Origin of the sequence: Salinibacterium sp. NG22 (genome assembly GCF_015864925.1) — a bacterium.
Taxonomy (GTDB): domain Bacteria; phylum Actinomycetota; class Actinomycetes; order Actinomycetales; family Microbacteriaceae; genus Rhodoglobus.
In genome coordinates this window covers 1253489-1311159 of sequence record NZ_JADYWG010000001.1, presented here as the reverse complement: position 1 = coordinate 1311159, position 57671 = coordinate 1253489, and the positions used below count along the sequence as shown (strand labels likewise).

51 protein-coding genes (2 of these 51 running past the window's edge) are annotated in these 57671 nt (G+C 61.8%); 19 read left to right on the top strand and 32 right to left on the bottom strand.

Going from position 1 to position 57671, the window contains the following annotated elements; translation table 11 throughout:
* Together moaA and I6E81_RS06435 are read left to right on the top strand one after the other, a co-directional pair.
* On the top strand, window positions 1–372 hold the end of the coding sequence (gene moaA / locus I6E81_RS06440) for a GTP 3',8-cyclase MoaA (protein WP_231603873.1). The gene continues 693 nt to the left of window position 1, outside the view; only the last 372 of its 1065 coding nucleotides appear in the window; its start codon lies off the left edge, out of view; its stop codon occupies window positions 370–372.
* Window positions 365–619 carry a MoaD/ThiS family protein gene (locus tag I6E81_RS06435; RefSeq protein WP_197106524.1) on the top strand — a complete coding sequence of 85 codons (255 nt, stop codon included), beginning with the start codon at window positions 365–367 and terminating at the stop codon, window positions 617–619. The genes moaA and I6E81_RS06435 overlap by 8 nt, the downstream gene beginning before the upstream one ends.
* A 79-nt stretch (window positions 620–698) precedes the next feature.
* Here I6E81_RS06435 and I6E81_RS06430 read toward each other — a convergent pair whose 3' ends face one another.
* Together I6E81_RS06430 and I6E81_RS06425 are read right to left on the bottom strand one after the other, a co-directional pair.
* On the bottom strand, window positions 699–1124 hold the full coding sequence (locus I6E81_RS06430) for a molybdenum cofactor biosynthesis protein MoaE (protein WP_197106523.1): 426 nt from the start codon (window positions 1122–1124) through the stop codon (window positions 699–701).
* 2 nt (window positions 1125–1126) lie between these two features.
* A complete protein-coding gene (locus tag I6E81_RS06425) occupies window positions 1127–2296 on the bottom strand; it encodes a ThiF family adenylyltransferase (RefSeq protein WP_197106522.1) in 1170 nt (389 codons plus the stop codon).
* A 243-nt stretch (window positions 2297–2539) separates the two neighbouring features.
* Between I6E81_RS06425 and I6E81_RS06420 the strand changes: the two genes are divergently transcribed.
* From I6E81_RS06420 to I6E81_RS06405, 4 genes are all read left to right on the top strand, one after another.
* Window positions 2540–2995, top strand: coding sequence for a hypothetical protein (locus I6E81_RS06420; RefSeq protein WP_197106521.1), 456 nt, complete (start codon window positions 2540–2542; stop codon window positions 2993–2995).
* Between the two features lie 50 nt (window positions 2996–3045).
* Window positions 3046–3567, top strand: coding sequence for a hypothetical protein (locus I6E81_RS06415; protein ID WP_197106520.1), 522 nt, complete (start codon window positions 3046–3048; stop codon window positions 3565–3567).
* A gap of 23 nt (window positions 3568–3590) precedes the next feature.
* Window positions 3591–4067 carry a hypothetical protein gene (locus I6E81_RS06410; protein WP_197106519.1) on the top strand — a complete coding sequence of 159 codons (477 nt, stop codon included), beginning with the start codon at window positions 3591–3593 and terminating at the stop codon, window positions 4065–4067.
* 150 nt (window positions 4068–4217) lie between these two features.
* Window positions 4218–4844, top strand: a complete 627-nt coding sequence (locus I6E81_RS06405; RefSeq protein WP_197106518.1) for a GyrI-like domain-containing protein — start codon at window positions 4218–4220, stop codon at window positions 4842–4844.
* A gap of 16 nt (window positions 4845–4860) precedes the next feature.
* Here I6E81_RS06405 and I6E81_RS06400 read toward each other — a convergent pair whose 3' ends face one another.
* Window positions 4861–5751: a VOC family protein gene (locus tag I6E81_RS06400; RefSeq protein ID WP_197106517.1), complete on the bottom strand. Its 891-nt coding sequence runs from the start codon at window positions 5749–5751 to the stop codon at window positions 4861–4863.
* Between the two features lie 153 nt (window positions 5752–5904).
* On the opposite strand from I6E81_RS06400, the gene I6E81_RS06395 reads away from it, so the two are divergent.
* Both I6E81_RS06395 and I6E81_RS06390 read left to right on the top strand, forming a co-directional pair.
* Complete coding sequence (locus I6E81_RS06395) at window positions 5905–6903, top strand: YihY/virulence factor BrkB family protein (RefSeq protein WP_197106516.1); 999 nt, start codon at window positions 5905–5907, stop codon at window positions 6901–6903.
* 286 nt (window positions 6904–7189) lie between these two features.
* The gene (locus tag I6E81_RS06390) at window positions 7190–8200 is read left to right on the top strand and encodes a M23 family metallopeptidase (protein WP_197106515.1); all 1011 of its coding nucleotides are present in this window, start codon (window positions 7190–7192) and stop codon (window positions 8198–8200) included.
* Window positions 8201–8341: 141 nt separating this feature from the next.
* On the opposite strand, the gene I6E81_RS06385 is transcribed toward I6E81_RS06390, so the two are convergent.
* From I6E81_RS06385 to I6E81_RS06320, 14 genes are all read right to left on the bottom strand, one after another.
* Window positions 8342–10666, bottom strand: coding sequence for a cation-translocating P-type ATPase (locus I6E81_RS06385; RefSeq protein ID WP_255529019.1), 2325 nt, complete (start codon window positions 10664–10666; stop codon window positions 8342–8344).
* Window positions 10666–10890: a heavy-metal-associated domain-containing protein gene (locus I6E81_RS06380; RefSeq protein WP_197106514.1), complete on the bottom strand. Its 225-nt coding sequence runs from the start codon at window positions 10888–10890 to the stop codon at window positions 10666–10668. The genes I6E81_RS06385 and I6E81_RS06380 overlap by 1 nt, the downstream gene beginning before the upstream one ends.
* Before the next feature lie 61 nt (window positions 10891–10951).
* Window positions 10952–11233: a metal-sensitive transcriptional regulator gene (locus tag I6E81_RS06375; RefSeq protein ID WP_197106513.1), complete on the bottom strand. Its 282-nt coding sequence runs from the start codon at window positions 11231–11233 to the stop codon at window positions 10952–10954.
* A gap of 147 nt (window positions 11234–11380) precedes the next feature.
* Window positions 11381–11752, bottom strand: coding sequence for a hypothetical protein (locus I6E81_RS06370; RefSeq protein WP_197106512.1), 372 nt, complete (start codon window positions 11750–11752; stop codon window positions 11381–11383).
* Window positions 11753–11855: 103 nt separating this feature from the next.
* Complete coding sequence (locus I6E81_RS06365) at window positions 11856–12419, bottom strand: hypothetical protein (protein WP_197106511.1); 564 nt, start codon at window positions 12417–12419, stop codon at window positions 11856–11858.
* 156 nt (window positions 12420–12575) lie between these two features.
* Window positions 12576–13406: a hypothetical protein gene (locus I6E81_RS06360; RefSeq protein WP_231603871.1), complete on the bottom strand. Its 831-nt coding sequence runs from the start codon at window positions 13404–13406 to the stop codon at window positions 12576–12578.
* 175 nt (window positions 13407–13581) lie between these two features.
* Window positions 13582–15759, bottom strand: coding sequence for an ATP-dependent DNA helicase RecQ (locus I6E81_RS06355; RefSeq protein ID WP_197106510.1), 2178 nt, complete (start codon window positions 15757–15759; stop codon window positions 13582–13584).
* Between the two features lie 141 nt (window positions 15760–15900).
* Entirely contained in the window at window positions 15901–16668 is a 768-nt protein-coding gene (locus I6E81_RS06350; RefSeq protein WP_197106509.1) for a hypothetical protein, read from the bottom strand.
* A gap of 170 nt (window positions 16669–16838) precedes the next feature.
* Complete coding sequence (locus tag I6E81_RS06345; RefSeq protein WP_307784111.1) at window positions 16839–19751, bottom strand: DEAD/DEAH box helicase; 2913 nt, start codon at window positions 19749–19751, stop codon at window positions 16839–16841.
* Window positions 19751–20149: a (deoxy)nucleoside triphosphate pyrophosphohydrolase gene (locus I6E81_RS06340; protein WP_197106507.1), complete on the bottom strand. Its 399-nt coding sequence runs from the start codon at window positions 20147–20149 to the stop codon at window positions 19751–19753. The genes I6E81_RS06345 and I6E81_RS06340 overlap by 1 nt, the downstream gene beginning before the upstream one ends.
* 128 nt (window positions 20150–20277) lie before the next feature.
* A complete protein-coding gene (locus I6E81_RS06335; RefSeq protein WP_197106506.1) occupies window positions 20278–21057 on the bottom strand; it encodes a DNA-formamidopyrimidine glycosylase family protein in 780 nt (259 codons plus the stop codon).
* Window positions 21050–25759: an ATP-dependent helicase gene (locus tag I6E81_RS06330; RefSeq protein WP_197106505.1), complete on the bottom strand. Its 4710-nt coding sequence runs from the start codon at window positions 25757–25759 to the stop codon at window positions 21050–21052. The genes I6E81_RS06335 and I6E81_RS06330 overlap by 8 nt, the downstream gene beginning before the upstream one ends.
* A gap of 142 nt (window positions 25760–25901) precedes the next feature.
* Window positions 25902–26525, bottom strand: coding sequence for an alpha/beta hydrolase (locus tag I6E81_RS06325; RefSeq protein ID WP_197106504.1), 624 nt, complete (start codon window positions 26523–26525; stop codon window positions 25902–25904).
* 23 nt (window positions 26526–26548) lie between these two features.
* Entirely contained in the window at window positions 26549–27427 is an 879-nt protein-coding gene (locus I6E81_RS06320; RefSeq protein WP_197106503.1) for a hypothetical protein, read from the bottom strand.
* Window positions 27428–27632: 205 nt separating this feature from the next.
* Between I6E81_RS06320 and I6E81_RS06315 the strand changes: the two genes are divergently transcribed.
* Window positions 27633–28172 carry an NUDIX hydrolase family protein gene (locus I6E81_RS06315; RefSeq protein WP_197106502.1) on the top strand — a complete coding sequence of 180 codons (540 nt, stop codon included), beginning with the start codon at window positions 27633–27635 and terminating at the stop codon, window positions 28170–28172.
* Between the two features lie 114 nt (window positions 28173–28286).
* On the opposite strand, the gene I6E81_RS06310 is transcribed toward I6E81_RS06315, so the two are convergent.
* The 4 genes from I6E81_RS06310 to I6E81_RS06295 all read right to left on the bottom strand — a co-directional run bounded on the left by I6E81_RS06310 (window position 28287) and on the right by I6E81_RS06295 (window position 32457).
* Window positions 28287–29945, bottom strand: coding sequence for a DEAD/DEAH box helicase (locus tag I6E81_RS06310; RefSeq protein ID WP_197106501.1), 1659 nt, complete (start codon window positions 29943–29945; stop codon window positions 28287–28289).
* 297 nt (window positions 29946–30242) lie between these two features.
* Window positions 30243–30845, bottom strand: coding sequence for a DUF1684 domain-containing protein (locus I6E81_RS06305; protein ID WP_197106500.1), 603 nt, complete (start codon window positions 30843–30845; stop codon window positions 30243–30245).
* Between the two features lie 47 nt (window positions 30846–30892).
* Entirely contained in the window at window positions 30893–31888 is a 996-nt protein-coding gene (locus I6E81_RS06300) for a DNA topoisomerase IB (protein ID WP_197106499.1), read from the bottom strand.
* Window positions 31889–31950: 62 nt separating this feature from the next.
* Window positions 31951–32457 carry a hypothetical protein gene (locus I6E81_RS06295; RefSeq protein ID WP_231599644.1) on the bottom strand — a complete coding sequence of 169 codons (507 nt, stop codon included), beginning with the start codon at window positions 32455–32457 and terminating at the stop codon, window positions 31951–31953.
* Between the two features lie 101 nt (window positions 32458–32558).
* Between I6E81_RS06295 and I6E81_RS06290 the strand changes: the two genes are divergently transcribed.
* From I6E81_RS06290 to I6E81_RS06280, 3 genes are all read left to right on the top strand, one after another.
* Window positions 32559–33617 (top strand): NAD(P)-dependent alcohol dehydrogenase, encoded by a 1059-nt coding sequence (locus I6E81_RS06290; protein ID WP_197106498.1) that lies wholly within the window; start codon window positions 32559–32561, stop codon window positions 33615–33617.
* Between the two features lie 127 nt (window positions 33618–33744).
* The gene (locus I6E81_RS06285) at window positions 33745–34266 is read left to right on the top strand and encodes a 2-phosphosulfolactate phosphatase (RefSeq protein ID WP_197106497.1); all 522 of its coding nucleotides are present in this window, start codon (window positions 33745–33747) and stop codon (window positions 34264–34266) included.
* A gap of 52 nt (window positions 34267–34318) precedes the next feature.
* Window positions 34319–34621, top strand: coding sequence for a DUF427 domain-containing protein (locus I6E81_RS06280; protein ID WP_010203891.1), 303 nt, complete (start codon window positions 34319–34321; stop codon window positions 34619–34621).
* Between the two features lie 24 nt (window positions 34622–34645).
* Here the strand turns inward: I6E81_RS06280 and I6E81_RS06275 are convergent, their stop codons facing one another.
* The 8 genes from I6E81_RS06275 to I6E81_RS06240 form a co-directional block, all read right to left on the bottom strand.
* Complete coding sequence (locus tag I6E81_RS06275) at window positions 34646–35275, bottom strand: CGNR zinc finger domain-containing protein (RefSeq protein WP_231603870.1); 630 nt, start codon at window positions 35273–35275, stop codon at window positions 34646–34648.
* 84 nt (window positions 35276–35359) lie between these two features.
* On the bottom strand, window positions 35360–35827 hold the full coding sequence (locus I6E81_RS06270; RefSeq protein WP_197106495.1) for a SprT-like domain-containing protein: 468 nt from the start codon (window positions 35825–35827) through the stop codon (window positions 35360–35362).
* A gap of 23 nt (window positions 35828–35850) precedes the next feature.
* The gene (locus I6E81_RS06265) at window positions 35851–36540 is read right to left on the bottom strand and encodes a signal peptidase I (protein WP_197106494.1); all 690 of its coding nucleotides are present in this window, start codon (window positions 36538–36540) and stop codon (window positions 35851–35853) included.
* Window positions 36533–37387, bottom strand: a complete 855-nt coding sequence (locus I6E81_RS06260) for a hypothetical protein (RefSeq protein ID WP_197106493.1) — start codon at window positions 37385–37387, stop codon at window positions 36533–36535. The genes I6E81_RS06265 and I6E81_RS06260 overlap by 8 nt, the downstream gene beginning before the upstream one ends.
* Entirely contained in the window at window positions 37378–38331 is a 954-nt protein-coding gene (locus I6E81_RS06255; protein ID WP_197106492.1) for a hypothetical protein, read from the bottom strand. The genes I6E81_RS06260 and I6E81_RS06255 overlap by 10 nt, the downstream gene beginning before the upstream one ends.
* Complete coding sequence (locus I6E81_RS06250) at window positions 38328–38909, bottom strand: TasA family protein (RefSeq protein ID WP_197106491.1); 582 nt, start codon at window positions 38907–38909, stop codon at window positions 38328–38330. The genes I6E81_RS06255 and I6E81_RS06250 overlap by 4 nt, the downstream gene beginning before the upstream one ends.
* Window positions 38910–39004: 95 nt before the next feature.
* Complete coding sequence (locus tag I6E81_RS06245; RefSeq protein WP_197106490.1) at window positions 39005–39556, bottom strand: alternate-type signal peptide domain-containing protein; 552 nt, start codon at window positions 39554–39556, stop codon at window positions 39005–39007.
* 349 nt (window positions 39557–39905) lie between these two features.
* Window positions 39906–40772: a spermidine synthase gene (locus I6E81_RS06240; protein WP_197106489.1), complete on the bottom strand. Its 867-nt coding sequence runs from the start codon at window positions 40770–40772 to the stop codon at window positions 39906–39908.
* A 79-nt stretch (window positions 40773–40851) separates the two neighbouring features.
* Here I6E81_RS06240 and speB point away from each other — a divergent pair, with 79 nt between their 5' ends.
* From speB to I6E81_RS06225, 3 genes are all read left to right on the top strand, one after another.
* On the top strand, window positions 40852–41865 hold the full coding sequence (gene speB / locus I6E81_RS06235; protein WP_197106488.1) for an agmatinase: 1014 nt from the start codon (window positions 40852–40854) through the stop codon (window positions 41863–41865).
* A gap of 211 nt (window positions 41866–42076) precedes the next feature.
* Entirely contained in the window at window positions 42077–45601 is a 3525-nt protein-coding gene (gene rpoB, locus I6E81_RS06230) for a DNA-directed RNA polymerase subunit beta (protein ID WP_197106487.1), read from the top strand.
* 44 nt (window positions 45602–45645) lie between these two features.
* Window positions 45646–49527, top strand: coding sequence for a DNA-directed RNA polymerase subunit beta' (locus I6E81_RS06225; RefSeq protein WP_197106486.1), 3882 nt, complete (start codon window positions 45646–45648; stop codon window positions 49525–49527).
* A gap of 87 nt (window positions 49528–49614) precedes the next feature.
* Here the strand turns inward: I6E81_RS06225 and I6E81_RS06220 are convergent, their stop codons facing one another.
* From I6E81_RS06220 to I6E81_RS06210, 3 genes are read right to left on the bottom strand one after another with little or no spacing between them, the layout of a single operon-like run.
* A complete protein-coding gene (locus I6E81_RS06220) occupies window positions 49615–50613 on the bottom strand; it encodes a hypothetical protein (protein ID WP_197106485.1) in 999 nt (332 codons plus the stop codon).
* The gene (locus tag I6E81_RS06215) at window positions 50610–51809 is read right to left on the bottom strand and encodes an ATP-binding protein (protein WP_307784110.1); all 1200 of its coding nucleotides are present in this window, start codon (window positions 51807–51809) and stop codon (window positions 50610–50612) included. The genes I6E81_RS06220 and I6E81_RS06215 overlap by 4 nt, the downstream gene beginning before the upstream one ends.
* A 14-nt stretch (window positions 51810–51823) precedes the next feature.
* A complete protein-coding gene (locus I6E81_RS06210) occupies window positions 51824–52441 on the bottom strand; it encodes a LuxR C-terminal-related transcriptional regulator (RefSeq protein ID WP_307783793.1) in 618 nt (205 codons plus the stop codon).
* 225 nt (window positions 52442–52666) lie between these two features.
* Between I6E81_RS06210 and I6E81_RS06205 the strand changes: the two genes are divergently transcribed.
* The 4 genes from I6E81_RS06205 to I6E81_RS06190 all read left to right on the top strand — a co-directional run.
* A complete protein-coding gene (locus tag I6E81_RS06205; RefSeq protein ID WP_197106482.1) occupies window positions 52667–53113 on the top strand; it encodes a hypothetical protein in 447 nt (148 codons plus the stop codon).
* A 92-nt stretch (window positions 53114–53205) separates the two neighbouring features.
* Window positions 53206–54879, top strand: a complete 1674-nt coding sequence (locus I6E81_RS06200) for a GspE/PulE family protein (protein ID WP_197106481.1) — start codon at window positions 53206–53208, stop codon at window positions 54877–54879.
* Window positions 54880–54900: 21 nt separating this feature from the next.
* Window positions 54901–56913 carry a type IV pilus twitching motility protein PilT gene (locus tag I6E81_RS14550; RefSeq protein ID WP_306790141.1) on the top strand — a complete coding sequence of 671 codons (2013 nt, stop codon included), beginning with the start codon at window positions 54901–54903 and terminating at the stop codon, window positions 56911–56913.
* Window positions 56913–57671 carry the 5' portion of a type II secretion system F family protein gene (locus I6E81_RS06190; RefSeq protein ID WP_197106480.1) on the top strand. The gene runs 483 nt beyond the window's last position, so the window shows 759 of its 1242 coding nt (coding positions 1–759); it begins with the start codon at window positions 56913–56915; its stop codon lies beyond the right edge, outside the window. The genes I6E81_RS14550 and I6E81_RS06190 overlap by 1 nt, the downstream gene beginning before the upstream one ends.

Sequence of the window (57671 nt, the reverse complement as noted above, 5' to 3'; positions counted from 1 at the left end):
GCAGAGCTTCCCCTCGAAGAAATCGCCCCGAACTACAGCGGCGAGACCTCGCAACGCTGGCGCTATCGCGATGGCAGCGGAGAGATTGGCGTGATTTCCAGCGTCACTCAGTCCTTCTGCCACACCTGCTCGCGCGCCCGAATCTCGGTCGACGGCAAGCTCTACACGTGCCTCTTCGCCAGCTCGGGTCACGACCTGCGTGCCCTTATGCGCGACGGCTGCACCGACGACCAACTCTCGGATGCCATGGCCCACCTCTGGCGCAACCGCACCGACCGCTACTCAGAGTTGCGCTCGCTCAACACCACCCGGCTGGCGACCACGCCAGGACCGGGCGCTAAGAAGATCGAGATGTCGTACATTGGTGGCTGACATGACCACTCACATTCGCTATTTCGCCGCTGCCGCCGAGGCTGCCGGGCGCGATGAAGAGCACCTTGAAATCGAGTCGGGGGCAACTCTGGCAACGCTCAAGGAGCTGCTCATCGAGCGCTACGGTTCGCTCATGCAGCGGGTCGTAGAGTCGGGATCATTCCTGATCGATGGCGTCGTTCGTCGTGATCCCGCGCACGCGGTGGGCGCTCGCGTCGACGTGCTTCCGCCGTTCGCTGGCGGCTAGAGCCCAGCTCCGCTTACGGCTGCGACGTGGTCTGTGCGCCTGACTGTCGCTCGCCAATCGTGTGCGCCGAAAGTCGCCGCTAAAGCCCGACCCATTCGGTCGCGCCGCCCGCGAGCTGCTGACGTTTCCAGATCGGCACCGTCGCCTTGACGCGTTCGACGAGCAACTCGCACGCCTCGAACGCTTCACGCCGGTGCGCTGCGGAGACCGCTGCCGACAGGGCAACATCCCCAATCTGCAGTAGCCCAACGCGATGAGCTGCGGCGATCGCGAGGCCAGTCTCGGCTGCCACTTCGGCGCAGCACTGAGCAAGCAGGGCCTCGGCTTCGGGGTGCGCCTGGTACTCCAGTGACCACACTTCGTTGCCGCCGTCGTGATTGCGCACGACTCCCGAAAACACGACGACCGCGCCGGAAGCGGGGGACTCCACCGCACGCCGAATCGCGGCCTCATCGATCGAAGCATCCGTGATGGTGGCGAAGCTTGCCGGGGTGGACGCGTTCATTCTTAGTACCTCGCAAGCGCAGGATCAATGACCTGCGAGTAGTCGTCGATGCCGCCCACTAAGTGGCGGATGTTGGTGAAGCCAGCGCCCTGCAGCATCCGCAGAGCACGTTCGCTGCGAATGCCGTGGTGGCAATACACAACCACGGGAACGTCGGTCCGGATGTCGGCAAGCCGGCCTTCGAGGCCACCCAGCGGAATCAGCTCGGCAGTCTCAATCGCGGCAATCGCGTACTCAAAGGGCTCACGAATGTCGACCAACTGCAGCGGAGCATCGCCCGCGAGGAGCGCCGCGAGTTCGCGCGAATCGACTTCGTCGCTCGCGCCGCCCGCGTCGGGCGCCGCCGTCACCCCACAGAACGCCTCGTAATCGATGAGTTCGGTGACGGCATTCACTTCGTCGCTGGCGGCGTAGTCGAGTTCCCGGAATCGCCCCGACAAAGCGTCGTAGGTTGTCACGCGGCCGAGAAGCGGGTCGCCGATGCCGGTGATGAGCTTCACGGTTTCGGAACACATGATGGCGCCGATCATGGCGCAGACAGTGGGCAGAACGCCGCCCTCGGCGCACGACGGAACGGTGCCGGGCGCCGGCGGCACCGGGAAGAGGTCGCGGTAGGTGGGGCCGTGACCTGACCAGGCGATTCCAGCTTGGCCGCCGTAGCGAAGGATTGCGCCCCACACGACGGGGATGCCGGTCAGCGCGGCTGCGTCATTGACGAGATAGCGGGTGGCGAAGTTGTCGCTGCCGTCGAGCACGAGGTCGTACCCGCTGAAGAGCTCGAGGGCGTTGGTGGAATCGAGCCACACATCGTGGCGGACCAGCGCGATTTCGGGGTCGATTCGCGCGACGGTGTCGGCAACAGAATCGAGCTTGCTGCGCCCAATGTCGGCGACCCCGTGAGCGAGTTGGCGGTGCAGATTCGAGAGTTCGACGGCATCCGTATCGATCACGCCGATGGTGCCAACACCCATCGCGGCAAGGGCGGGAATGGTGGCACTGCCCAGCCCGCCAGCGCCGACAACAAGCACACGGGCGTTCGCAAGGCGTCGCTGAGCGAGCTCTCCGAAGTCAGGATTAGCCAGCTGGCGTGAATAGCGAATCAGCGACTGAGCGCCGAGCGGTGCGCCGGGCTCGACGAGCGGTTGGCGGTCATGCTGAGCTGGCGATGTCACAGGGCAATCCTTACCGCGCCGGGAGCGGCACAGCAACGATTCTAGCCGTCGCGTTTGGTGCACTCTGGGGCTTTACTGCGGCTTTCAACCTTGGGGCTTTTGCACGTTCGTTCGGTGGCGTAGAGTTGCGGAAATTCATGAGCGGTAATCAAATAAGTCACTCTTTGGAATGATCGGACCGATCAGACGATGGCGCAATGATCACCGTTCACCGTTGCCGTCCCCTTTCAAGGAGGTCTCTTGGTGTCTGTTCGTCGAAGTCGACCGGCATTCGCTGCCGTCGCGGCCGCTCTGCTTATTCTTCCCCTTGCCGCCTGTACTGCCGAAGCTGAAGATCCGATCGACGCCATCGATCCGCTAGTCGAAACGCAAGCAGTCTGCGAGCAGGTATCCGACGCGGTAACCCTCACCTTCAATCTGAGCACTTCAGTCGATCAGGGGCGGGCGATCGAAGCTGAATACGAGGGGGCGAAACGCGTCGCCGCGAGGATGATTCAGCGGATCTCTCCCTCCGAAGAAACCAAATTGGCCCCGCTGATCGCTGAGCTGCAAGCGGTGACCCCGGCGGCCGCGGTTGCTGCGGAGGGGGAACCCTACGATCCCGACTCTGCCGAATGGACGTCTGCTTATAGGGCTGTGCTCGATCAGTGCGAGGCAGAACTTGGCATGTTCGGAATCGAAGGCTGGGTCGGCGGCTAAACGCTACATGCTGGGTGCAGAAAGTCGGAGGCAGTTAGTACCCTTCGATTATGAACTGGGAACTCGTTTACGATGTCGCATTGCCCGTAGCGGCAATTCTCGTCCCTTCCTCCATCGCTGTTTGGCTAGCGGGCGCGGAACGCGTGGCTGCCAAGCGTCAACGCAAAGCTCTCCAGGTGGGGGACGGCGTAGGGTATGCGCTGGATTCGATGCATGCCCTAGTTAGTGCTGCGTACGCCGACGATTTCCGAAGAGCGGCTGCGCTTCGACTTGAAGCAGGACGCCACCTAGACGGCATACGTTTCAATCTTGGGGAAGATAACAAGCCGGCGTGGGAGTGGATTGCAAAAGAATTGAGCATTGCGGCGGGCGGTCTCAATGACACTGACGAGACGGGGCTGCCGGTCCTAGCGGAAAAGATTGTATGGAGGGGCGCTCGATTCGGGAGCGTGCTCTCGGACTGGAGGCTGGAAAAGATCAGCCTCGACTGGTTTGCGACCGCTCGGCACCAAAAACTCGAGGACACAACGCTGCCCACAGGTGACGACGATGACCCGAATAGCCTTAACTAACATTTCGCCGCGAGAAAAGGTCTATGGACAACATCACTGCAGCACTCATCGGAACTGGGGTGGGGGCCTTGACTACCGTTGCTGCCGCACTCGTCGGACCTAGTATTGCCGCGCGCAAAACAACCCGTCGAGAGCATCGAAAAGATGTGCGTGACGAGATCGCAAATGTCTTGCTAGCTTTTATGAGCCTTTTGGCTGCGCGACGCACGGGGTCGAATGACCAGCTGCGAGTTCACGCGGAGGCCCTCACCGCGGTAACTCGACTTTCTGTTCTGCTCGGCCCGAGAGAGCTGGACGTTGAGAAGGCCCTGGACTACGCGCTTGATCTGCTTTCTAACGCAAAACTCGCGGCTGCAGCTGCGGCGATAGAGGCACTTCGTGTAGTCCTTCATTCGTGGTACCGCGGAGAGGTTAGGGGGAAGAAGATCGGCGATCTATACGGAGAAGAGTTGGATGTAGCGTTGCGGAGGGCAACAGGAAGTGACTCACCTCGTCGTTGAATTGGGGCACGCTGAAGAGCGACACGACCAATCGACAGCATGGTCTCGAATTGGCCTCGAAGTAGTGCTCTTGGCAAGCTGAAGCGTTTCCCGGACGCTGGTCGGCGGACCACTCCTAATTCAAGAATTCGAAAGAGACGGCGGAGGGCAATGAAAACTGATTTCAAGAAGACGCTCGACGCGTATAAAGCGCGCCACAACGAGTTCAGGATTCTGGATGTCCCGCCTCAGCAGTACCTCATGGTCGATGGCCACGGGGCGCCTGGTGCCGACAGCGACTACACGGCCGCGATCGGCGCGCTCTATCCCGTCGCCTACACCTTGAAGTTTGCAAGCAAAGCCCTCGACCGCGACTACGTTGTGCCGCCGCTCGAAGCGCTCTGGTGGGCCGAAGATATGGCCGCCTTCACGAGCGGTCGTGACAAATCACAGTGGGACTGGACCGCGATGATCCTCGCGCCCGAGTGGATCACCGCGACCATGTTCGAGGATGCCGTTGCTTCGGTGGTCGCCAAGAGCAAGACCCCAGAGAGCCTGCCCGTCAGTCTCGACAAGGTGCGCCTCGAGACTCTCGACGAGGGGGTGTGCGTGCAGACACTCCACCTCGGCCCTTATGACGATGAGGCCGAGATTCTGGCGCAGATGCACACCGAATTCATTCCCGAGCAGGGGCTGCGGATGACCGGCAAGCACCACGAGATCTACTTCAACGACTTTCGTAAAGTCGAGGCATCCAAACTGCGCACGCTGCTGCGGCAACCCGTGGAACGCGCCTAGTCCGGAGCGGGTTTAGCTAAAGCTTGGCGATCTCGATCTTCTTGAGCTGCATCATGTGCTCGAAGGCATTCGGCCGTGTCATGAGTTCGTCGATATTGGCGGGAGTGATCTGCCAACTCACGCCGAATTTGTCTTTGCACCAGCCGCAGGCTTCCGCTTCGGGAACCGCCGAGAGCGACGCCCAGTAGCGGTCAATCTCCGCCTGATCCGCACACGGAATCACAAACGACACCGATTCCGTGAACGTCACGTGTTGGCGAGTGGCGGCATCCATCGCCACAAACCACAGGTCTCGGAGCCTGACATCGCCGAACATCACCGAGCCGGGATGCGCGGGGCCCGTGCGCTCGGTATAGCGAACGTCAGCACCCAACTGGGAGTTATCAAACACAGAGGCGTAGAACTCGATCGCCTCCCGCGCGCGGTTTTGCACGCCATCGCCGAACAGCAACGCGGGCATGATTGTGGGCCGCGGTTCACCAGCGGGATCGGTGAGGATGAGCTGCCAGTTCACGCCAAAACGGTCCCGCAACCATCCATAGCGCGGGCTGAAATCGTAGTTCGCGATCGGCATGAGCGCACTGCCGCCGTCGATGAGCGCATTCCACAACGCATCAAGATTGCGGCGAGCATCCGGATCAGTAGAGGGATCGAAAGTGACCATGAACGACGTGGACTCGTTGAACGCAAATCGCTCACCCGCGTTGATCGCCAAAAAGTCTTGCCCCGCGAGACGGAAAGTAACCGTCAGCACCGCACCGGCGAGGTCGCGTTGAAAGTCAGCCAACCCCTCCGAGGGGTAGTGAGTGGTGTTGAGTATCGAACTGTCGCCAAAAGCGGAGGCGTAAAACTGCACAGCGTCTTCGGCATTGCCGTTGAACCACAGGCACGGCGTAATCGTGGTCATGGTGTTCCTCCTCGAACCCATGTCGTCGCAACGCGCGGCGGCTAATGATCTGAGCCTAAACCCATCTCGGGGCATCCTCTAGAGTGCATGATCTGAAAGGAGCACCGCGGGGGTCGTGCGCCAGTTCCGTATCCTTCCGCTTAAACTGACCGGATGGGATCTTCCGATGCGACCAGCAAGCTCCGCAGTGCGCGCGGTGAGTGGTGGTACGCGTTCCGTCGTGCCTATCACGGCTTCATGCTGCACCGCGGAATCGATTCAGCAGCGACGCTCGCCTTCTTCTCGGCGCTCGCCACTCTGCCGGCCGCGCTGAGCGTCGTCTCTGTATTGGCGATCGCTGAGGGCAAAGATCAAGCCGCCGACACCGTGATTGATCTCGCCACCGAAGTGCTCAAACCGAGCACCGTCGAAGTCTTGAAAGAACCTCTCACGCAGCTGTTCTCCATTGGCAGCCCGGGAGTCGCGCTCACCGTCGGGCTCCTCTTGAGCGTCTGGTCACTGTCGAGCTATGCGACCGCCTTCGGCCGCGCCGCGAACAGCGTGTACGAGATTCAAGAGGGGCGCCGCTTCGTGAAGTTCCGCGGGCTCATGCTCGTGCTGTCGACCTTCTTGCTCGCCGCCTTCGCCGCCGTCGTTGTGCTGCTGCTGACCACCAGAAACGTGGCATCCGCCGTGGGCGAGGCGCTCGGTATCGGCGAGCCCTGGATTACCGTCTGGTCGGTGGGGCGCTGGCCGGTGCTCGCCGTCATCCTCACCATGATCATCGCGGTGCTCTACTACTACACGCCCAACGTGCGACACGAACGGATGCGGTGGGTGAGCACCGGAGCAATCTTTGCGATCGTGACGTGGGGTATCGCGACCGCGGGCTTCGGTTTCTACGCCTCCAACTTCGCGAGCTATGACCGTGTGTACGGCTGGCTCGGGGGAGCGCTTGCGCTGCTCATCTGGCTGTACATCAGCAACCTCGCGTTTGTCGCCGGCCTTGAAGTGGATGCCGAATTCACGCGGTTGCGTCAGTTGCTCGCCGGGGTCCCCGCCGAGAACACGGTTCAGTTGCCGCTGCGCGACACCTTCCGCAATCACGTGCTCGCCCGGCGCCAAGCGGAGGACGAGGCGCGGGGAATTGAGATTCGTAGCCGCGATCAGTAGCGCGCGACCGCGGCCACCAAGTGAGAGCGATAGGTGAAAGAGCTGTAGGTGGTCGCATCAAAATGGCGCGTCTAATACGCCATTCAGCGGCTTCGTCGTCTCGATCTCACTTTCGGGGGGCTTGAGGGGTTCTGCCTGATTTTGAGCGCATCTGACGCCGAATATATCAGGGGCAGAACACTTCGTCTATGGTCAATTTTTTCCTGTAAATCCGGGGTTCACGAATTTGAAACAACTTCTGTCTGAGTCATTGTCAAATTTCTGTAACTGTGTAAATCTTGCTCTCGTGACCCACGATTCGATAGAAAAACAGCCTCAAGCTGGACTCTCACGCCGCACCGCGCTCAGGCTCGCGGCCGTTGGTGCGGGAGTTCTAGCGACTGCCTCTTCGGTGGGATGGGACGTCTTGCCTGCAAGCGCCGCTGTCCTCTGGAACCATCCCTTCAAGGGAACTCGTGGTTCCATCAGTAGTGTCTATGGCTACTCCTCGGACTACGGTCCCGATTTCCATAAGGGAATCGATTACTCGCCTCCGTTCGCGGGAACCGACATCCATTCGGTCTCCTCCGGCACTGTGGTGGCACACACGCTTCCTTACTCGTGGGCGGGCAACGCTGTCGTTGTCCGGCACTCGAACGGTTGGCATAGTGCCTACTTCCACATGCAGACCGGGTCCATCGTGGTTTCCGTCGGACAAACGATCGCTGCCGGACAGAAGCTCGGCAAGATGGGCTCGACTGGCGAAGCTACAGGCGCCCATCTGCACGTAGAACTTTGGGCGGGGTCAAGCCGCTCAGCACACATCAATCCGTACGACTACATCCACAACGCACCGCTAGCTGGATCCACCGGCGCCCCTATTTCTGGAGATGACATGCCTACTGCTCTGAGCACCACTCGAACCACCGACGTAGCTTTGCAGACGCTTACCGCTGCTGTTGCGGATGGGCCGAACTGGCCTATCTTGCCTTACAAGAACTCGTCCAACACTGCTACCAACATTGCGGAGACCGATCGAAGCGCCACAATCTTCAGCTGCGTGGCTACCTTCTACATCAAGAACCTGCCTGCCGGGGAGACGGTCAGCATCCGCGGCACGCGCTGGAAGATCTCTGATGACTCCAAGTCCGGCCTCGCTGCCACGATGATCGTCGGCACCGGGGAACCACTCGTCAAGGGACAATACGTCTTCAACGTGGATATCAACCAGTCGACGCATCGTCTTGCTGTGCAGGCCTATGCATCGGTGCCCGGCGTGGTTGTCGACTATTGGGGAATTGCCGGACAGACCTGGTAACCACCTCGACACGCTCGCTGTCGCCTCGACTTTCGAGCGACAGAATGACGTTGAGTTGAAATCGAGAAGCCGCCCACATTCGATGTGGGCGGCTTCTTCGTTTAACACTTACAGAAGGCGGTAACGAATTCGCCGGTTGCTCTAGCGGGTCGACCGTGCACTGCCCTTGAACCCGCGCAACCGCAGGCTGTTCGTCACGACGAAGACCGACGAGAAGGCCATTGCCGCGCCCGCGATGAGCGGGTTGAGTAGACCGAGCATCGCGATGGGCAGGGCCGCCACGTTGTAGGCGAAAGCCCAGAACAGGTTGCCGCGGATGATCCCGAGGGTGCGCTTGGCGAGGCGAACCGCGTCGGCGACAACCATGAGGTCACCACTGACGACCGTGATGTCGCTGGCGGCGATCGCGGCATCGGTGCCGCCACCCATGGCTATGCCGAGGTCGGCGGCGGCCAGAGCGGCAGAGTCGTTCACTCCATCACCGACCATCGCCACAACCCGGCCTTCGGCCTGCAGCTGGCGGATGACGTCGAGCTTGCCCTGCGGAGTGATGCCGGCGTGCACGTCGGTGATTCCGACCGTTGCGGCGACGGATGCTGCAGCGCCGGCGTTGTCACCGGTGAGGAGCACAGGGCGCAAGCCGAGCCGTGTGAACTCGGCGATGGCGTCCGCACTGCTTGCCTTGATGGTGTCGCCGACAACCAGCACGCCTCGCGCTTGACCTGCCCACGCGATGAGCATTGCGGTCGACCCGGCGGCTTCGGCTTTCTCGACTAAGGCGCGGGCGGCATCCGACACCATCTGCTGGTGATCGGCGGTGAGCCACGAGGGTTTGCCGACGAACACCACGGTGCCGTCGATGGTCGCCTGAACGCCGGTGCCCGCATGGGCGGCGAAGTCTGTCGCAGCGGGCAGTTCGAGCGCGCGGTCGGTTGCCGCAGCGACAACCGCACGGCCAACTGGATGCTCCGAGCCAGCCTCGACGGCGGCGGCGCGAGCCAGCACGAGCTCCTCGTTTTCGCCTACGAGCACCTCGATCGAGCTGAGGCGCATTTCGCCGGTCGTGACGGTGCCGGTCTTGTCGAGAACGATGGTGTCGACCGAGCGGGTCTGTTCCAGAACCTGGGGGCCGCTGATCAGGATGCCGAGCTGCGATCCGCGACCGGTGCCCACGAGTAGGGCGGTCGGCGTTGCGAGGCCGAGGGCGCACGGGCACGCGATGACGAGGGTCGTGACGGCGGCAGTGAACGCGAGTTCGATGGGGCCGCCGGCGATCATCCAGCCGACGAAAGCCACGACAGCGAGGCCGAGCACGACCGGAACGAAGATCGCCGAAACACGATCGGCAAGACGCTGGATGTCGGCTTTGCCGGTTTGTGCTTCTTCGACCATGCGACCGAGGCGGGCCAGTTCGGTGTCGCGGCCGACGCGAGTGATTTCGATGACGAGTCGTCCGCCGACGTTGAGGGTGGCGCCGGTGACGCGATCGTCGGGGCCGACTTCGACGGGCACTGATTCGCCCGTGAGCATGCTCGCGTCGACGGCGGAGTTGCCTTCGATGACGAGTCCGTCGCTGGCGATCTTTTCGCCCGGGCGCACGACGACGTGGTCGCCGACGACGAGCGAGGACACGGCAACGCGCTGTTCGACACCACCGCGCAGAACGGCGGCATCCTTCGCGCCGAGCTCGAGCAGGGCACGAAGAGCAGCACCGGACTCACGGCTAGCGCGGGCCTCGATGTACTTGCCGAGCAGAATGAAGACGGTGACGGCGGCGGCAACTTCGAGGTAGATCTCGCTTGAGCCACCGTGGGGTGTTCCGAAGAATGTCATCGTCATGTGCATGCCGGCTTCGCCTGCGCCACCGAAGAAGAGGGCGTAGAGCGACCAGCCGAACGCCGCGATCACGCCGAGACTGATGAGGGTGTCCATGGTGGCGGCACCGTGGCGGAGGTTCACGGCCGCAGCGCGGTGGAACGGCCACGCACCCCACACGACGACCGGCGCGGTCAGCGTGAGGGCCAACCACTGCCAGTAGGTGAACTGCAGCGCTGGGATCATCGACATCAAGACGACGGGCACGGCCAGTGCGGTCGAGACGAGCAGGCGGTGCATCAATTGCGAAGCCCAGTCGTTGTCGCTGCTCGTGGAGTTAGCGTTGTCGTTCTCGTCACGCTCGTGAATGGGCGCCGGGATGATGGCGCTATACCCCGCAGCCTTCACGGTTTCTAGAAACTGCTCGGGATCCATGCCCTCAGGCGCGCGAACGCGAGCCTTCTCGGTGGCGTAGTTCACGGTCGCCTCGACGCCGGGGAGCTTGTTGAGCTTGCGCTCGATGCGGCCAGCGCAGGAGGCGCAGGTCATTCCGGTGATGTCGAGTTCGACATCCAGCAGGTTGACGGTGCTGGGTGCTGCGGTGGTGGCGGTGCCGTCGGTAGTTGTTGCGTTGTCGGATGCCGCGACCATTAGAGACTCTTCACGAACGTGTAGCCGGCCTCCTCGATTGCGGCGCTGACGGTGGCGTCGTCGAGAGGAGACTCAGACGTGACAGAAACGGTGGAGGGAAGGCCCGAGGCGAGGTCAACCGAGACCTCGGTGACGCCATCCACTTCAGAAAGCTCTTCGGTGACGCTGGAGACGCAGTGGCTGCAGGTCATTCCTTCGACCAGGTAATCGGCGGTGTGAGACATGGTTCTCCTTCGATTGCCGCAGGCGCGAGGCGCGGGCGGAAGTTGTTGTTAGGAACGAGTTCTAGGAACGAACGAGGCGCGCGATGGCGGCGCTCGCTTCGCGAAGTTTTTCGTCGGCGACAGGGCCGCCTTCACGGCTGGCTTCGGCGACGCAGTGGGTGAGGTGGTCATCAAGCAGCGCGAGCGCTACAGACTCGAGGGCCTTTGTGGCGGCCGACACCTGAGTGAGCACGTCGATGCAGTACGTGTCTTCTTCGATCATCCGATGGATGCCGCGAACTTGACCTTCTGCGCGACGAAGGCGCTTGAGCAGCACTTCTTTGTCTTCGACATAACCGACCATGATATTCCCTCCAACCGGATACCCCCAAGGGGTATTCCCATTAGACGCCTCTCGCAACGAGAAGTCAACCCGAAACCACGTGCGGCGCGAGCTGGCCCGCTGGCTGCGGTGGCGGTGGCGCGGCCGGGGCGCGAGCTGGCCCGGTGGCTAGGCTGCGAGCGCAGGCTGAGTGAGTGCCGACTCGAACGCGTCTACTGAGCCGGCCACGGCATCCAGCTCGCTGTTGTGAAGAACGGTGCTGATGCTGCCATCGTCGTGATGCGCGAGCACGATAGGCAATCCTGTGGTGGCGACGTGAGCGATCTCGGCGGGGGTGATTTCGTTGCGGTGTCGCACAGTGAAGGGCACGCCGAGCCGCGCGACCATGGCATCCCACTGGGGTTTGCGGCGAATAGGCGAGTGTGTGATGTCGCACAGCGAGCACGCGGCGGTGCCCAGCATGTGCCCGATCACGTAGCGGGTTTCGCCCCACACGCCGCCGTCTGCGTTGTAGATGCCGGTGTAACGGATGATCGCCATGATGCCTCCTCGCCCGGCACGGTGCCGGAACTCCTGTGTGAGGAGTTATTCGGAGACCTGGGCTGGTGCGTTTGGCGAGGCGGGTGTGTGCAGGCCGTGGGTGTCAGTCGGGAACGCTGAACGAACGCGCCCATCGCGCTTTTCTCAACAGGATCACCACGGAGACTACTGTCACGATCGTGATGGAGACGATGATCAGCACCACATTGGCATCGACCCAGGTCGCGAAGAATCGTGCAAAACCAGAGCTGAGGATGCCGCCGGTGCCGCCGTCGTAGAGGTAGGTGAGAAACAGGCTGTACGGGTAGCTGATCGCGGCCGCAATGATCATCGTCACGATGCCGATGCCCGCGGCGACGCCGAAGCCGTGCTGTTGAACGGGAAAGCGGTCGGAGGCGCGAGCGAAGAGCGAGAAGTCAATCAGAATCGCAAAGGGGGCGGTAGCGGCTCCCGCGGTTGGCGAGGCGAGGCCGAATATTGCGGCGAGTGCGGCAGCAAGGGGGATGGTGAGTAACGTGACGAGCACTCCGCGGCGAAAGCGGTACGGCCCGTCAGGCTCGAGGATTATGTTGCCGCGGCTGTGCTCAGCGGCAGCGATTTGGGCTTCGACTTCGAATACGCGCCCTTGAGCGTGGGCATAGTTGCCGGGGCCAGGGTTCTGATACATCTCTGACACTGTGATCACCTCGTGTGGCGCGGCGGGAGTTTCTCGCCGGGCACCTTTTCGCTAGCTCTGAGGATACCTAAGTATTTCTCCACAGTGGGCCTTTCACAGTGAGGATCTTGATGCCGCACCGGTTGCGTGGCTGTTTCCCGTGGATGGTTATCTTTCCGTTCGAAGACCTGACCATGCCCTAATCGCTTTGTGGGCGAGGTCGCTCACCCTCGACGAGAACCCCTTCGTGATTTCCTGTTCGTCGAGGGGTTTTCCGTTGAGGATGATGCCGGGGGATGAGGCATTGATGGTCATGACGTGATTGGCGAAACGATTGGCTGCATTCGCCGAGTTGGTGGCGGATGACGACAACGCTTGTCGCGACGTCTCGAAGCGGGTAGTGGCTGATGTTGCTGCAGCATTGGCTTTCGCGATGATGCTTTCGCGGTGCGCAGCGAGGGCTTTGGCGACGTTCATGACAATCACGAGGATGGCGACAACGGCGGTGACGGTAAGCGGAATGGCGACTTGTTCGGCCCGGGTCGGGAAAGGAAAATCGGCGCGCCCCGCGAGGATGTCCTCAATGATTCCGGTCGTGCCGCCGTTAGAAACGAAGCTGGTGTAGACGTCAGAGAGCAGGCCGGAGAGGGCTCCGAGAACGGTAGCGATGGTGCCAACGACGAGGGCGAACATGAAGTCACGGCCGCGTGTCACGGTCTGGCGAGAACCTAGGGCAAAGAGTTGAAAGGCCGTGAGCATTCCGAGGGCGCCGAAGATGGCTCCGATTCCGAATCCCAGCAGGCCAATAAGGATTGCGGCGGCGATTGCGAGGGGGATCGCGAACAGCGAGAGAAATGCTCCGAGGCCGAAGTTGTAGGGCGTGGTGTCGGAGGGAAGGGTGCGACCGTTGGTGTTCGCGGCGGAGATCATGGCGGCGGAGTGGCGTTCGAGCGAGCGCGCGTACTTGGCTGGGCTCTGCTGTGAGAAGAGACCTGACATCGTGGCGACCTCCGATCGCACCGCAACGGCTCCGTTGCTCGAGTTAACAGGATAGCTTTCTTACCGGTGAAGCGGCAGGGATCGTGCGAAGTCTCCTAGGGGCGCGGATGCCCAGTGTTGGGTTTACTGCACACGGTTAACGGTTGCGAGGCCCCGAGGGGTTCGCCGCCTGCGGTTATCCGCGCAGCGCGAGCGCGAACGGCAGCACCGCATCCGCCCCGGCTTCGCGGAGTGCTTTCGCAGCGATCGTGAGGGTCCAGCGGGAGTCGACAAGGTCATCAACGAGCAGGATCGGGCCGTGGGGCAGCGCGTTCCCCGCTTCGCCGCCGTCAGCTGTGCCACCAGCCCACTCGAACTGCCCCCACACGCTCGCGAGCCGGTAGGCGCTATTGCCGCCGGGTTCGCCGGTGGGCCCATCGCCGGTGGGCGAAAGTGCACCGAGGTAGGGCAGTTTGCCGGCGCTGGCGAGGGCTTCGGCGACGGATGCCACGAGTTGTGGTTTGCTGCGTGACGGCATCGAGACCACGGCGACGGGTCGCTCATCCCAGCCCCAATCGGCGAGCACCCGGACGCAGGCCGCAACGAGCGCGGGGCTCGCGGGCGCGTCGGGGGTGCCGGGGGCGAAGAGGGTGCGCAGGGTGCCGCCCCAGCCGAGGTCGGTGAGGCGGGCGAGGGCGCGACCTTCGGTGGCGCGCAGGTCGGGGTTGATGCGTCCGCGCACGGGAACGCCGAGCTTGTCGGCTCCGGTGGGCCATTGCGCGCGGGGCTCGATGGGCACGCCGACTTTGTCGAGGGTGGCGGTGGCGCGGGTGGTGGCATCCGTGCTGATGTCGGTGGGATACCAGATGCCGGCGCAGTTGTCGCAGCGGCCGCAGGGCGTGGCGGTGTCGTCGTCGAGGGCGCGTTGCAGGTATTCCATGCGGCAGCCTTCGGTGCCGGCGGGCAGTCGTTCGTAGTCGAGCATGTGTTGTTGTTCGGCGCGGCGGGCGGCGGTGACTCCGGCGTAGCGTTCGGCGTCGTAGCTCCAGGCTTGGCCGGTGGCGGTCCAGCCGCCTTGCACGCGCGCGACAGCGCCATCCACGTCGAGCACTTTCAGCAGTAGCTCGAGCGGGGTGCGGCGCAGGTTCACGCGCGCTTCGAGCGCAGGGGTGGAGACGGGCCCGGCCCCAGAGCTGGCGGCGGCAGTCAGTTCGGCGATCACGAGTTCGGCGTTGGCCTGGTCGGGCATGGATGCGGTGGCGAAGTACTCCCAGATGTCTTCGTCTTCGCGGCCCGGCATCAGCAGCACGTCGGCGTTGTCGGTGGCGCGACCGGCACGCCCGACTTGTTGGTAGTAGGCGACGGGGGAGGAAGGGGCGCCGAGGTGCACGACGAAGCCGAGGTCGGGTTTGTCGAAGCCCATGCCGAGCGCGCTGGTGGCGACGAGCGCTTTCACGGTGTTGTTCTTGAGCGCCTGTTCGGACTCTTCGCGCTCTTGCGGGTCGGTTTTGCCGGTGTAGGCGCGCACATCCATGCCACTGTCGCGCAGCAGCCGCGCGGTGTCTTCGGCGGCCGAAACGGTGAGCGTGTAGATGATGCCGCTGCCGGGCAGTTCGGCAAGGTGGCTCAGCAGCCAGCCGAGGCGAGCTCGGGCATCCGGCAGTCTCAGAACGCCCAGGCGAAGGGATGCTCGCGCAAGGGGGCCACGGATGGTGACGACTTCGGTGCCGCCCGTGGCGGTGTTGTCGGCGCTGTCGATGCTGCCCGTTTCGAGTTGGGCGGCGATGTCGGCGACGACGCGGGAGTTGGCGGTGGCGGTGGTGGCGAGCACGGGGACGCCGTCGGGCATGGTGGCGATGAGTTCGCGCAGGCGGCGGTAGTCGGGGCGAAAGTCGTGGCCCCAGTCGCTGATGCAGTGCGCTTCGTCGACGACGAGCATCCCGATGCGGTTGATAAGTGCGGGCAGTTGGTTGTCGCGAAAGCTCGGGTTGTTGAGGCGTTCAGGGGAGACGAGCAGCACGTCGACTTCATCGTTGGCGAGCTGCTGCTGAACCTCAGCCCATTCGTGCGGGTTGGTGGAGTTGATGGCGACGGCCCGAACTCCGGCTCGGGATGCCGCGGCAATCTGATCCCGCATGAGCGCCAGCAGTGGTGACACGAGCACGGTAGGGCCCGCACCTCGTCGGCGCATGAGCAGCGTGGAAACGAAGTAGACGGCGGACTTTCCCCACCCGGTGCGCTGCACGACCAGCGCGCGGCGACGCCCATCGACGAGCGTCTCGATCGCCTCAAACTGCCCCTCATGAAAATCGGCAGTCTCATTGCCGACAAGCGTGCGAAGAACGGCCAGGGCATCGGTGCGGGTATCTGTCACGTGGCTAGTGTGGCAGGGGGTGCTGACTTTCTGGTGCGGGGCGTGGGGCTCCGCTTCCTAGGTCGGCAGACCATTTCGGTTCAGTGATGCGTTACTTTGCCGACTTTTGAAGTTCGACCGCAACTTGATCTATCGTCCTTCCTACCGCGCTCGAGCGAGCTTCTCGGTGCTTTTTTGGAGTTCTTTTTCCGCGCGCGCATTGGCGCTCTCGATACTCGTAAATTCCCGAAGCTGATTTAGGCGCGTTACCAAACTGGCCTGCTTGGCTCTCGATCCCTCGATTATCTGGCTTGCTTCTTCTCGCCGCTCCCGTAGCGAAGCAATAGCGGCCGTTCGTTCGTCGATCTGAGATTGAATCAACGCCACCCTCTCCTGGTCAAGATCCGCGGTTTCCTCCGATAGATCTACCCACCTAGTCTTCAAAGTTTCCTGATCATCTACGGCTCGATCAATCTGGGCAACTAGTTGTTCAGCGCTTTCTTCCAGCTCCTGAGCTTTTGCCGTGCGTTTCTTGCTGACCTTCTCGGCGAACCAAGTCAGCGGAGTCAGCGCAACCGCAGTCGCGATTTCAATTGAAGGGTTTACTGCAATCATGTAGATATGCACGAGCGGGTAGCCGACCACAACCGCCATAACTACTACGAGAAAAGCTAGCGACTGAGTCACATCGGCGTGGTCGAAACTGAGATTTACAATCGCTAGAAGACCTTTGGCTTCGAGATAGACGAGTGTCGCGCCACCAGCAGCCACAATCATGCCCTGCAAGGCCATCAGCCATTTATGCTTCATAGTCCACAATGACGCGATTAGGCGCGCTTCAAAAATATAGGCGACAGCGATCACTGGGACGATAGTCACAAACGGCACCCAGAATTGGCTTACGAGTCGCAAGGATTCTTCATCAGTCACAACGAGCAGACTACTGGCACCCCTACTCGAAGTAAGAACCTACACAGTTTGCCGCTGTTCGGGCCAACAGTGAGTGCGCAACCGCGTGCCAACAGTGGCGCGTGTTAGCGCCAAATATTGAGTGCAGGCTAAGTACTTTGAGCGTCACAAAGACTTTTCTAGACGAGCGGCTAATCCGTCAAGTTCGTGTGGAAGTAATCGAAGAGGCCAGCGGGGATCGGCTTCTCGAATCGCAGGTGCATTCGCACGACTGAGAGTTCTTTACCGGCTGCGCTGGGCATCGTAGTTTGCTCAGCCTCCTGCGCTGTTGCTTGCCCAAGGTAGTAGTGGCCAGGTCCGTCTGCATCGCTCTTTTTGGAGAACACGTGGATGTCGACAGCATTGTCCACAATCTGGCGAACTTCGTGTGTGTTCAAATTGGTTTTGCTTCGCGTGTACCAAAGCATCGTGTGGGCATCGAGCAGTTCGTCCTCGTAGGCAGTGCTTTCAGCTACTTCATCCGACTTGTCAAGTGTCACGAAGACAGGGCACGTCTTCGTGTCCGAATCCACCCTGTAGCCGAAGATCGTGGCGTACATGTTGCTTCGCCAATTGAGAAGTCGGCTTGCGTCTTTACGCGAGTACTGACTGCCAGGGGTGAACGCCGATGCGAGGGAGTAGCGGTCAGCCGTCAGTATCAGACCGGCATCAATGACGTCATCAAGGGCCGCTCGAAACGCGGCTGACGTTTGGTATGCATCCGCGAATTCCGGGCTCAAGGCGGTGACCCCAAATTCATCTTCTATCGCAGGGCTCGCGCACTTGAAATTCTTCACTTCATCGGCAGTGTTGAACTCAAGCGTGAGACTTCGGAGAACGCTTTTAAACAGTTTGCGGTCGGATTGGATCCCTGCGGCAGCGAGCGTGGCCGATGCCGACTCTTCGTCCAGGCTGCCGTCCGTGAGAAGCTTCCGAAGGAGAAGCAGTTCGTGGGGCCGCTTGGCAGTGAGTAGCTCTTTGGATATCAGGGTGAGAGCCCGCGACTCTTGCTCTGATAGAGGGCTCTCGGCGACCTTCAGTTTTTCCAGCAGCGTGGGATAGTTCCCCAGCCTTGTCGCTAGAACAACAGGGTCGACTGACTCGAATTTCAAGAAGTCCGTGAGGAGCGGAATGCGGCCCACGCGTCTCCGCACAGTTTCGATCGCACCTTTGAGGTTCTGAAAGCTATCCAGCTTGACCTTGGCCAGAGATTCAAGAACCCGCGTCTGCGATATTCGGTCGAAGCGCACGCTAGACAGGCCCGCGAGTACTCCCGCCTCTTCGGCGACGATAAGGTTCTTGCGAATTGACTCCTTGTTGAGCGAATCGTCGCCAAATAGCGCGATCGGAATGAGGAAGTTGTTTTTGTAGTTTCCGATGAAGTCGATGACTACGAGATAGTCCTTGCCCTCAACTTTCCGAAGACCGCGCCCCAGTTGCTGGACAAACACAATGCTCGATTGGGTGTGGCGGAGCATGATGATCTGGTTCACCGTGGGGATGTCGACACCTTCGTTGAAAATGTCTACGGTGAGCACGTAGTCGAGTTCTCCCGCTTCAAGGCGTTCGACAACGGCTTCGCGCTCCTCGATTGAGTCTTGACCGGTCAGTGCCACGGTGCGCAATCGCTCACCGCGAAGACTTCGGCCGTTGAGCTCGAACGAGAGCGCGTGCGCTTCCTCTTTCCGGCTGCAGAAGATGAGCCCTCGCGGTTGCACTCCTGCTTGGCCGTACGTCTCGATTGATTTCAGAATGTGGTCGATACGTTCAGACGTAACAAGTCGTGAAAGCGGCGTTGCCTCGGTCGTCGTGAAGCCGTCATCGAAGGTCATGTCGGCCACACCGTAGTAGTGGAACGGTGCCAGCATGTCTAGTTCGAGCGCTGTGTTGAGTCTGATCTCGTAGGGGACGTTGTAGTCGAACAGCTCAAAAATATTCTGGCCGTCGGTGCGCTCAGGCGTGGCGGTCATCCCTAATAGGAACTTGGGATCAAAGTGCTCAAGCACATTCGTGAAACTCGTCGCCCCAGCGCGATGCACTTCGTCAATCAAGATGTAGTCGAAAGCCGCAGGGTCCAGACTGTCGAGAACGTCCTGCCGCGACAGCGTCTGCACGGTGGCGAAAACATAGCGCTTGTCGGGCTCACGCTCGTTGCCGGTGATCTTTCCAAAGTCTGCTCTGGGCGCACCGAGCACTTTCTGGAACTCGGTGATGGCTCTGTCGAGGATCTGCTCACGGTGGGCAACGAAGAGTAGGCGTTGCGGATTGACAGCGCGAACATCCAAAGCAGAAAGAATCGTCTTTCCTGTGCCGGTCGCGGAGATAACGAGGGCTCGGTCCTTCTGAGCCGCACGCACGGTAGCTATCGCGCTGAGAGCATCGACCTGCATGACATTCGGAGTGATCGCCCCGACTGTCTCTGGCTCATCGGGCGCTGGGGTCGACCGTCGTCCGCCTCGCGGGCGCAGCGCCGGAGGTCGGTAGTGGGCGGCGTAGTCGTCGATCCAGTCTTGAGTGAGAGGCGTTGAGTTGAATAGCTCATCGTCAAGAAGGTTGGTGAATTGTTCGGCGAGGTCACTATCGCGGGTAGCTGAGACCCGGAGGTTCCATTCGTGGTTCTTCGCTAGAGCGGTCTCAGTCAGATTCGAACTACCGAGAATTGCAGTGACGCCACTCGGCTGTTGAAAGACATAGCCCTTCGGATGGAACGCAGTCTCGTTGTGGATGCGAACATCGATTCCGAGCTCTTTGAGATTGAGCAGTTCCGAAAATGCGTGGGGCGTGTTGAAACCGAGATAGTCGGAGGTGATGATTCGCCCGACACCTTCGAAATCGATCAGTTCCTGTTTGAGCAATGCGATTGCACGCGGCGAGACGAAAGCCACCGAAAACGCGAAAGAGGTGGCGCGCTGCAGTTCAGTTCGCAGCGCCCGCAGCATTGAGTCGTTCTCTGTGTTGAGAACCAGATGAGGGTGAAGTCTTCGCGGAGCGTGAACGGTCTTGTCGACGTACCCAAATTCGACATCTCGGCCAAAGGGCTCGAGTTCGCGAAGGTCGGTTGCCACTAGGCGCTCGCCGCCTTCTGAATCAGCTCGACCGCCGGGATATCGGCAGGCGCCCATTCGAGCGAACTCAGGTCAGCAGGCGCGAGCCAGCGAACCTCCGCGTGTTCGGTCAGCACCGGGGTGCCGGAGAGTAGCTCGCAGTAGAACGTCGTCAGTACGACGGTTCCGAAGTCGTACTCGTGAGTCGTCGTGGTGATCAGCTTGCCCACGGCCACCTCGCACTCGAGTTCTTCGGTGATCTCCCGTGCGAGTGCATCGCGGGGAGTCTCGCCGGCTTCGATCTTGCCGCCAGGGAACTCCCACATCCCAGCCAATGCCCCATGGGTTCCGCGCTGGGCGCAGAGAACGAGGCCTTCGCGCACGATGACGGCACCGACGACGTTGATCTGTTTCTTCACTGATGATCTCTCTCGGGACGTCCGCAGCGGCACCTGGTTGGCTTTCGAAGCAGGATCAACCTGCTCGCTTCAGCCTATTGGCGAGACCAGGCTGCGCGGAGTGCGACACTGCCCGCGGCCGAGCGCCGTCACTTCTGGCAGCTCGGGCACCACCACATGTAGCGGGTGTCGGTGGGGCCGGTGCCGAGTTGGTCTGACTCGATGCGGGTGCCGCACCGCAGACACGCTTCCCCGCGCCGTCCGTGCACCCAGTAGCGGGGTTTGCCGCGCGGCAGACCCGTGAGATTGCGGATCGGGCGGTCCTTGTTCACCATGATCGCCTTGAAAGCGAGCGCGACGAGGCGCTTCGGGTCGGCGATCTCGCCGATGGGGGTGTGCGGGCGAACACCGCGCAGAAAGCTCAACTCGTTCGCGAAAACGTTGCCGAGGCCGGCGAGGTTCCGCTGATCGAGTAGCGCGAGCGCAACCGGACGCGCTGGGTCTGACAGCAGGTTCGCCAACGCAAGTTCGGCATCCCAATCAGACCCGAGAAGGTCAGGGCCCAGGTGGCCCACAATGCTGTCTTCGGATGCCGTGGGCACCACTTCAAGCAGCCCCAGTTCGAAACCTACCGCGGTCTTCGTTGCCGTGCTCAGCACACCGCGAGCCAAGTAGGACGGCTTGCGCCACCGCTCGCCGGCGCCGTATATCTGCCAGACGCCCTCCATCTTGAGGTGGCTGTGGATGGTGAGGTCGCCTACCCGAATCAGCAGGTGCTTGCCGCGCGGCACAACACTCGTGACGGTCTGGCCGCTGAGGTCGAGCGTCGCAAACGCGGGGACCCGAAAGTCGGTGCGGGTGAGCACTTGGTGGTCGAGCGCTGCCCGCAGTTTCGCTGCCGCCTTATAGACGGAATCACCCTCAGGCACGCAGCCTCAACCCCTGCGGTGTCGCGACAAATCCGGCCTCCACGAGCGCTTTGCCCACCGGGGTGCCGACGGCAAAATCACCGTTGACCTTCTCGATGCGAAGCTTCGGCAATGTTCCCCGCAGGGTGCTCGTGAGTGAACGCGTTGCGGCATCCACAACGGCGGGTTCCAGATCGAAGGCCAGCAGCGACTTGCCACCACGTTCTAGGTAGAGCGTCAGATGCCCATCGACCATCACGACGATGGCTCCTGCCTTGCGGCCGGGGCGATGCTTCTTAGGGGTGTCGGCGGCAGGCTTAGCTGGAGCAGGATCAAGGTTCTCGTCAGAAGGGTCGGCAGCGTCTGCGCCGTCACCGCTAGCATCCGCGCCACCCAACCCCGGCCACCCCAGAGCAGCCCCGTAGGGGTTGGCGGGGTCGGTCGCGGCGAGAGTGATCGCCAGAAGTTGGGGCGCAGCATCCGGATCCCGAGTGAATCCACGCAGGCGGTCAACGGTAGCTCCGGTCGCGAACTGCGCGGCACCGAGCCCCTCGATGAAGTAGCCGCGGCGGGCGCGACCGGTCTCTTCGAAGCCGCTCAGCACGCGGTACGTCAGGGCGAAGCCACCACGGATGCCTTCGCTCACGACCGCGCCGCGCGTGACGACAGCGTGCCGTTCGAGCATCAATTCGGCGGTCGACTTGGCGCGCACCGTCGTCTCACCCTCGGCAGTTTCGAGCAGCGCCCACCGGCCGGACGCACTCGGTGGCCCTGCCTGCGCGACCGTCGAGACGCGTCCGCGATAGGCGCGAGCCCGTGCCGGACGCGGTGCCCGAGTGGCCCGCACCGTGCCTCCGAGATGCGCGCGCAGGGGCGCGAAGCTGTCATTCGTGATGAGCGAGCGCCACACCAAATCCCACAGTTCCTTCAGCAGCACCTTGTCATCCGTGCTGCCCACCTGATTCGACAGTTGCCTAAAGAAGAACGCACCGCCACCGGCCAGCGCCTCCAGAATGCTCTGCTGCAACTCGCTCAGCCCATCGCGATCAGGCTCCGGCAACGTCAGCGCTGCGGTCGCGGCGGGGTGCAAACTGATCCAGCCATCGCTACCCGCCAGCGCACCCTGCCCGGCCCACACCACTTCGCCCGACGTCGTCAGCTCGTCGAGCCAGGCGGGCGAATAGTCGCGCACGCGCGAACCCAGAATGAAGTTCTCCCACGCGGATGCCGGGGCTGAGTACCCAGCCAGCTGGTCGATCACTTGGGCCAAGCCATCAATTCCGCGCAGCGAGTCACCGGCAGCGGACACGTGTTGCCAGGCGGGCAGGAACCGACCAAGCGTTGCGTGGGACACCGGCTCGACCTCTTGCCGTAACGCCGCAAGTGAGCGACTGCGTAGGCGACGGAGCACATCCACCGAACACCATTCGGTGCCGCTCGCGCCGGGCCGGAACTCGCCATCGACCACGCGGCGGTCGGCCGCGAGGCGACGCAGGGTGTCCTGGACGACGGCTATTCCGAGACCGAAGCGGGCCGCGCCATCCGCCAGCGTGAAGGGTCCGTGGGTGCGGGCATAGCGACTCACGAGGTCGCCGACCGGGTCGTCGACGGGCTCGATGAACGCGGCGGGCACGCCTATCGGCAGCGGAACTCCGAGCGCATCGCGCAGTCGCGCCGAGTCTTCGATGCCGGCCCAGCGACGTTCGCCCGCAATGGTCACTTCGAGTACGCGGTTCGCTTTCGCGAGCCCGGCGAGGTCGGTGGCGAGGGCTGCACCGGTCACGAGCGAACGTGCCTCGATCTCGGCAACGGTTTGCGGGCCAAGCACGCGCAGCAGATCGACGATGCCTTCAGCATCTCGAGCGTGCCGCTCTGGCACCAGTCGCTGCAGCTCGTTCTCGGTCTGGGCGATGACGTCGGGGTCGAGTAGTTCGCGTAGTTCGGCACGGCCGAGAAGCTCGGCGAGCAGCGCCGGGTCAAGCGAGAGAGCAGCAGCGCGACGCTCAGCCAGCGGCGAATCGCCCTCGTATACGAAAGCGGCCATATAGCCGAACAGCAGGCTACGCGCGAACGGCGACGGCACATCCGTTTCGGTCTCCATCACGCGGATGCCGCGGCTGGCGATGCGCTTTGTCAGCGCGGTGAGCGCCGGCAGGTCGTACACGTCTTGCAGCACTTCGCGCACGGTCTCGAGCACTATCGGAAAGCTCGGGTATTTGCGCGCCACATCCAGCAGTTGCGAGGCCCGCTGGCGTTGTTGCCACAGGGGTGAACGCTTGCCGGGGTCGCGGCGCGGTAACAATAGCGCGCGGGCAGCGCACTCCCTAAAGCGCGCGGCGAACAACGCGGAGCCGCCCACTTCTTCCGTGACGATCTGTTCGAGCTCGTCAGCGTCGAACACAAAGAGGTCGGCACCGGGCGGCGCGGCATCGGTGTCGGGGATGCGCACGACGATGCCATCGTCACCGGCCATGGCCGCGCCATCCACGCCCAGCTGTTCGCGGATGCGCGCCGTAATCGCCAACGCCCACGGCGCGTGTACGGGCATGCCGTACGGGGAATGCAAGATCACGCGCCAGTCGCCCAGCTCATCGCGGAAGCGTTCGACGACGAGCGTGGTGTCGCTCGGCACGTGACCGGTGGATGCCTTCTGCTCGGTCACGAGAGCGATCAAGTTCGTGACGGCGTGCTCATCGAGCCCAATCGACTCGGCGCGAGCGCGCGCATCGTCAGCGGATGCCGTAGCAATTTCCTTAGTGAACGCCCCGATGGCTTCGCCCAGCTCTGCCGGGCGGCCCAGACCATCACCCTTCCAGAACGGAACGCGGCCGGGCTGGCCGAAGGCGGGGGAGACGAGTACTTGGTCGTGGGTGATGTCTTCGATGCGCCAGCTCGTGGTGCCGAGGGCGAAGATGTCGCCGACGCGTGATTCGTAGACCATCTCTTCGTCGAGTTCACCCACGCGACGGCCGGGAGCACCCGCTTCGCCGCCGATCATGAAGACGCCGAAGAGGCCGCGGTCGGGGATGGTGCCGCCCGAGGTGACGGCGAGGCGTTGGGAGCCGGGCCGACCGCTGAGGGTGCCGGCCACGCGATCCCACACCACGCGGGGACGCAGCTCGGAGAATTCGTCGCTCGGGTAGAGGCCGCTCAGCAGGTCGAGGGTCGCGTCGAAAGCGCTGCGCGGCAGAGTCGAGAAGGGTGCGCTGCGGCGCACGGTGTCGAACCACTCTTCGATGTCGATCTCGTCGAGAGCCACGGCGGCGACGGTCTGCTGCGCGAGCACGTCGAGCGGGTTTGTCGGAACCGAGAGGGCTTCGATCTGCCCGCTGCGCATCCGCTCCACCGCGACGGACGTATGGATGAGGTCGGTGCGGTGTTTCGGAAACAGCATGCCCTTGGAGATTTCCCCGACCTGATGCCCGGCTCGCCCGATGCGCTGTAGCCCACTCGCAACCGACGGCGGCGACTCGACCTGGATGACAAGATCGACGGCACCCATATCGATACCGAGCTCGAGAGAACTCGTGGCAACAACGCAGCGCAGCACGCCCGTTTTGAGGTCGTCTTCGATGATCGCGCGCTGGTCCTTGCTGACCGAGCCGTGATGCGCACGCGCGAGCAGCGGGGCAGCGCCCATCGTGGATCCGCCCTGCGCCATCATTTGGGCGGGCGGCTTCCACGGTTGCTGCGGGGCGGCGTAGGCGGCGGCATCCGCACTGGCTTGGGAACCCGCGAGGACCTCGGCACCGTCGACGCTGCCGTCGCTCATCCGCTCGTCATAGATCTCGTTGAGACGGGCGGTCAACCGTTCGGCCAACCTCCGCGAATTCGCAAACACAATCGTCGACCGGTGCTCGAGAATCGCATCGACAATGCGCTCTTCAACGTGCGGCCAGAGGGATGCAGCTGACTCAGGCGTCGCCTCGTCGTCGCTACCATCCCCGCCGCTGGCTTTGCCGCGCGCGGAGGCCACGGTGCCGGGGATGGTCATGTCGGGAACGGGAACAACGACGCTCAGCTCGAACGTTTTCGCCGAGGGCGGGTGCACGATCGTGACGGGGGCGCGTCCGCCCAGGAACCGAGCAACTTCTTCGATGGGGCGCACGGTGGCGGAGAGGCCGATGCGCTGCACGGGTTTCGCGAGCAGGGCATCCAACCGCTCAAGGGACAGCGCAAGGTGGGCGCCGCGCTTGGTGGCGGCGACCGCGTGAACTTCGTCGATGATGACGGTGTCGACGTTCTTGAGGGTCTCGCGGGCCGCCGAGGTGAGCATCAAATACAGCGACTCAGGGGTGGTGATGAGGATGTCGGGAGGGAGCCTTGCGAGCAGGCGGCGGTCTTGCGCGGTGGTGTCTCCGGAGCGCACGCCCACGGTGATGTCGGTCTCGCCGAGCCCGAGCCGGCGAGCGGTTTGGGTGACGCCGACGAGTGGTGCGCGAAGGTTGCGCTCGACGTCAACGCCGAGAGCTTTCAGCGGCGAAATGTAGAGCACGCGAGTGCGCTGTTTCGGGTTGGCCGGGGGAGGGCTCGACGCAAGTTGGTCGATCGCCCACAGGAAAGCAGCGAGCGTCTTGCCCGAACCGGTAGGCGCAACGACGAGGGCATTGGCTCCGGAGGAGACAGCATCCCAGGCACCGAGTTGCGCCGGGGTGGCAGCATCGAACGCGCCCTGGAACCACTCTCGGGTGGCGGGCGAAAATTTGCCGAGCACGTCGCTCATTGTTCTATCTTCGCCGCAACCCCTGACAGTGCCCTACGGATTTCGCCGAAGGCGTGCAGCGGGCGTGCGGCGGGTTCGCCAACTCGTTACGCGTGCGTGCTCACCAAGACCGCACCACAGGCGCGGTCTTGGCGCCAAGCCGTTACGCGTGCGTGTGCAGAAAGCTCACGAAGTCGTTGAGTTCGTCGGTCGAGATCGCGTGCGCGAGTCCCTCATAAATGCGGGTTTCGGCGCGCGTGTGGTCAACAAGCCACTCTTCGGTGCGCTCGATTGCGGCGGTCGGGATGACGGGGTCGTCGGTGCCTCGGCCCCAAAACACGGGCGGGCGGATGCTCGCGAGCTTCGCATCTGCGGGGTGCTCGGCACTGGCCACGAACCCGGAGAGTGCGACGGCACAGCTGAAGCGTTCCGGGGCGAGTCGCAAGAGTTGGAGCGACATGGCTGCCCCTTGCGAGAAACCGATGAGGCTCACACTCGTGTACTGCTGGGCATCAAGCCATTCGAGCACGGCGTTGGCTGCGTCATCCACGCCAGAAACCTGGGGGAGGCCGCCACCGCTGAGATCGATCGGAAACCACGAGAACCCACCGCTCTCGGGGAGCGGCGCTCGCAGCGAGGCGATCACGGGGCCGAGCGGCAGGGCGGGAGCCAGCGCAAACAGATCGCCCTCGTGAGACCCATACCCGTGCAACAACACGATGAGCGGACGACCGGCCCGTTCGCGTTCGGGGGCCGACCAGAGCACTGCGGAGGAATCGATCTGCATGGCACCAAGCCTACGCGGCGCGGCTAGGGGAGAACTATCACAGCGAGGGCGCTCGAGAAGAGTTCAAACTTTGAGTCGAACGTCTCGAACGCAGCAGTGTTACACGTCAGCGTGGCGACAAGTTCGCTCTCCGAACTTGGCATCGATCGCGCCGCAATCGCTGTTGTCGTGGGCACCCCATCGGCATCGGTCTGTTCGAGAGTTGCCGTGGCGAATTCCATTGTGGAGTCGCTGTTCGCGGCCGCGACGGGGAGGTCCGTGGTGCCCATAGGGCTTCGAACCGACAAGTTCGGATTCCTTGCTGTGAAATCCCTAAGCTCCTGATCGACCAGCGCATAGGAAGCATTGTCGTCTCCTAAAGAGTCGGGGTTGGGAAAAGCTGTGCGCTGCGAAGTAATGAGCTGACATCCGGTGGCCTCGTCATGAAAGATATTGGTGCCATCGTGACCGACGGTGAGTGGCAGCCATGTCGACTCAAGAGCGAGCGTCCACACGGGTTGACCATCGAAAACCGCTTGTCCGTCAAGTGGAAGTCGGTTTGACGGGTCGACCGAGTCGACCGGATCCGCGGTGGCACTCGGCGTCGACTCCGAGCTGCTCCCGAGGCTGCAGTACCCGTCGGCATAACAGATCAGAGCACTCGTCGCCTGGCTAACCAGAACGTTGGCAACGAGCGCTGCGCCCATACCTGAAATCAACATGAACGGGATTACGATGACGAGCGCCCAAGCCCACCACGGCCAACGGCGGCGGGCTGCCGGCGCTGCACTGACGGCTGCAGGATCGGTCTGTTCCCGTAGCGGTGTAACGGAGGGCTCAGATTCCTGCACATCAGACGCCGGCAGTTCCCCGCTCGACGACTCAGCACTCGACGGCTCAGAGGAGGGGTTTTTCTCGGTCATGGTTCCCTTTCGCGTGACAGGCAAGTGCCTGAGACCTGAACGTTAATTCGAGGGCTGTTGCCTCCGGCTTCGGAGCGCACTAGCTGTGCACTGCGCGAATGAAAGTGGGATTGTGGACGACTAGTCACAGGCCCGGGCAGCCCGCCGCGGCATCCGCCCCGCCTTGGAGTGCACGCCAAACCCGCACGATGGGTGACAATGGAGCATGAGCTCCGTCGGCACACCAGATCCCAACTCGTCTTGGCTTTCAGATGAGGAGCTTGCGGAGACCCGCCGGCGACTGCCGCTGATCTATGTTGAGGCTGTTCCGGTGCGTGTGGATGGGCTGGGTCGCGTCACGGAGGTCGGCACTTTGGTGCGCGGCAACGATGGTGAGATCACCCGTACTCTCGTGTCTGGCCGTGTCATGTTTGGCGAGACGTTGCGCGACGCCCTGTTCCGTCATCTGGAAAAGGATCTTGGCCCGATGGCCTTCCCGCTTTTGCCAGCGAGCCCGACCCCGTTCATGGTCGCTGAATACTTCCCGTGGCCCGGCGAAAGCCAGTTCACGGATCCCCGCCAGCACGCTGTCTCGATGGCCTACGTCGTTCCCGTTACGGGCACCTGCGAGCCGCGTCAGGATGCGCTTGAGCTCACTTGGCTGAGCCCGTCCGCAGCGGTCTCCGACGACGTCACCGCCGACATGGAAGGCGGCCGCGGAGCACTCTTGCGCGCAGCCCTCGCTTCCGTCGGCGTTCTGCCGTAACTCGCGAACCCCACCACCCGTTAAACGCCGAAGGGCGACGAACCCCAACCCAGCATTGCGGGGTGAGATTCGCCGCCCTCAGACGGTAAAACTGTGTTGCGCTGGGCCTCAGCCTTAGCGCCCGCTGCTCGAAGCACGACGGTTGGGTCGCACTACCTGGCCAACGCGAACGGGTCCGCTTCCGGCCTGAGCGCGGCCCTTGCCGCCACGCGGACGCGTGGGGGCTTCAGCCTGCTGCTGGCGCGGCTGCTGAGTCGAACGCTGTTCGCTTGAGCCTGAACCGGCAACGACGGCGCCACGGCCGGAGCCCTGACGATCGTTACGCTGCTGGCCGCCACGAGCGCCATCGCGAGCGCCATCACGGGCCTGGCCATCGCGAGCGGCACCGTTACGGCCACCACGAGAGTTGCCTCCGTTGCCGCCACGACCACCGGCTCCACCACGGCCGCCCTCACGGGCTCCGTCGCGTTCGCCTTCGTAGAATCCGGCTTCGCCGTCACGACGTGAACGCTTGCGCTGGGCGTTTGCACCCTGCGAGCGTCCACCCTGTGACTGGCCACGGGCGGGGACTGCTGCGCGAGGCGCAGGCTTGACGTATTCGGCTACTTCGCCGGTCAGGGCCACTACGGCTTCTGACTTGGCGTTGACGTGCTGCGGGGTCACCGTGATGGCGGCCTTACGCAACAGCGCTGCGGTGTCTTTGCGCTGGGTCGGAAGAACGATTGTGACAACGTCGCCCTCTTCACCAGCACGAGCGGTACGGCCACTGCGGTGCAGGTATGCCTTGTGCTCGGCGGGCGGGTCAACGTGGATGACCAGCTCAATGTTGTCGACGTGCACGCCTCGCGCTGCAACGTCGGTAGCGACAAGCACCTTCACGTCGCCAGCGGAGAACGCGGCGAGGTTACGGTCACGGGCAACCTGCGAGAGGTTTCCGTGCAGGTCAACGGCGGGGATTCCGGCATCCGTCAACTGGCGTGCCAGCTTCTTGGCGTGGTGCTTGGTGCGCATGAAGAGGATGCGGCGGCCGGTGCCCGAAGCAAGCTTCTCGATGAGAACGCGCTTGGATTCGACGCTCTCAGTCTCGAAGACGTGGTGGGTCATGGCGGAGACGTGTGAGTTTGCTTCGTCAACCGAGTGCAGTACCTCGTTGTGAAGGAAGCGGCGAACCAGCTTGTCTACACCGTTGTCGAGGGTGGCGCTGAACAGCATCCGCTGTCCATCGCTGGGGGTCTTGTCGAGGATGCGGGTGACGACGGGCAAGAAGCCAAGGTCGGCCATGTGGTCGGCCTCGTCAAGCACAGTGATCTCGACGGCGTCGAGGTTCACGAAGCCCTGCTTCATGAGGTCTTCGAGGCGACCGGGGCAAGCAACGACGATGTCGACGCCGGCCTTGAGGGCAGCGACCTGGCGGTTCTGGCTGACGCCACCGAAGATCGTGGTGGTGTTCAGGCCATACGCGGCAGCAAGAGGTTCGATCACAGCAGAGATTTGCGTGGCGAGCTCACGGGTTGGTGCGAGCACGAGACCCAGCGGGCGACCCGGGCGACGCTTGCCACCGGAAAGCTTGCCGCCGAGGCGAGCAACCATCGGAAGGGAGAAGGCGAGGGTCTTGCCCGAGCCAGTCTTTCCGCGGCCGAGAACGTCGCGACCGTTGAGGGTGTCAGGCAGGGTGTCGAGCTGGATGGGGAACGGCGTGGTCTTGCCGTCAGCTGCAAGGGCTGCAACCAGCGGGGCGGGTACGCCGAGCGAGCTAAAAGTTTGTTCAGTCAAAGTAATGGTGCCTTTCAGGCATAAGTAACAGATGGGCGTTACACCGGAGGCACACGGGCACAGTTCGAATTGAACGTGGCAGTGCTGATCTACACCGACCCAATCAGGCGTTTCGCACGGGTGCGGCACACAGGTCAGATCTCGAACTTTCGTTCGGCGCGGATTACTCCAGTTCGCCGGAGAAAGTTTTCTACGAGCCGCACGTTTCTGATTGACGTGGGCGAGAAGAGGGAAGCGTTCTACGACGCAGGGAAACACAATTGTTTCGCAAGTAACCCCAGCGTAGCAGTTATGCCCCTAGTGGCGCTCGCCTACCGGCACTTGCCCAGCCAGAGTGTTGCCGGCCTGCGCGAGCGGGCAGGCCCACGCCGGGTCATAGGCGCACGACGGGTTGTACGCAAAGTTGAAGTCGAGCACGAGTGACTCTGGCGTGCTCCCCGGTCCGAGATCGGCGCCCTTGACGGTGTCGAGAAGGTAGCGGCCACCACCGTAGGTGCCGCCCTTCACGCGAGAGAGAGCATCCTTCACGGGGATGAAGATTCCGCCGCCATAGGACGCCAAGCGCCACACATCGAGCGAGCCAACCGAATCAATCTCGACCGTGCCCAGCAGGTCGAACGGCACCACGCCATCCGTTCCCGTTTCCACGTTCATGCGGCGACCGTCACCCGGAACAATGGATGCCTCGAAACGCCAGTCGGGATTGTACGACTCAAACGGCAGCCCCTTAAAGCCGCGCAGGTCCTCCGGCAATAGCGGCGAAGCTGGATGCGTGGCAAACATCTCATCTCGTCCCGCACGCCAGTCGGCGTGGGCGCTCGCGGCATCCGGGTTCTCACGGATAGCGGCGTAGAGAGCAAAGTTGCGGCGGCGCCAGTCGGCTACTTCAAGAGCGGTCATAGATTCAGGCTAACCCTCGCAGCCGACAGCGAGCTTGATGTCGGCCGCTACTTAGTGCGCGTCAGCAGTGCCCGCACTTCACTCTCTGCGGATGCCAACCGCTGCGGATCGATTGTCTCGCCGGCCGAGAACAGGTCAACGATGCGCGGGTCAACGTAACTCTTCTTCGCGATGGCGGGGGTATTGCCGAGCACGTCGGCAGCGGCTTCCATCGCCTCACGGATTGCGCGCGATCGCGCCCGCTGGCTCCGTTTCGGCACCGGGACCTCAGCGGCAGCCGCGCTCACTGCCAAGCTCGATGCCGCCGCAATAGTGCCGCGCAGTGTACGAAAGTCCTTGGCCGTGAAGTCACCATCGGTGCGCTCGCGAACGTAGTCATTGATGTCTGCAGCGGTCAGAGACCGGCGCTCGCGGCCTTCCCGCCAGGAGAGAACCGACGCATCGGGAGCGCTGCGAAGCCGACGCCGAATGAATTCGGCGAGGTCGGCATCCACAATTTCACTTTCCCACTGCTGACCGCTCTTGGCGGGAAAGCAGAGCTGCACGCGGTCACCGACGACGGTGACGTGGTCGCACAGCAGAGTGGAGAGGCCGTGGCTGCCGTGCTCTTCGGCGTAGCGTTCGCTGCCAACCCGCAAGGAGCCGGTGTCGAGCATCCGGAAGGCGGCAGCGAGAGTGCGCTGGCGGGGATCGTCGCTCGAGCGCAGAGTGCGAGTGACGACACCGCGGGCGCCGGGCAAGACCGCCGCCAGTTCGAGGGCGCGATCGAACTTCACGCGATCTTGACGCTCACGCCAGGCGGGGTGATAGATGTACTGGCGGCGGCCCGCTTCGTCGAAGCCGGTGGCGAGAACATGGCCGTTCTCGTACGGGCAAATCCACACGTCGGTCCAGGCTGGCGGGATGCCGAGGGAGGCGAAACGTTCCTTGAGATCGGCCTCGGTTACCGTTGCGCCATCAGGGTCGCGGTAGCTAAACCCTCGCCCTGATCGCACACGCGAATAGCCGCGCCCTGTTGTATTGCTCCGCCGCAGTCGAGGCACCGCGTGTTCCTTTCGCGCCCACGATTCGGCTCACGCCGACGGCTGAAGCCACAACGGTCAACCTAAAGGTTGAGATTACTTCTTCTTGTTGTGCCCCAACTCCACGTTGGTGCCAAGCGCTGAAGCGCTGCACCCCGCCACTGCCAGAAGGCCCAATAGAGCGGCCACAGAAGGGGAGTGACAATGCCGGCGCTGAAGATCAGTTGATCGCGGTACAGAGTTTTTCCGCCGGGAGCGGGGCTGACAGCCATCGTGTGTTCCCACTCGGTGACGAGAGCGAGAGGGCCGCTGAGCCCACGACCACTATCGCGCACGAGGCGAACCCCATCGGGTGTCTCGATGAACGATATGTCGATCACTTGCTGGCCAACAGTGAAGAGCCCTAAGGCCGACATGTTGACCGGATGCTCGCCCGCCTCCCACAATTCAGGAAATCCTCCGACCTCTAACGAGTTGAAGGTCGTCAGCGGAGCCGAAACTTCCTGAAAAACGTGCGGGCTGCGGATGGCACGCCACGCGTCGTCGGGGTCACAATCGAGTACGAGCTTCAGTAGAACGCGCATAGTCATAGTGTCCTCCTGTGTGAATCAGGAATCCAGAGTGGAACGTAAAAGAGCACGCAGGCGAGCGTGAGCAGTAAGCTGTGCGCACCGATTCGGCAGGAGCCTTGATGTCTATTCCTCCGCACGCGAGCTCGAACTCGAGCACCGCAGTGCCTATTCCCGAGACAATGACGGCGGTGACTGCTCGGCGCTATGGCGATACAGATGTGCTCGCGATCGAGACCATTCCGACTCCCAGTGTCGCGCCGGGAAAGCTGCTTGTGCGGGTCTTGGGCTCCTCCGCCAACGCACTCGATTGGCGCCTGCTGAGTGGCACCCCGCTCTTTGTGAGGCTCGTGATGGGGTTGCGCAAACCGAAGCGTCTCAGTCCGGGAGCGGATGTCGCTGGCCGCGTCGTTGCGGTCGGTGACGACGTCACCGGCTTCGCGATCGGAGACGCTGTCTTTGGCGAGGCAGCCGGCGGAGCCTTCGCCGAGTACGCCGCCGTGAGCGCTAAAAACTGTGTGACTCTGCCCGAGGGCGTCGACTTCGTGGCGGCCGGGGCAACGCCGGTCGCTGGCCTCACTGCGCTGCAAGGATTGCGACGCGAAGGCGCAGTGCAGCCCGGCGATCGCGTGCTCATCAATGGTGCCGCGGGTGGGGTGGGCACCTTTGCCGTTCAGCTCGCCCGCATTCTCGGCGCAACGGAGATCACGGCGGTCTGCAGCGGCCGCAACGCCGAGCAATCGCTAGCTCTCGGTGCGACTCGAGTCGTCGACTACGAAACCGAGGACTACATCGCGGTCGGCGGCCAGTACGACGTCGTGTTCGACCTCATGGGCAATCGAACCGCAGTCGAGATGCGCACCATCCTCGCTCCCGGTGCCCGTTTCGTGGGCGTCAGCGGCCCCATGACTAACCGGTGGGTTGGCCCCGTCTTCCACCTCATGCGCATGGGCCGGGCCTTCAAGGGGTCGGATGTCTCGTTCCGCCAGTTCACTGCTGCACCCACGCCCGACGACCTCACCTACCTCGCCGAGTTGCTCGCTTCTGGCGAGCTCGTTCCCGCAATCGAACGCGTTGTCGGGCTCGACGGAGTCGTTGACGCGATCGACCAGATCGCCTCCAGTCATGGCAGGGGCAAGGTCGCGGTGGTGCCGGGCGGGGCTCCGAACGCTGGTGAATAGCTGCGTGATCTCGCCGTTGTGCGATGCGGCAGTCAGCAGCCGGCAGTCAGCATCCGCCCGTCGGCGTCTGATGTCACATTCTGTAACCCAACGTGACCGAGACGACCGCCGCGTTTAGCCTCAAGAAGTGAACGATCCCCGCACCCAACCCCAGTACCAGGTTCGCTTTGGCTTCGGTCGCGCCCAAGCGCTCGAGCTGAGCGCCGGAGCCGACGTTGTTGTGTGGGCGGATGCTCTCGCCGACGGTTCCACGCCGGCCCCCGAGTTGCCCGGAACATTCTCGATTCTCAGCGCCGGCACCGGGGCCGCCACGGCCGTCGCCGAATGGGTCATCGCGCAACAAGAACTCAAAGGTGACCGCTTCACCGTCGCCGTTATCGCTGCCGGAAACGCGCACGGCGGGTTCTCCGTCGACGACCTCCTGGCGGCGGGTGCGATCGTAGATGCTCTCGCCGATGCCGGCATTGACTACATTTCTCCGGAAGCGGCATCCGCTGTCGCAGCGTTTACCGGGCTCAAGTCTGCCCACAACCACCTTTTGTCGGCGAGCACAGCAGGTCAGCAACTGATTCTGGATGCCGGACGCGGCGCCCTCGATGAGGCCATTGTCAGCAACGGTGCAGCCAGGTTTGCCATCGTTCGGGAATGACGCTTGCTCCTCGAGCGTTGTTCTGACCAACACCGACTTAATGGAGGACAGTATGAAGGCAGTAATCGGCGACACCGTCATCGCAGAAGCACCCAAGGAAGATCTCCTCAAGATTGAGGGCAACTGGTACTTCCCGCCGGCCAGCGTGAACCACGAACTGCTCGAGAAGAGCCCCACCCCGTACCACTGCCCGTGGAAGGGTGACTGCCAGTACTTCGTCGTCAGCGCCAACGGCCAGCAGTACCAAGACCGTGCGTTCAGCTACCCCAACATCCTCCCCGGCGCAGCAGAGCGCGTCGGCAAAGACTTCTCCAACTACGTCACCTTCTGGAAAGAGGTTCAGTTCGTCGACTAATCGACGACTTTCTCTAGTGCGCAGTTAGCGTGCCGCAGTGCGGGCACGGTGACTGCGCACTTTTGCGCGGTTACCGCAGCGCTGCATCGAGCACCACCGACGGTTATTGGAGCGTGACTCGTCGTAGAAGACGAGAGCGCAGTCATCGGCAGCGCACTCCCGAATCCGCTCGTGCTGCTCGTCGCCAAACAAGAAGACGGCTTCACGCGCCATCGTCGCAAGGGCCTGGCCGGTGCGAACGCGCGTGCGGCCTGCCTGCAGGTTTCCTCCCGCTAGCCGCGGGGGAACATCCGGTGTCGCCGCGAACAGGTTGATGATGTCGATCTGCTTCGAGTCAGGCTCACCGTTCACGCTCAGCGTGGTGGCGATCGACGCAATCGCTTCGCGTAGGCCCTTCGCATCGGTGAGGTCACGATCGGTGACGGTGCCATCGCAGGCTTCGAAGCGGCCCTCAAGCCACGTCGCGAGGTCGGCTGGGGTGTGCAGGCGCTCCCACGCGGGATTGTTGCCCATCGCACCGGTGTAGGCGAAGTCGAGCGCGCGGGCGCCAGAATCGAACCACCACTGACGTGACGTGCGCGACGTAAACCATTGCCCGGTCGCGCCGCCAGCGTTCTCGCTCGTAGGCGTAGGCGTGGGGCTGGCTGCGGGCATGCCAATAGGGGACGCGGTTTCGGGATGATGCACCTAACCATTATCGCCGGTTACGAGACACCCCGTGACCGGGTGCGCTCGCGGCTACCCTCGCGGTCGTGACACAACCCGGTGCACCCACTCGATGCGGTTGGCTGTGCTGAAACGACGCGAACACAGTCCACACGCGAGAGGCCTAGTCGGTTTGCGGTAACGAAAGTGTTGGTGGCCTGCCGGGCAGGTGCCAACCCAGGGTGCGAACTCATCGGCGATGGCTCCGCCGTGCAGGCGTTTGCCCTCATAGCCGAGCTCTTTGGCGACGGCTTTCCACTGCGCTCCATGGCCGGCACCGGGCCCAGCCATTGCGTGCGCAATCTCATGCAGCAGGATTTGGTGGATCTCGTCATCCTCGTACCGCGCAGCCAGATACCGGGACACGGAGATGCGTTTGTGCGTGTAGTTGCAGAGCCCCGCGCGCGTCTTGGCGTTGTCGAAGGTGAACTGCCAGCTGTCATCCAAGTGCAATCGGATGAGCGCATCAGCCCACACGCGCACTCGGGAAAGTTCAGCCACCTGTTGAGGCTAATCGAAAAGTTCTAGCCCAACCGCACGCGGTTATCGACCGGCTCGACCGCATCCGCGTCAGTTGCTGCTTCGATGGATGCCGCCCGATCAGCTTCGCGCTGAGCTCGCGCCCGGCGACGCTTGCGCTTGCGGGCGCTCGAGATGATGCCGCTGGTGATCATGAATCCGGCATAGACGAAGAGGGCAATAGCGATGACGGGAACAAGCCAGGTCTTGGCGTTGCCGTTCACGAAATTGCTGACGTAACCAATCCACGGGACGCTATACCAAAGCTTGCCCTGCACCTGAACGGGCAGTACTTGCAGTTCGTCGGCGACGTCGTTGTTGTCGCCCTGCAACGTGAAGGTGCGGCTGCCATCGCTCGAGTTGGTGATTGCGGTGACGCGGTGCGTGATCACACCGGCTTTGCCCGACTCGATTTGGTAGGTGATCACGTCCCCGACAATGATCTCGTTGGTGTCGATGGGCTTGACGACGATGAGCGTTCCCGGGGGAAGGCTCGGTTCCATCGAGCTTGTCAGCACGGTGAGGGGCTGCGCGCCTGCGAGGTTGGGGATGATGATGACGAGGGCGCCGACGAGTAACACCAAGGCGAATAGTCCTCCGCTAATACCCATGCCGAGGTAGTAGAGAACTCCGTGCGATTTTTCATCGTCTGTGACGTTGTTGCGAGCGTCTGCACGCGTCGAAATCTTAGACATCGTCAGTCTCCTTTCGTGAGCGACGACCGACGAGCCACGAAATGCCGGCGCCGATCAGCGCGGCCAAGAACAGGATCAGTACAAGGTACTCCTGGTAGAGCCGCCACGAGTTGGGGTCAAGGTTGAATGAGGTGGGAAAAGTGGGGGTGAGGCCTGACGCCGTGCCGTCCGCAGTGTCGGCTATCGCAGGGCTGGGGCTCGGAGTGGGGATAGGCAGCGTTGATGAGCTTCCGGCTCCCGTCGCTGTTGTACCGGTTCCGTTCGTTGGCCCGGGAACGGTGGGAACCACCGGAACTGTCGAGCCTGAGTTTTCGCACTGCGTTGCAGGCAAAGTTCCCGGCGTCGTATCCGAGAGGGTGAACCGCAGCGATACGGATGCCGTCGCTCCTTGACCTTGCGAGCCAGTCAAGTTGCCGAGGGCGAGAGTTGCGGTCACGGGCACGGTCTGTCCGGCGGCAATGGTCACGCCCTCGTTGGTCACGAGGCAGGGCGAGGCTCCGCTGATGGCGTGGGCTGAGCCCGCATTGCTGGGAGTACTTGTTGTCACGCTGAGCGCGTTCGCAAAGGTGGCATCCGAGTAGGACACATCTTGCATCGTGACGCGGAGGAAGCCCGCGGCGGTGCCGGTGTTGCGCACGTACACGATGTCACTTTGGCTGTCACCGGGGCTCAAGAGTGCGATGCTGTCGAAGATCACACCAGGGTAGGTGCGGGCGAACGAGACGCCATCATCGCTAACTTCAACCACTCCAACGCCGGTCGCGGCGCTCGCGGGAGTTGCCCCGAGAGCGACGCCCAGGGCTACTAGTACTGCGAGGCCGGATGCCCGGCGAAGTCCTAGCCGCATGCGAGACCCGAGCCTTGGCCCCACCGGTTGTACGAACGCGGTTCGAGCGGAACCTCGGAGGAATCGAGAGATTCAGTGCCATCGCTAGCGACGGCGCGGATGGTGACAGTTCCAGAGACGCCGCTACCGGTAAGGCCCACGGTCGTCGTCGTGACGTTACCGATGAGCGAACCGTTGTAGTAAATGTTGTACCCGCCGTTCGGGGTTGTGAAGCCTGACGGCGTAGTCCACGCCAGCGTGACGTTGTTGGAGTCGGAGCCGTTGGTGCACTGAATGTTGGTGGGTTGATTCGGGACCGTGGTCTTGAAGATGTCTTGAGTGAACGACCGGTTGGCGGCTGAGAGCGAGTCGGTAGTGTTCCAGTTGGTTCCGGCGCTCGAGTTAATCGCGTAGGTCGCGGTGGTCGTCAGGCCGGCCTGGGTGGTCATTGAACCTGTGAAGGTCGTTGAGGTGCAGAGGATCGCGCTGCCGGTTGACGCGAGGCTGATGTTGAGAGTGCTCAGCGAGACGGTGCCGCCGGCGAGTGTGGATGACACCACGGGCGTCGTTGCCGCACAGGCGGAGCTCGTGCCGACCCAGAACTTCACGGCAACTTGGTTGCCCGCTAGAGTGCCGGTGCGAGAGATGGTCACGCTGGTGACGGAGGCGTCTACCGAGCCCGTGTTGCGCACCGTGATTGGCTTGGCCACCGTCTGATTGGTGGCAGTGTAGGTGTACGGTCCCAGTGCCGTGATGGTCGAAGCGCCGGCGGTAGTGGCGCTTGTCAATGCCACTGCGCCAGTGGCGGCGGTGGCGGTTTTGGTGGATGACGCGGTCCAGGCTGCGAAGCTCACCCCAGAAACGAGGGTGAGGAAGACGGCAACGCCCGCGATGATCGACATCCGAGTTGAGCGCTTCATGCCGCGGTAGCCCGCGTGTGCGGCGCTTACTCCTGTGCGGATCACGGCTGAACCCCCGAAATCGTTGCGGTGATGGCAACGTTAGTCGACTGGGCGCTTGCGGGAGCGTTAGCGGGAAGGGTGACGACGAGGCAGGCACTCGTGGAGGCGCCGGCGGCGAGCGTGCTGCTCAGCGTTCCCGTAGGAGCTCCTGAGGTGGGGCACGCGCTGTTGGCGACAGAGATCGTGAACGGGTTCGTCGTTGAGGAACCCGTTGCTGTGGCAGCAATAGCGGCGGAAAGTACGAGGGGCACGTCACCCGTGTTGGTGATGGTGAAGGTGCCGGTGACTGACTTGCCGGGCGCGAGCGCCGACCAGTTCAGCGTTTGGTTGCCGACGGTGAGCGCTGCTGTTCCGGCGCTGATGGTCGAACCGGGCGTCGTCGTGACTGACGAGTTGAGGTAGGCGTAGGTTCCGCCGGTGCCGACCAGGCCTAGTGACACGGCGATGGTGAGCACGGCGAGTGCTTTCACGACGCCAAGAGTTCCTCCGCCGAAGATGGCGAGGGGCGATGCTGCACGGCGCTGGTGGCGACCGTTAACCATGTCAAGGCGGTGCGAGCCGCGAACTGTTGAAGAGTTCATGGTGCACCGCCTTTCGATGAGAGAAACTTGCTATGAAATGTGAAGAGGATTGCCGGGTGTGCGTCCCCCCAGGCCGCACACCCCGCAGGGTAAAACTAGTTTTGCGTGAGCGTGATGGTGAAGCCGCTGAGCGATACCGCGCCGAGCTTCGAGGTGTTCTCGGCTCCGGCAGTAGCGCTCTTCGGGTACGTGATGGTGACGGTGACCACGACGGGCTGCGTGCCAGTGGCTGCAACGACGCTTGAGGTGGATGCTCCGTTGACCGTGAAGACGGCGGACTTGGTGAGTGCTGCTGCAAGAGCGCCGTCTGCTGCGGATGAGCTGGCTGCGGTGATCGCGGTCGAACCCAGTGCGGCGGTAGCGGCGAGGTTGTCGCCGGTCGCGGTCACGTTGAAGGTCTTGGTGTAGGTGACAGTGTCACCGGGAACGATCTTGAAGCTGGCGGGCGACGCTACGGTCGATGCGGTGCCGAGCTTCCAGCCGTCGGTCGAGCCGCTACCGGCTGCGATGTCGAGTGTGCCGGCGGCGATGCTGCCGGGCGAAGCGACGGTTACTGACGAGTTCCACGTAGCGAGGGTTCCTGCACCGCCGAGGAGAAGAGCGATTCCTGCTGCACCTGCGATTGAGCCTTTGACGAGCTTGTTCATGATTTCCTTTCGCGGCGCAGCAAAGCAGGCCGGGACGAGTGTGGTTCGGGTAGTTCGGGTTATCAGAAGCTGTGTGCTGGTTTCGGGTTCCTGCATCTCGGACTGAGCAAACGCGAGTTTTTTGGGCTCACGCTCAACTTCCTAAGACGAACCTACATGTCCGCACTATGGAGGACAGGCCCCAGTAATGGGGGGCAACCCTTGTCCGCACCATGGGGGACTAGACGATCCCGTTTGGGGGACGAAATACCCCGATTTTGCACGGATGTTCGTCAAAACCCGCGGAAAGGGTACAAGCGTTGTACCCCGAAAGTATCGAAACAATCGGGGTACAAGGGGACAGATCTGTCTATCCTCTACCCGGTTTGACCTGAAAAATACTTTTCGCGGGAGGGGGAGATTTCACCGCAGTGGCGTCTGTGACCACCGGGGAGCTGCCAATAAAGTCCAAAAGTTCGACCCCGGCGATCACTTTCGAGGGGTGCGGGCCGCTCGCAAGCAGGCGCGGCATCCAATGCAGGGGGAGTGCGGATGGCGACCCCACGAGCACAATATTGCCGAAGCGGCGTCCTTTGAGGATTTGGGTCTCGGCCAGCGCCGCGACATGACCGACCGTGTGCTTGAGCGTGGCGGCCTGGCTGCGAGCAAAAGCGAGCCCTGGGCCATCGGCAACATTGACGACGACGATGCCGTCGGGCGCGAGCAGCGTCATTGCTTCGGTATAGAACTCGATGCTCGTGACGTGCGCTGGCGTGCGGGCTCCGCTGAAGACGTCGACGACAAGAAGATCAACAGCGCCGCGCATCCCGGCCGGAAACTTTGCCAGCACTTCACGCGCATCGCCGTGACGAACGCGGATGGATGCCCGCTTCGACCACGGGAGTTCCTTGCGAACAAAGTCCACGAGATCCGATTCCAGCTCCACGACCTGTTGGCGTGAGCCTGGGCGCGTGGCCTCGACATAGCGGGGAAGGGTGAGGGCACCGCCGCCGAGGTGGACGGCGGTGATCGGGGCACCCGGTTCGGAGAGCTGGTCGATGACGTGTCCCATGCGCTGCACATATTCGAAGAACAGCTCGCTCGGGTCATCCATGTTGACGTGGGATTGCGGGGTGCCATCAACGGTGAGGGTGTACGCGCCGTCTATCCACTTGTCTGGTGCAATTTCTGCATAGTGGCCGCTTAGTTTCAGGGTGGTGCTGGGGTGCTCGGCCATGGCATTGACTTTGCCACACTCCGGTTCGACATGCAGCCACGATCGAGAGCGCTGAGGGTGGTGCGCGGTACGGTGAACCATGGCTGATGTGAACCGCGAACTTCCTCCCCACTTGCAAGCGCAATTGAACGCGCAGTCTTATGTGGGGCCGGCCACCTTTGGTATGCGGCCCATGTTGAGTGAGCCAGAGCAGTTGGATTCGTGGCGGCCCGATGTCGCTGTGGTTGGCGCACCCTGGGATGACAGCACCACGAACCGCCCCGGTGCCCGCTTCGGGCCTCGTGCTCTGCGCGCCAGCGCCTACGACCCCGGCACCTATCACCTCGATCTTGGCGTCGAGATCTTCGACCACCTCAACGTTGTTGACTACGGGGATGCCATCACGAGTCACGGAATGTGGGAGCTATCGAGGGCGGCCATTTTCGATCGCGTCTCTGAAGTTGCCAGTCGTGGCATCATCCCGTTCATTATTGGCGGAGATCACTCCATCACGTGGCCGGCAGCCACTGCGGTTGCCGAGCATCATGGTTTTGGCAATGTGGTCATGATTCATTTCGATGCGCACGCCGATACAGCGAACATCCTCGAGGGCAACCTCGCCAGCCACGGAACCCCGATGCGTCGTCTCATTGAATCGGGCGCCATCCCCGGTCCCAACTTCTTGCAGGTCGGGCTGCGCGGCTACTGGCCAGGTGAAGAAGATCAGAAATGGATGCGCGACAACGGCCTCAAGCACTTCATGATGCAAGAGTTTTGGGAGCGCGGCGTCAAGGAGATGATTCCTGAGATTATTGCGGCGGCGAAGGCTCGAGCATCCAAGGTCTATATCTCGATTGACATCGATGTGCTCGATCCCGGCTTCGCGCCGGCGACAGGAACGCCCGAGCCCGGTGGCTTCGCGCCCATTGATTTGCTGCGCATCATCCGCCAGATTGTGCTCGAAACGGATGTCGTTGGTTTCGATGTCATGGAGGTCGCGCCGGCCTATGACCACGCGGACATCACCGTCAATAACGCTCATCGGCTCATCTGGGAAGCCTTCGGGGCGATGGCCGCGAAGAAGCGTGCGGCGGGACTCACAGCAAACCCCTAGTCGAATTTGCGATTTAGGTCAAGAATCGAGTGGACACGGCGCGGCATCGAGGCTTATAGTAGATCCTTGCGCTCCCAGACAAATTAAGCGGTCATATTGCGGACAGCTGGGTGCCCCGAGTATAGCGGCGGGGTGTTTCTGGTGAGCATTTCATTACCGACCGTCAATTATCTTGACAGACGAACCCGACGGGGTTCACGGAGGTTGTTCCTTGGCTGCTGCGCGCGATGCGTCCACCAATAAGTCCCCGAAAAACGGCCGCTCAGCTTCGCGGCTTTCTTTCGCAAAAATCACTGACACGCTCACGGTTCCCGATCTGCTCGCCTTGCAGACCGAGAGCTTTGATTGGCTCGTCGGAAACGACATCTGGAAGAACCGTGTAACTGACGGTGTTGCCGCCGGTCGTACCGATCTGCCGACTCGTAGTGGTCTCGATGAAATCTTTGAAGAGATTTCACCGATTGAAGACCTCGGCGAGACGATGCAACTGTCGTTCACTGATCCTGAGCTTGAAGAACCCAAGTACTCGATTGACGAGTGCAAGGAGCGCGGCAAGACTTTCGCTGCGCCTCTCTACGTAAACGCTGAGTTCATGAATCACCTCACCGGTGAAATCAAGACTCAGACCGTTTTCATGGGCGACTTCCCCCTCATGACCGCTCGCGGTACCTTCATCATCAACGGAACCGAGCGCGTAGTTGTTTCGCAGCTCGTCCGTTCGCCTGGTGTGTACTTCGACCGCCAGCCAGAGAAGCTGTCCGACAAGGACATCTACTCGGCTCGCATCATCCCGAGCCGTGGTGCTTGGCTTGAGTTCGAGATTGACAAGCGCGACCAGGTCGGCGTTCGCATCGACCGCAAGCGCAAGCAGTCGGTCACGGTCTTCCTGAAGGCCCTCGGCCTGTCCAGCGAAGAGATCCTCGAGGAGTTCAAGGGCTTCCCGTCGATCGAAGCCACCTTGGAGAAGGACAACATCCTTACCAAGGAAGAGGCCCTCAAGGACATCTACCGCAAGCTTCGCCCCGGCGAGCAGGTTGCTGCTGAAGCCGCACGTGCGCTTCTTGACAACTTCTACTTCAACTCCAAGCGCTATGACCTCGCGAAGGTTGGTCGTTACAAGATCAACCGCAAGCTCGGTCTCGACACTGACATTAAAGAGTCGGTGCTCACCGTTGAAGACATCATCGCGACCATCAAGTACATGGTTTCGCTTCACGACACTTCGGCACCCAACGTTTCGGTAAGCGACAGCGGTGTAGCCAGTGTTAAGGGCGTCCGCGATGGCAAGAAGGTTGCCGTTCGTCTCGACATTGACGACATCGACCACTTCGGCAACCGTCGTATCCGTGCTGTTGGTGAGCTCATCCAGAACCAGGTTCGTACCGGCCTCAGCCGTATGGAGCGTGTTGTTCGCGAGCGCATGACCACACAGGACATCGAAGCGATCACCCCGCAGACTCTGATCAACGTGCGCCCCGTCGTCGCCGCGATCAAGGAGTTCTTCGGAACGTCGCAGCTCTCGCAGTTCATGGACCAGAACAACCCGCTCGCGGGACTGACCCACAAGCGTCGCCTTTCGGCGCTGGGCCCAGGTGGTTTGAGCCGTGAGCGCGCTGGTGTTGAAGTTCGAGACGTTCACCCCTCTCACTACGGCCGTATGTGCCCGATTGAGACTCCTGAAGGCCCCAACATTGGTCTGATTGGTTCGCTCGCATCGTTCGCACGTATTAACGCATTCGGTTTCATCGAGACCCCGTACCGTCGCCTCATTGACGGCGTTGTTTCGACGACCATCGACTACCTGACTGCAAGCGACGAAGACGACTACATCGTCGCGCAGGCAAACGCACCGCTCACGAAGGACATGAAATTCGCTGAGCCTCGCGTGCTTGCACGTAAGAAGGGTGGCGAGGTTGACCTCGTTCCCGTTGAAGACATTGCCTACATGGATGTCTCGCCGCGCCAGATGGTGTCGGTAGCGACCTCGATCATCCCCTTCCTCGAGCACGACGATGCAAACCGCGCACTCATGGGTGCCAACATGCAGCGTCAGGCTGTCCCGCTGCTGCGCAGCGAGAGCCCGCTTGTTGGAACCGGTATGGAAGCCTTCGCCGCAATTGACTCTGGTGACGTCGTCACCACGCTCAAGGCCGGTGTTGTCTCTGAGGTTTCAGCAGACGTCGTTGTTGTTCAGCTCGATGAGGGCGGAACGCAGGAATACTTCCTGCGCAAGTTCGACCGCTCTAACCAGGGCACGAGCTACAACCACCGTGTCATCGTTAGCGCTGGAGAGCGCGTCGAAGTCGGTCAGGTCATCGCTGATGGTCCTGCAACCGAGAACGGCGAGCTCGCCCTCGGAAAGAACCTCCTCGTGGCATTCATGCCGTGGGAGGGTCACAACTTCGAGGACGCGATCATCCTGAGCCAGAACCTGGTCAAGGATGACGTACTGTCGTCGATCCACATCGAAGAATACGAAGTGGATGCTCGCGACACCAAGCTCGGTAAGGAAGAGATCACGCGCGATCTGCCGAACGTCAGCCCAGAACTTTTGGCTGACCTCGACGAGCGTGGAATCATCCGTATCGGTGCTGAGGTTCGTCCAGGCGACATCCTCGTCGGCAAGGTCACGCCTAAGGGTGAGACTGAGCTTTCGGCTGAAGAGCGCTTGCTCCGTGCCATCTTCAACGAGAAGAGCCGCGAAGTTCGCGACACCTCGCTGAAGGTTCCCCACGGTGAGCAGGGCACAATCATTGCTGTCAAGGAATTCTCCGCAGACAACGATGACGAGCTCGGCTCTGGTGTCAACCAGCGTGTTGTTGTGTACATCGCCCAGAAGCGCAAGATCACCGAAGGTGACAAGCTCGCTGGTCGTCACGGCAACAAGGGTGTTATCTCCAAGATTCTGCCTGTCGAAGACATGCCGTTCTTGGCCGATGGAACCCCGGTCGACATCATCCTGAACCCGCTCGGTATCCCCGGTCGAATGAACTTCGGCCAGGTACTCGAAACTCACCTCGGTTGGGTTGCGAAGCAGGGTTGGGAAGTTGAAGGCAAGCCGGAGTGGGCGAAGAACCTTCCTGAGGAAGCGTTCAGCGCTGCACCAGGAACCAAGGTTGCTACCCCTGTATTCGACGGTGCGTACGAAGAGGAAATCGCGGGTCTTCTTGACTCCACGACTCCTACTCGTGACGGCGTTCGTCTCATCGACCACACGGGTAAGACCCCGCTGTTCGATGGTCGTTCGGGTGAGCCGTTCCCGGCTCCCGTTTCAGTCGGTTACATGTACATCCTCAAGCTGCACCACCTCGTTGACGACAAGATCCACGCTCGTTCAACCGGTCCGTACTCCATGATTACTCAGCAGCCACTCGGTGGTAAGGCTCAGTTCGGTGGACAGCGCTTCGGTGAGATGGAAGTGTGGGCACTCGAGGCCTATGGTGCCGCATACGCTCTGCAGGAGCTTCTGACGATCAAGTCGGATGACATCCTCGGTCGCGTCAAGGTATACGAAGCCATCGTTAAGGGCGAGAACATTCAGGAGCCCGGTATCCCCGAGAGCTTCAAGGTTCTTATCAAGGAAATGCAGTCGCTGTGCCTCAACGTCGAAGTTCTTTCGGCCGACGGTTCAACGGTCAACCTGCGCGACACGGACGATGAAGCGTTCCGTGCCGCTGAAGAGTTGGGCATCAACATTTCCGCGCGGTTCGAGTCCTCGTCTGTTGACGAGATTTAACTCGACCGACCACGACTGCAGAACTTTCGAAGAGAGAAGATAAATTGCTCGACGTTCACGCGTTTGATGAAATCAAAATCGGTCTCGCTACCGCCGACGACATTCGTCGCTGGTCGCACGGTGAAGTAAAAAAGCCAGAGACCATTAACTACCGCACACTCAAGCCGGAGAAAGATGGTCTGTTCGGCGAACAGATCTTCGGACCTTCGCGCGACTGGGAGTGCTCCTGTGGCAAGTACAAGCGTGTCCGCTTTAAGGGCATCGTTTGTGAGCGCTGTGGTGTTGAAGTAACCAAGTCGGCTGTGCGCCGTGAGCGCATGGGCCACATCGAGCTTGCTGCTCCGGTTACCCACATCTGGTACTTCAAGGGTGTTCCGAGCCGTCTCGGTTACCTGCTTGACATGGCACCGAAGGACCTCGAAAAGGTCATCTACTTCGCTGCATACATGATCATTTCGGTTGACGAAGAAGGCCGTCACGCTGACCTGCCTGCGCTTGAGAACGAGATCCGTCTCGAAATCAAGACGCTTGAGGGACAGCGCGATTCCCGCATCGCTGACCGCTTGACCAAGTTCGAGGAAGACCTCGCCGCTCTTGAAGAAGAGGGTGCGAAGGCCGACCAGAAGCGTCGTGTCAAGGATGCTGCTGAGAAAGAAATGTCTCAGCTGCGCAAGTCGATCGATGAGCAGATTGCTCAGCTTGAGCGCGTGTGGGAAGACTTCCGCACCCTCAAGATCGGTGACCTGAAGCCTGAAGACTCTGTCTTCCAGGAACTGCAGGACCGTTTCGGTAGCTACTTCGAAGCATTCATGGGTGCCGAGGCAATCAAGAAGCGCCTTCAGGCCTTCGACCTTGCTCTCGAGAGCGTTGAACTGCACGACCAGATCGCGAACGGTAAGGGTCAGAAGAAGATCCGCGCCATCAAGCGCCTGCGTGTAGTTAACTCGTTCCTTCAGACCGGCAACTCGCCGGCCGCGATGGTGCTCGACGTTGTTCCGGTTATTCCTCCGGAGCTGCGCCCGATGGTTCAGTTGGATGGTGGCCGCTTTGCGACCTCCGACCTCAACGACCTCTACCGTCGTGTGATCAACCGCAACAACCGTCTGCGTCGACTCCTTGACCTCGGTGCTCCCGAGATCATCGTCAACAACGAGAAGCGCATGCTTCAGGAAGCCGTTGACGCACTGTTCGACAACGGTCGTCGTGGTCGCCCCGTCACCGGTACTGGCAACCGTGCCCTCAAGTCCCTGAGCGACATGCTCAAGGGTAAGCAGGGTCGTTTCCGCCAGAACCTGCTCGGAAAGCGCGTTGACTACTCCGGTCGTTCGGTGATCATCGTTGGACCGCAGCTCAAACTGCACCAGTGTGGTCTCCCGAAGCAGATGGCTCTCGAGCTGTTCAAGCCGTTCGTTATCAAGCGCCTGATCGACCTGAGCCACGCTCAGAACATCAAGAGCGCCAAGCGCATGGTTGAGCGTGCACGTCCGCAGGTTTGGGACGTACTCGAAGAGATCATTCGTGAGCGCCCCGTGCTGCTGAACCGTGCACCAACACTGCACCGTTTGGGCATCCAGGCATTCGAACCTCAGCTCGTTGAGGGTAAGGCTATTCAGCTTCACCCCCTCGTCTGTGCTGCGTTCAACGCTGACTTCGACGGTGACCAGATGGCTGTTCACCTTCCGTTGTCGGTTGAAGCACAAGCTGAAGCTCGCATCCTGATGCTCGCAAGCAACAACATCCTCAAGCCGTCTGACGGTCGCCCAGTGACTCTGCCCACACAGGACATGATCATTGGTCTGCACCACCTGACCACGCTCAAGGAAGACGTTGCTGGCGAAGGCCGTGCGTTCTCGTCGGTTGCTGAAGCGATCTTCGCGTTCGATCAGCACTCGCTTGACCTCAACGCCAAGGTGCGTCTGCGTCTCGACAACGTGTACCTCTCTGAAGAAGATGCCCCTGAGGGCTTCGTTCAGGGTCAGTCCAAGCTCATGGAGACGACCCTCGGTCGTGCCCTCTTCAACGAGGCGCTTCCGAAGGACTACCCGTACATTGAGGCACTCGCTGACAAGGGCCAGATTTCGGCTATCGTCAACGACCTCGCTGAGCGGTACGTGAAGGTGGATGTTGCATCAGCTCTTGACGCGATCAAGGATGCTGGATTCCACTGGGCTACTCGCTCCGGTGTAACCGTTGCGCTGTCTGACATCGTGACCCCGCCGAACAAGCCGGAGATCATTGGCCGCTACGAGAAGATCGCAGCCAAGGTTCAGGGCCAGTACGAGAAGGGACTCACGACCGACGCCGAGCGTCGTCAGGAGCTCATCGAGATCTGGAACAAGGCAACCGCAGAAGTAGCGACTGCCATGCAGTCCAACTTCCGCACCGACAACAACATCAACCGCATGGTGTCGTCTGGTGCTCGTGGTAACTGGATGCAGGTTCGTCAGATCGCCGGTATGCGTGGTCTGGTATCGAACCCGAAGGGTGAGATCATCCCTCGCCCGATCGTCCACTCCTACAAGGAGGGCCTGACTGTAGCCGAGTACTTCATCTCGACTCACGGTGCTCGTAAGGGACTGGCTGACACCGCACTGCGTACTGCAGACTCGGGATACCTCACGCGTCGACTCGTTGACGTGTCGCAGGATGTCATCATTCGTGAAAACGACTGTGGCACCCGCAAGGGACTCGACATGCCTATCGCAGCGCAGAACGCTGATGGTAAGTGGATCCTCGACGACAACGTTGAGAACTCGGTCTACGCTCGCAGCCTTGCTGCGGAGGCCACCAACGACAAGGGCGATGTAGTCGCTGCTGCTGGTGCAGACGTCGGAGACGTTCTGCTCGAGAAGCTCGTTGCTGCTGGTGTTCACAGCATCAAGGTTCGTTCGGTGCTCACGTGTGAGTCCGCTGTTGGTGTGTGTGCAGTCTGCTACGGCCGCTCGCTCGCAACGGGACTCCTCGTTGACATCGGTGAGGCTGTCGGAATTATCGCCGCACAGTCGATCGGTGAGCCCGGTACTCAGCTGACCATGCGTACCTTCCACACCGGTGGTGTTGCTTCGGCAGATGACATTACGCAGGGTCTTCCCCGCGTTACGGAACTCTTCGAAGCTCGTACCCCTAAGGGTGCAAGCCCCATCGCAGAAGCCGCTGGTCGCGTCACGATCGAAGATACCGACCGCAGTCGCAAGCTGATCCTCACGCCAGACAATGGTGACGAGCCCATCGCTTACCCGATCCTGCGTCGCGCAACCCTCCTCATCGAGGATGGCGAGCACGTAGAACTCGGCAAGCAGCTGCACGTCGGAAACGTTGACCCGAAGGAAGTTCTTCGTGTTCGCGGTGTCCGTGCCGTTCAGCAGCACCTCGTCGATGGTGTCCAGGGCGTTTACCGCTCGCAGGGTGTACCGATTCACGATAAGCACATTGAGGTCATCGTTCGTCAGATGCTCCGCAAGGTGACTGTTGTTGACCACGGTGACACTGGACTCCTCCCGGGTGAGCTGGTCGACCGTTCGAAGTACAACGAGCTCAACCGCGGTGTTCTCACCGAGGGCAAGGCAACGGCATCCGCGCGTCAGGAGATCTTGGGTATCACCAAGGCTTCGCTGGCAACCGAGTCGTGGCTGTCGGCTGCGTCGTTCCAGGAGACCACCCGCGTTCTTACGCAGGCGGCTATGGAAGGCAAGTCCGACCCGCTCATGGGACTCAAGGAGAACGTCATCATCGGTAAGCTCATCCCGGCTGGTACGGGATTGCCGCGCTACCGCGATGTATCGGTCGAGGCAACGGAAGAGGCGAAAGCCGAACGTTACCCCAACCGCATCTTCGCTGATGATGCAAGCCTCACCGAGAGCGACTTGAGCTTCGTCGACTTCGACAGCTTCAGCTCGAATGATTCCACGCCGGGCACCTACAACTAAGTAGTCTCGGCATCACCTCCGGGTGATACCACGAAGGGCCCTCGTCGTTGCGACGGGGGCCTTTTGTCGTGCGACTGAAGTTGGCCGCTAGAGCGCGGGAATCTCGATGCGGGAGTACTCGTCGTCATCCGCCACGAGCGTGGCGAGCAGCGGCCGGCCAGCGGGGAGCAAACGAATCGTCACTGCTCCGGTGCTGGCGGAGTCGAGGATTCGCACCGCCGCCTCCGTGATGAGGGGCAGTGTTCCAGGGGGGAGAGGATGCGGGTAGCGGTCATCGAGCAAGACCACTGAAATTCCGCGCCGACGAGTGCGTTGCACTGCGGCCACAATCTCGGGCAGGTCGAGTTGACGTGCGCGCAGGCTATCTCGCAAGCGAGCCTCAGCGATGAGGAGTTCGTCGCGTTCCGCCGTTGTCAACTCAACTCCATCCGCTATGCGTTGCAGCTGGGGCCCCACGGCAGAGTCGAGGGCAACAAGCCGGCGGGAACGTTCTGCTGTGCGAGCGAGTGCCGCAGCTTCCGCGGCGGCGCGGGCCGTCTCAGCCCCATGGATGCCGTCCATGCGCTGGCTGGTGCGGCGCATGCCGAGCGAGAACAGAGAGCCGACCAGCACAAAGGGTGCTTGGCGGGCAACGAGCACAATTGCTTCGAGGAGCCGGTCGTCGGTCGTGAAGCCCCACAGGATGACGGTAGCGCCGATCGCGGCGAATCCGATCCAGGCGAGAAGGTCACGACGGCGCAAACTGAGGTAGAACATCGCGATGGCTCCGGCGCCGACGTACCACTGCGAGAAGCCGCCCGTGATGGCGTTGTCGGAGGAGATGGCAGAGGCGGCAACGCTGGCGACGATGACGTACACGCTCACGCCGACCCCTACCCGCGGTTGAGTGTCTCGGGTGAGAACGAGCCAGATGGTGGCGAAGAGCCCGATGGTTATATAGACGGGCACAGGGGAGCGCACGTCGTCCAGTGAGAGCAACGCGAGTGCTGACATCGTGACGAAGTAGATCCAGATCAAGGCGTGGGCGCCGCGGCCCGTAATCTGCGGCAGCTCAAGACGTCGGGATTGAGTAGCGTCTTGCCTCATTCGATCCACCCCACCGTTACGCAGGTACCTTCGCCTGGTTCGGACTGCACGGTCGCGTACGCACCGGGCAGCGCCTTCACGCGGCCGAGGATGCTCACCACGATGCCGAGGCGGTTGGCGGGAACCCTGTGCGGCTCAAAGCCGCGGCCATCGTCGGTTACCGTGATTTCGACGCGGTCAGAGTCGAGGCGCAAGAGCACGCCCCGATTGACGGGCTCGACGGCCGCTGCCGCATGAACCACGCTATTGCGCAAGGCTTCGACGGTGGCTTCGATGAGCGCACTCGCGATCGACGACGGGAGCGGCGCTCGACGGGTGCCCTCGACGACGAGAGCGGCGGCATCCGTGATCTCGCTGATCGACGATGTCAGCCCTTGAATCAGGTAGTCGACATGGATGAGTTCGGGAACGCTCGCCGTGGCGTGCTTGAGCTCACTCAGTCGAGCGATGGTGCGGGCAGCCTGATCCCGGGTGGAGGTGGAATCACTGCGGCCGGCACCCGCCGCCGCAAAGATGGTGGCGATTACTTCGTCGTGAACGAGGGCATCAAGGTGCGCCTGTTCTTCGCCGCGGGCGGTGAGGGCTGCTGCTCGCATGGTTGAGGTGCGGGCGGCGGCTGTGGCGACATCCACTTCCCGTCCTGCCGTCATAGCGACGGTGGCTACCGCGGTGAAAGCGGCGCACACCGTGATGGTGAAGAACGCATATTGGATAGCGAGAGAGACGTCAGCGCCGCCGTCAGCAAGAATGCGGATGGGGGTTATCGCAAATGAGTTGCCGAGCAAAAACGCCCACGCTGCGGCAGGGCGCCAGGCAATAGCGGCGGGGACGGTGCCGAGGGCGGTGAGGCCGACGGTCCACGGGGCCATCTCGGCGGGCATGGGACCGTTGATGAAAGCGGGAACCCAGCTGAGCACTGCCACGGTGAAGATCACTGCATATGCTCCGTGGAGAATGCGAAGCTGGTGCAGCGAGCTCCACGGGGCCACTGCCACCATCACCATCGGCGTTCCGAAGACTGCGATGCCGGCCACGAGTTGCCAATACGGGTAGGCATACTCCGCTTGATCGAAGAATGAACTGATGGTGAGCGCCAAGAAGAAGAGGGTTGCCGCCGCCAGCACGGTGGTCATGCTGCGCACGACCCCGAGTTCTGCACCGTCTGCCGTGGGCGACAGGCGGGTGAAAGTACTCACGCTGCGGCGGACTCTCATGAGCTCGGTGGAGGCAGGATGCCGTCTTCGACCGCGCGCTTATAGAGGTCTACTTTGGTGTGGGCGGGGCGCCCAGCCATCGCGTACTTATGACGGATGCGGCGCACGTACTCTGCCACGGTGCTGGTGGAAAGCCCGGCACGGTGCGCGACCGCTACCGACTTATCTCCCGACGCATAGTGGGCGAGCACTTCTTGCTCTTTCGGGCTCAGGCCGGCAGCCGGCAGTTCCGGATCGGAGTCGAGTGCGGCGGCCCAGTCGGTCGTCACGACGGGGTTGCCGAGCGCGGCTTCACGCACAGCATCCACAATGATGTCTCGCGATTCAGACTTGCGCACAATGCCAAGCACGCCAGCCCGGGATGCCGCCCGCACTTCAGAGGCGTTGTCTGCTGCTGTGAAGACCAGGACGTTGAGACCACGCTCGCGCAGCCACGCCACGTTCTGTTCGACGGAGCTGCCGTCAGAGAGGCGCACGTCGAGCACGACAAGGTCGAGGAGATCAATAACCGACTCGAGCTCGACCACGCTCGATGCGGAGGCGAGGAGCGTGATGTCGGGGCAGTGACCGAGAAGAGACGCAAAGCCGAGTTGTACTGTTTCGTGGTCGTCCACGTGTGCCACTCGGTAGGTGCGTGGCGGTTGATCCTGCGTTGTCAAAGGTGCCCCGTTCGGATCAGGGTAAGAAAGTGGTTGGCAAGGAATTGCAGTTACCCCACACAAATCTACCGGAACTTTCAGTCTGTCCCCCAAACGGGTGTCATTGATAATGACGACTGTCAGAAGTGGGCACCCAGTGACACGATCAGTCTGTAGGACTACCAAGGGGGCAGAAGGCTCGTGAATCGTCACGCCGTAAACGATCTGATCGACTGCTCGCTTCACCGTTGGTACCGCATGGTGTCGGAGTGGCGCAGCCCGGCTCCCGGAAGCGAAGCAGGATGCGTGGCTTGCCGCGAATCTGAATTTGCCACGGTGGACCGTCGCGGCCACTGGCCGCACGACCTCATCCACTCGTTCGTGGAAACTCTCGAACTTGTGACCTTTCAGCTGGCAGTATCGATCCACGAAGAGCGTCACTGCCCCGGTACGGATGCGCGTTCGACGAAGCCGTGCTCGACCTGCTTGGCTGCGGCCCGGTCTACGGTGCAAGCGTGCGCTCACCGCCATGAGCAAGACATCTCTGACGTAATGACGGAATGTGCGCTGCCGCGATTGGCTGTTTACGTCGAAAAAAACATCAATTTGGCACTTAATGCTGCGACTCGCGGCGAATGGGCTTCCTGAAACGTCCTGACTACCCCTCACAAGTGGGGCTAGTGGTGCAGATGTGAGTCGATTAGCGTTGGACTCCGCTAGGACCTTGGGGGGAGGCACGCGTGACAACACTTGCTGAAGTATTGATTCTTCGCGGAATGATGCCGATTGAGAGCATTGATTCTGTAGGAACTTCGCACTCTGATGAGGAAGCCCTCGTCAGAAATCTACTCGACAGCGGAACAATTTCGCCGGCACAACTCGCGTCCGCGCGTGCTGCGCAGGCTGGAGTGCCGTTCGTTGAGCTCGTTGACTTTGCGGTCGATCACCAGGCTGTTGCGCTTGCACCGGCCTCGATTTGCCGCCGCCACGAGGTTTTGCCCATCGCGTTCAGCGAGGGATACCTCGTGCTCGCCATGGTCGATCCCGGCAACATCTTTGCCCTCGATGACATTCGTGCAGCTACCGGTCGCCAAGTGCGCACCGTCGTTGCTGAGCGCAGCGACCTCCAAGCAGCCCTCGACCGGTTCCACCGCGCTGATGGCGAACTCTCTAGCCTCTCCAGTGAACTTGAGCAAGAAGCGACCTCCACGGATGTCGCGCTCGCCTCGAACAACAATGAGCCGACTGAAGACGACGCCCCTATTGTTCGCTTCGTGAACTTGCTGATTAGCCAGGGCATCCAAGACAAGGCGTCGGATATTCACATCGAGCCCGGTGAACATGACCTCGGCGTCCGCTACCGCATTGACGGCGTTCTGCACGAAATGCAGCGAGCTCCGCGTCAGATCCAGAACGGTGTTATCTCGCGCCTCAAGATTATGGCCGAGATGGACATCGCCGAGCGTCGCAAGCCTCAGGATGGTCGTATCTCGGTCATCCATGGTCAGAAGAAGATCGACCTTCGTGTCGCGACCCTGCCGACTGTGTACGGCGAAAAAGTCGTTATGCGTATTCTCGACAACTCGAACACGACGCTCGACCTCAGCCAGTTGTACCTGCTCGAGCACAACGCCAAGATTTACAAAGAGGCGTACACGAAGCCGTACGGCATGATCCTCGTTACCGGCCCTACGGGTTCCGGTAAGTCGACGACGCTGTACACCACCCTTAATGCCGTTGCTCGCCCGGAGATCAACGTCATCACGGTTGAAGACCCGGTGGAGTACCGCATGGCGGGCATCAACCAGGTGCAGGTCAACCCGAAGGCGGGGCTCACGTTCGCGAGTGCGCTGCGCTCGATTCTGCGTTCTGACCCGGATGTTGTTCTCATCGGTGAGATCCGAGACCAAGAGACGGCGCAGATTGCGATCGAAGCCGCTCTCACCGGCCACCTCGTGTTGAGCACCCTGCACACCAACGGCGCACCTGCCGCTATCACCCGATTGATCGAGATGGACATTGAGCCATTCTTGGTCGGTTCGGCCATCGACTGTGTCGTCGCTCAGCGACTTGCGCGACGCCTCTGCGATCGATGCAAGCAGCCTGCGGCTCATAACCCGCAGGATCTCGTGAACTTGAAGGTCGGCTTCAACCCAGAAGGTCCGATGCCGACCCTGTATGCACCTGTCGGGTGCACCGTGTGTTCCAAGACGGGATACCGCGGTCGAATTGCACTGCACGAAGTGATGGCAGTGTCCGAAGAGATCGAACGTCTTGCTGTTGCTCGTTCGTCGAGCGCGGAAATTAGCCGCGTCGCGATCGAGCAGGGGATGCGCACTCTGCGCATGGACGGTTGGGCGAAGGCTCAGCTGGGCTTGACGTCCATCGAAGAGATTTTGCGCGTCGTCGCATAAGACGAAGTACCTGGGGGAATTATGGCTAAGCGGATTTACGACATCCCGTCGCAATCGGTAGACGAAAGTTTGTTCACACCGAAGGGGCAGAGCGCACCGTCGGCTCAGAGTGTCCCTGCGGATGCTCCACCGCCCACACCAGGAACCAGTGTTCCCGGTGTTGGCAGCCCGCAGGCTTCAGCGGCATCGGCGTTCCCCGAGTGGGCGCAAACGGGTGCTGCACCGTCGGCTTCGGCCGCAACGGTGCCAGCGTCGCCGCTCCCGACGATTCCACCGCCGTCTGGCTCGATCAAGAGCACCGACACATCTGCCGCTTCGGCGCCTCCCGCACCTCCTGCCCCGCCTGCACCTGCAGCGCAGGCTCCGGCTGAGCCCGCCGCTACGCCGTCAGCGGATGCCGCTGCCGAGGGTGGGCGTCGCGCACGCCGCATGGCTACCGAACCGGTCACTTCGATCGACTCGCTCGACGAACTGTTCCGCCAGGCTGCCGCCGGCGCGATGTCTCAGACCTCGGCGGCGACCTCAGCCGCTGGTGCTTCGATGCCGGTGCCGGAGGCTGCACCTGTTGCCGAGGCTCCGCCCGCAGCACCCGTTCCGTCGCCGACAGCTGCCGAGGTTCCGTACTTCACGGAGGACTCCTCCGGCGCCGGCGATAGCCCGACCGAAGTTCTGAACGAGGTTCCGTTGGATCCACCCACGATGGCGTTCCCGCCACCGTCGGCTGCTGCCCAGGGAGGCCTTCTGGATCTCCCGGATGCCGCGCCTGAGGTTGATGAGGCGCTGAACTTCCCGCCGCCCGGAGTGGACGAGGGGCTCTTGAGCTTCACGAGTGGTTTCGGCGCTGCCGAGCCAACGCCTTCGCGTGAGTCACAGCTTCTCTCGGTTCCTGAGATCGTTGAAGAGGCTCGCGAAGCGCGCCCCGACATGGAACTCACGGCACGTGAGGGGTCGAGCCCTGAGCTGCTCGACGCGCTCAAAGAAGTTGTGTACACCGGCGCTTCTGACCTCCACATTTCCTCGGGTGCTGTTCCCATGATCCGTGTGGATGGTGGGCTGCAGCCGCTGAAGGGAATCGGCGAGTGGGACAAGGACCGTACTCGTACCGCATTGTTCAGCATTCTTGACCAAAAACAAGAAGAACAATTTCTCGAAGTGCTTGAACTCGACTTTGCATTCGAACTCTCTGAAGCTGCTCGTTTCCGTGTGAACTTCTACATGGATCGTGGAAACCTTGGCGCTGCTTTCCGAATCATTCCGACCGAGATCAAGCAGCTCAAAGACCTCGGAATTCAGGAATCGGTTGGAAAATTCGCTGGTCTTCCGCGTGGACTCGTTCTTGTAACCGGGCCGACCGGTTCGGGAAAGTCGACAACGCTCGCCGCACTGATCGACCTTGTCAACCGCACGCGTGCTGACCACATCGTTACGGTCGAAGACCCGATCGAGTTCTTGCACGGCAACCAGAAGTCACTCGTCAACCAGCGTGAAGTTGGCCGCGATACTCACTCCTTTACGGCAGCGCTGAAGCACGTTCTGCGTCAAGACCCCGATGTCATCCTGATTGGTGAGCTTCGAGACCTCGAGACGATCTCTATCGCGCTTACTGCCGCGGAAACCGGTCACCTTGTGTTCGCAACCCTGCACACGCAGGATGCCGCTCAAACCGTTGACCGCATCATTGACGTGTTCCCGCCGCACCAGCAGGGCCAGGTTCGCACCCAGCTCGCGGCTGTGCTTCAGGGCATCGTCTGTCAGACACTCGTGCGTCGCGCCAGTGGCAAGGGCCGTGTAGCGGCCACCGAGGTGCTCACGATGACTCCCGCTATCGGAAACCTCATTCGCGAGGGAAAGATTTACCAAATTCCTTCGGCAATGCAGGCGGGTCGTAGTGGCGGCATGCACACGATGGACCAGCACCTTGCTGGGCTCGCTAAGTCGGGCGCTATCACCGAAGAAGCCGCACTTGCAAAGTCGCATGACCCTGAGGGCATGCACCGATTGATGAGCGATAGCTCGACGAGAGTACCCAACTAATGGCTGCACCTTCTTCCACCACCAAGTCGTATGAATACAAGGCCCGTGACCACTCGGGCAAGGTCGTCAAAGGCCGGATCGACGCCTCGAGCGAGAACGCCGTGCTCACCCGCTTACGCTCGATGGAGATCAGCCCGATCTCGGTCACAGAAGCAGGCGCCGGCACTGGACTGAACAAGGAGATCAATATCTCCTTCTTCCAGAAGGGTGTTGGTCTTGATGATCTCGCGGTGATGAGCCGACAGATGTCGACGATGATCTCCTCGGGTCTCTCTCTGATCCGCGCGCTCGTCATTTTGTCGGAGCAAACCGAGAACCCGACCCTGGCTAAAGCCTTGGCTGAGATTCGCCAGGATGTCGAAACCGGTGGCACACTCTCGGACGCATTCGCAAAGCACGGCACTGTCTTCCCGCCGATCATGATCCACCTCGTTCGCGCCGGTGAAACCGGCGGGTTCCTCGACAACGCACTTGAGTCGATCGCTAACAACTTCGAGGGCGAGGTTAAACTTCGCGGAACTATTAAGTCGGCGCTGACCTACCCCGTCGTGGTGCTCATCATGGCGATTGCCGCTGTCGTCGGCATGCTGCTCTTCATCGTTCCGGTCTTTGAGCAGATGTTCGCGGACTTGGGCGGTGAGCTGCCGCTGCTCACCCAGATTCTGGTGTGGATGTCGGACGCGATGGTGATCGTTGCGCCAATCCTTGTCGTCGGTGGCATCGTTTTCAGCGTCTGGTGGGGCAAGAACAAGCACACC

Bases quoted from the DNA above. Each gene is read 5' to 3' on its own strand.
- I6E81_RS06430 (WP_197106523.1), bottom strand. From the start codon at position 1,124: ATGAACGCGTCCACCCCGGCAAGCTTCGCCACCATCACGGATGCTTCG.
- I6E81_RS06415 (WP_197106520.1), top strand. From the start codon at position 3,046: ATGAACTGGGAACTCGTTTACGATGTCGCATTGCCCGTAGCGGCAATT.
- I6E81_RS06410 (WP_197106519.1), top strand. From the start codon at position 3,591: ATGGACAACATCACTGCAGCACTCATCGGAACTGGGGTGGGGGCCTTG.
- I6E81_RS06405 (WP_197106518.1), top strand. From the start codon at position 4,218: ATGAAAACTGATTTCAAGAAGACGCTCGACGCGTATAAAGCGCGCCAC.
- I6E81_RS06400 (WP_197106517.1), bottom strand. From the start codon at position 5,751: ATGACCACGATTACGCCGTGCCTGTGGTTCAACGGCAATGCCGAAGAC.
- I6E81_RS06395 (WP_197106516.1), top strand. From the start codon at position 5,905: ATGGGATCTTCCGATGCGACCAGCAAGCTCCGCAGTGCGCGCGGTGAG.
- I6E81_RS06385 (WP_255529019.1), bottom strand. From the start codon at position 10,666: ATGGTCGCGGCATCCGACAACGCAACAACTACCGACGGCACCGCCACC.
- I6E81_RS06380 (WP_197106514.1), bottom strand. From the start codon at position 10,890: ATGTCTCACACCGCCGATTACCTGGTCGAAGGAATGACCTGCAGCCAC.
- I6E81_RS06375 (WP_197106513.1), bottom strand. From the start codon at position 11,233: ATGGTCGGTTATGTCGAAGACAAAGAAGTGCTGCTCAAGCGCCTTCGT.
- I6E81_RS06370 (WP_197106512.1), bottom strand. From the start codon at position 11,752: ATGGCGATCATCCGTTACACCGGCATCTACAACGCAGACGGCGGCGTG.
- I6E81_RS06365 (WP_197106511.1), bottom strand. From the start codon at position 12,419: ATGTATCAGAACCCTGGCCCCGGCAACTATGCCCACGCTCAAGGGCGC.
- I6E81_RS06360 (WP_231603871.1), bottom strand. From the start codon at position 13,406: ATGTCAGGTCTCTTCTCACAGCAGAGCCCAGCCAAGTACGCGCGCTCG.
- I6E81_RS06330 (WP_197106505.1), bottom strand. From the start codon at position 25,759: ATGAGCGACGTGCTCGGCAAATTTTCGCCCGCCACCCGAGAGTGGTTC.
- I6E81_RS06325 (WP_197106504.1), bottom strand. From the start codon at position 26,525: ATGCAGATCGATTCCTCCGCAGTGCTCTGGTCGGCCCCCGAACGCGAA.
- I6E81_RS06320 (WP_197106503.1), bottom strand. From the start codon at position 27,427: ATGACCGAGAAAAACCCCTCCTCTGAGCCGTCGAGTGCTGAGTCGTCG.
- I6E81_RS06315 (WP_197106502.1), top strand. From the start codon at position 27,633: ATGAGCTCCGTCGGCACACCAGATCCCAACTCGTCTTGGCTTTCAGAT.
- I6E81_RS06305 (WP_197106500.1), bottom strand. From the start codon at position 30,845: ATGACCGCTCTTGAAGTAGCCGACTGGCGCCGCCGCAACTTTGCTCTC.
- I6E81_RS06295 (WP_231599644.1), bottom strand. From the start codon at position 32,457: ATGACTATGCGCGTTCTACTGAAGCTCGTACTCGATTGTGACCCCGAC.
- I6E81_RS06290 (WP_197106498.1), top strand. From the start codon at position 32,559: ATGTCTATTCCTCCGCACGCGAGCTCGAACTCGAGCACCGCAGTGCCT.
- I6E81_RS06280 (WP_010203891.1), top strand. From the start codon at position 34,319: ATGAAGGCAGTAATCGGCGACACCGTCATCGCAGAAGCACCCAAGGAA.
- I6E81_RS06275 (WP_231603870.1), bottom strand. From the start codon at position 35,275: ATGCCCGCAGCCAGCCCCACGCCTACGCCTACGAGCGAGAACGCTGGC.
- I6E81_RS06265 (WP_197106494.1), bottom strand. From the start codon at position 36,540: ATGTCTAAGATTTCGACGCGTGCAGACGCTCGCAACAACGTCACAGAC.
- I6E81_RS06260 (WP_197106493.1), bottom strand. From the start codon at position 37,387: ATGCGGCTAGGACTTCGCCGGGCATCCGGCCTCGCAGTACTAGTAGCC.
- I6E81_RS06250 (WP_197106491.1), bottom strand. From the start codon at position 38,909: ATGAACTCTTCAACAGTTCGCGGCTCGCACCGCCTTGACATGGTTAAC.
- I6E81_RS06245 (WP_197106490.1), bottom strand. From the start codon at position 39,556: ATGAACAAGCTCGTCAAAGGCTCAATCGCAGGTGCAGCAGGAATCGCT.
- I6E81_RS06240 (WP_197106489.1), bottom strand. From the start codon at position 40,772: ATGGCCGAGCACCCCAGCACCACCCTGAAACTAAGCGGCCACTATGCA.
- speB (WP_197106488.1), top strand. From the start codon at position 40,852: ATGGCTGATGTGAACCGCGAACTTCCTCCCCACTTGCAAGCGCAATTG.
- I6E81_RS06220 (WP_197106485.1), bottom strand. From the start codon at position 50,613: ATGAGGCAAGACGCTACTCAATCCCGACGTCTTGAGCTGCCGCAGATT.
- I6E81_RS14550 (WP_306790141.1), top strand. From the start codon at position 54,901: ATGGCTAAGCGGATTTACGACATCCCGTCGCAATCGGTAGACGAAAGT.